The sequence below is a fragment of the Sphingobacterium chungjuense genome, from assembly GCF_011316935.1.
GTDB classification, from domain to species: domain Bacteria; phylum Bacteroidota; class Bacteroidia; order Sphingobacteriales; family Sphingobacteriaceae; genus Sphingobacterium; species Sphingobacterium chungjuense.
In genome coordinates this window covers 865070-922740 of sequence record NZ_WLYS01000001.1, presented here as the reverse complement: position 1 = coordinate 922740, position 57671 = coordinate 865070, and the positions used below count along the sequence as shown (strand labels likewise).

The following is a 57671-nucleotide window of genomic DNA, read 5'->3' as shown; positions in this document are numbered from 1 at the left end:
CTCCGTATTCTTTGTTCCTGTCCTCGAAGACGACCTCTAGCCACTCCTTCTTGAACAAATCTAGTTTCGATCCAAACATATCTTTCTATTTATACGGGATTAATTGTTGTAAACTCCGTTAGACTCCAAAACAGCTATTTCTTCTGCTTTGATCTTCGAAATTGTAAAACGTTTTACATCCACGATTTTCATTTCATCTAAAACATCGACGAGATTCCGTTGAACAGATCGATCGCTCGGACGAATAACCACGATTAGATCTTTACCGCCTGCTACCTTAGGCACTTGTGCTTTTTTCTCGATCAACAATTTACGAAGACCTTCAGCACTGTAATCGGTAACTGTAGGTGCCGTGATCGGCTTTGCTAACTGGCCATAGTACCAAACTAACTTATTATCAGAACCTAATAATAATGTTATGGAACGGTTGTCCGCGATATCAATATCTGGTTGTTGCTCGTTGAGATCTTTGTTCTTATCCGGCATCGCTACATCCATCGCCTGAGGCGTGTTTAAGGATGTCGTCAACATGAAGAACGTAATCAATAAGAACGCTAGATCCACCATGGCGGTCAAATCGACCCGCCCACCGTTTTTCTTTGATCTTACCTTGCCGCCTTTTTTGCCGCCTCCGGAATCTTGATTTAATTCTGCCATTTTCCTATTTTCTTATTCCGCTCTTAGACCAGTGATAAAACTAAATTTGTTTTGTTTCTGGTTTCTAAGCGTCTCAATGATCAAATTCATTACTGCGTACTTTTCTTCCGCATCTGCTTTGATAGCGACCTGCATCGGACCTGGATTCACGAAATCACGTTGTTCGTTTTCGCGATCACGGTTTATCTTCACCGTCGCTAACCTTGCCTGCTGTACCCAATGATAAAGTTCATTTGATTCATTCTCTGTAGAATCTACCGGAATACCGGGCTGAACTTCCACTTTGCGTTGGTCTTTCGGCAACGAAAGCAGTTGTCTCAATGTGCGGATAGGCACACCGAAATCTTCGGACGCTGCAAACTGCTCATATTCTTCTTCAGAAAAATTGACTTTGTACTTAGCGCTGATGTTCTTCAACGTCTCACGACGAATCGCTGGATCTTTCAATCCGAAGAAAATCTTGCCCTCATTACCTACTGTAATCATACCGATGTTGTCACCAACTAGTTTTTCTTTTACAGTAGAAGCTGGGGTATCCACTTCCAAAGTTTCTGGCTGACGTGCTGTAGCCGTCAATACGAAGAAGGTAAGAAGTAGGAAAGCGACGTCACACATGGCCGTCATATCGATGACGGTACTTGCTCTTTTTACTTTTGCTTTTGCCATTTCTGTCTCCTTTTAAATTACTTACTTAACTCACTACATCTTTATGATGATTAATTATTTCAGATTCCATAAAGAAATCTAAAATAATTTCATCATATATCTTACTTGTGGTTTGCCGCGTAAGTTTGTACGATAGAGAAACCAGCCTCGTCGATCGAGTAAGTCAATGTATCGATTTTAGAAGTCAAAATGTTGTAGAAGATAATTGCGATAGTAGAAGTACCAATACCTGTAGCCGTGTTGATTAGGGCCTCAGAGATACCATTCGCCAATTTAGCTGAATCTGGAGTACCACCTGTTGCTAATGCAGAGAAGGCCTTGATCATACCAGTTACTGTACCTAATAGACCAGATAGTGTACCGATAGATACTAATGTTGCGATAACGGTTAAGTTTTTCTCCAACATTGGCATTTCTAATGTAGTCGCTTCTTCAATTTCTTTTTGGATTGCCAATACAGATTTTTCTGCATCTAATCCTGGGTTAGCTTGAACATCTTTGTATTTCAACAAACCTGCTTTGATTACGTTTGCAACCGAACCTTTTTGTTTGTCACACTCAGAGATAGCTGCATCAATGTTTTGTGCTCTCAATAAACCTTGTACTTTGCGTACGAAGTTACCTACGTTACCTGTACCTGAAGCTTTACCAATTACGATGAAGCGCTCAATAGAGAATACCCATACCATTAAGAATAATCCCAAAAGAACTGGTACGATAACTCCCGCGTGATAAACCATACCATAGTAGTTTCCTGGCAAAGGTTGGTTCTCGCGATTTCCGTCTATAAAGTTGCTAGGTGAACCCATTACGAACTCATAAACTAAATAACCAATTACCAAACATATGATAATCGCTAAACTTGCAAATAAATTACCCGAATTTCCTCCCTCTTGTTTAGCAGGACTTGTTGTTTTTGGTGCGTTTGCCATTTTACTGATTTTTAGATTTTACTGTTGTTAATTATTATAGTTTAATTCAAAAATTTTCTAAGAAATACCTCGTTTACTGATGTACCTCAAAAACAAATATACTATTTTATGATAAAAATAAAATTCCCGTCACACAATTCCATAAAATCACGTCAATATGCCTGTAATGAAATAGAGCCAGCAGTTCTCTTTCGTTTTTCAATTCTATTTCAATAACCAAAGTAGACCATTTTTGATTTTGGTTTTGCAATGAAAGGTATTTTTTTTCTCATATGCAAATTATCAAATTATTAAATGTCAAAATTAAGTAAGTGTTTACTCATCGATTTTCATAATAGATTACACGTGCTATTATAAACGATGTATCCTATGTAGTATTGTGTTTAAACAAATATTTTATCCACCAAAACCCTTAACTTTATAATTATCAGCGCTTAACAAGTCTATCAATTTCTGTTTAAAGTCTCCTTGAATCAAAATCACACCGTCTTTAGCGCCGCCTCCCACGCCACATTTCTGCTTTAAACGTTTGGCAAGTGCTTCCAAATCACTTTCTTGTCCTTTAAAACCTTCGACAATTGTAACAACCTTCCCCTTGCGAGATTTTCGATCCAGCCCTACGCGCAATTGCTGTTGTTGATTGGGTAACGTATCCTCTGTAGCCAACTCACCAAATGGACTGTAATTAAAATCTTCGGCCGTAGAGTACACGACACCCTCATATTGTTGTTTTTTCTGTTTCGCCATATCTATATACTAACAAATGATCTTTAAGGATTTTTCTTGTACTGTAAATTTTAGTGGCGCTTCCAACGCCAGCGGTTCACCATCGACATGTACAGGGCCGATGTCTTCCGAGTCAATGCTTATTTTCCTCCCGGGAATGATTTCCACATATTCAGACTGATCGACCGACTTATTAAATAAATGAAATACCATCATTGGCAACAAATACAACGGAAACTTGTGCACAATACACACATCGATCTGTCCATCGGTCACGGATGCATTAGGTGCGATGTACGCATTATTTCCATATTGTGGCGAATTGGCTACACTAATCATAAACGCCTCACGTTCATACGATTTCCCATCAATCGTAAGTTGATATCTTTTGGATCGATACGATCCTAACAAATTCATCACCGTGCGCAAATACCCTATCGGTCCGCGCGTAGAATCTGTCGCAAACTTATCACTCACGGAAGCATCAAAACCTACTCCGGCAACATTAAAAAAGAAGCGGTCGTTGACACGACCGGTATCTACCGTCATCATATCAAATCGATTGATGCGACGAATTGCACCTGCTTCATGCAATGGTATCCCTAAATAGAGCGCCAAACCATTTCCAGAACCTTCGGGTATGATGCCCAAAGGCGTATCAGTGCCAGCTAATGCAGATCCAATTTCATTGATCGTGCCGTCACCACCAACAGCCACTACCACGTCGTATTTATTGACGATCGCCTGTTTTGCTAATTCGTGGGCGTGCCCAGCGTGATCGGTCTGCTGAAAGGTGGGCTCAAACTTATTCAAGTCCAGTGTGTCGAGAATCTGCTTTTTAAATGCCGACTTTCGTTTACCTCCCGAAATGGGATTGATCACAAACAGGATCTTCTTCTTTGTATTCATCGATTTACCTATACGAATCATAAAGATAAGCTAAAAATATTGTCATTATAATCTATTATTTGGACGAATGCTACATTGCATTTCACAAATACAAATTAGAGTCGTAGTTTTGCAGCAACAAAAAAGTGGATTGATTTGCGTTTTTATCTCGTCCGAGATAGACAAAGAGATTGCAACCACAGAAAAAAAGTGCTAAAACCATTCGAATAATGCTTTAACACCTTGCCCGCATTCTCTACAAATCGTTAATTATTTAAAGTTTAAGTAAGACTTATGGGATATTTTTTTACATCCGAATCTGTTTCGGAAGGTCACCCCGATAAAATTGCCGATCAGATTTCAGATGCTTTAATCGATAATTTTCTTGCCTGGGATCAGGATTCTAAAGTAGCTATCGAGACTTTGGTAACAACTGGACAAGTGATCTTAGCTGGTGAAGTTAAATCTAACATCTACCTTGATGTGCAGAAAATCACGCGCCAAGTGATCCAGCGCATTGGGTACACCAAGTCGGAGTATATGTTCGAAGCGAATTCGTGCGGTATACTGTCGGCGATTCACGAACAATCTAATGAGATCAATCAAGGTGTAGAGCGCCAGACTAAGCAAGATCAAGGTGCTGGAGATCAAGGAATCATGTTTGGATACGCCAGCAACGAGACAGAAAACTTCATGCCATTGGCATTGGATCTGTCGCACCGCTTGTTATATGAATTGGCGGAACTACGTCGTGAGAATACACAAATCACCTACTTACGTCCAGATGCAAAGGCGCAGGTAACGTTAGAATATGACGAAAACAACAAGCCATTGCGCATTGATACGATTGTGATCTCGACGCAGCATGACGATTTCGATAGCGATGAGGTGGCGATGCAGCAAAAGATTAAGCAAGATCTGATCGACATCTTGATTCCTCGCGTACAAGCACAGTTGAAAGCAGAGTTGCAGCCTTTATTCACCGATCATATCAAATATCACATTAATCCAACCGGAAAATTTGTAATCGGCGGACCGCACGGCGATACCGGATTGACTGGTCGTAAGATTATCGTAGATACCTACGGTGGAAAAGGAGCGCATGGCGGCGGCGCATTCTCTGGAAAAGATCCTTCAAAAGTAGACCGCTCTGCGGCTTATGCTACACGTCATATCGCTAAGAATCTTGTTGCCGCGGGTTTGGCGGACGAGATTTTGGTACAAATCTCTTATGCCATCGGTGTAAAAGATCCGATGGGCATTTATGTAAACACCTACGGCACCAGCAAAGTCGGCTTGAGCGATGGCGATATCGCCGAGAAGATTGGGCAACTATTTGACATGACGCCGTATGGTATCGAAACACGCCTGGGTCTACGCAACCCGATCTATTCGGAAACAGCTGCTTACGGACACATGGGGCGTACGCCAGTAACGGTTTCTAAAACATTTGAAAGTAGTACTGGGGAAACGAAAACCGTGGAAGTGGATCTCTTTACGTGGGAAAAACTCGATTACGTAGATAAAGTGAAAGAAGCTTTCGGATTGTAATAATTCAATTGTTTTATAAATAACAAGAGAGCCGTACAGCAGTATGGCTCTCTTGCTTTAATCTATTTTGTGAAATAGATTGATCTATATTATTCTGCGGCTACGCTCGCAGATGAGGTGGCCGCCTGTCTGTTTACTTTCTTCACTAAGCCCTGTAATACATTTCCTGGACCAACTTCTACAAAGTTTTCTGCACCATCGTTTAACATGTGTTGCACCGTTTGTGTCCAACGCACAGCACCTGTTAATTGCGCGATTAGATTAGCTTTGATTTCCGCAGGATCTGTATAGGCTTTGGCATCTACATTCTGGTATATTGGACAGATTGGCGCTTGAATATTTGTGCTTTCAATCGCTTTTTGCAATTCTAATTTAGCAGGCTCCATCAATGGAGAGTGAAATGCTCCTCCAACATTAAGTTTCAATGCGCGTTTGGCACCAGCTTCGGTTAGTAACAAACAAGCTTTATCAACACCTTCGATAGAACCAGAAATCACTAATTGGCCTGGGCAATTGTAGTTTGCCGGTACAACCACATCTTCAATCTCGGCGCAGATACGCTCTACCACTTCGTCTTCCAAGCCCAAGATCGCTGCCATCGTAGAAGGCTGTGCCTCACAAGCTGCCTGCATGGCATTAGCACGCTTAGAAACTAACAGCAGACCGTCTTCAAACGACAAGGCGCCAGCTGCTACCAAGGCAGAAAATTCACCTAAGGAATGTCCAGCCACCATCGCTGGTTGAAATTTGTCGCCCAACGCTTTAGCTAAGATCACCGAATGCAAGAAGATGGCAGGTTGGGTAACCTTGGTTTGTTTCAGATCTTCATCGGTTCCCGAAAACATTATATCCGTAATCCGAAAGCCTAATAAATCGTTCGCTTGCTCAAATAAAGCTTTGGTAGTATCATTTAGTTGATACAACTCTTGTCCCATTCCCACAAACTGGGCACCCTGACCCGGAAAAATATACGCTGTTTTCATATCTATGTTATTGTTTCTTATTAATTCGTTCAACCTAAATTTAATCTTCTGGCGCAAAAGATAACGACGACATTCTATCGGCATCAAACAGTTCTGTAGCTACCTCGTGTACTTTAGTTGCCGTAACCGCATCGAGCTTTTGAAAAACGTCGTCCAAGGTGATAATCTTATTATAATCCAACATGTTTTTCGTTTCGGCGATGATCACGCTCATTCTGTTTTCTTCGGCCAACGCGATCTGCCCTTTAAATTTATGCTTTGCTTTGCTTAATGTGCTTTCGCTGATCGGTTTTACGATCAGTTTATCCAGCTCCTTACGCACAAGGCGTGTTGCCCGCTTTATTTTCTCTTCGTCGGTACCGAGATAGATACTAAATATCCCTGTATCTCCATACATGGCGTAGCTAGATTCTATCGTATACGCGATACCATATTTCTCTCGTACCGATAGGTTTAGAATAGAGCTCATACCAATGCCGCCAAGCATATTATTGAGCAGCATGAGCGTGGTTTTACGAGCATCGTGAATACCATATGCTGGTACGCCCAAAGCATAATGCACTTGGTTGATCGGCTTATAGACGACTTCGTGTTTCGGTGCTGGAAGCGCTGGCAGTGCTGGCGCTTTGTCACGAGATGGACGCAATGGAAAGGTAAAGATCTTGTTGACCATCCGCTCGATCTCCTTGGGCGAATAGTCGCCAGAGATGCCAATGGCGATGTCTTCGGCGGTATAATTACTAGCGATAAAATCCTTTACATCTTGTTGAGTAATGGACTGTAGATCTTTTTCCAGCCCCAGAATATTATGTCCCAAGCCTGTTCCTGCAAAGAGCAGATCGTCAAAATCATCCATAATGGATTCTTCGGGACTATCTAGATAAGAAGCCATTTCATCCAATATTACACCCTTTTCCTTCACCATTTCTACTTCTGGAAAGGTAGAATGAAAAGTAATATCTTCAAAAAGATCCAATGCACGACTTAAGTAAGGGCGTAAAAAAGACGCGTGGATACAGGTGTATTCTTTGGTGGTATATGCATTGAGATCACCACCCACAGATTCCAATCGGTGGAGAATTTGGTTGGTATTTCGTCTGGCGGTTTGCTTAAAGAGTAAATGCTCGATAAAGTGTGCCATACCAAACTTCCCTTCTTCTTCGTCTCTCGAACCTACATTGACAATCAAACAAGTATGCGTGATGCTAGACGCTTGTTGGTTTAACACCACGCGTATTCCATTGTCTAATTGTATTATGTGATACCCCATACGTTGCTTTACTTAGAAGTGCACGCAAAGGTACGATTATAAATAAAATTAGCGCTACCGCCTTACATCCGTGGGCGTGGCTTGTCGAATGGCAGGTCACTCTGTGGACCACTTGGTGTGCCCAAGGCAAATTTCTGGAAGCGATAGGTGAATGATAGCAAGAAATATCGAGCCAGACGATTCGTTTGCGTATCAGCACGAATTTCCCCGATGGTACGGTTTAAAGCAACTTGTTGGTTGAGCAAATCAAATCCTTGCAGACGTAACGCACCTCTGTCGCCTTTTAGAAAACGCTGCTCGATGTAGCTGTTGATAATAAAAGGATTGACATTGTTTGCATAACCTCTGTTGAAGGATTTGGACAGGTCAGCACCAAAAATCGTACTCTTCGTTAGGTTGACAGAACCGATCAAAGTAGGCGCAACTGTTGTAATGTTTGGAGCGTCAAACTCTGGCAAGGAGGCGTTGGCAATGTTGTACGTGAAGCGCACACCTGGATTAATCTCTACGCGCTCTGAAGGCGTGTATCGTAAGAATAGGTTTTGCATCAGAACAATGTTGTTAGCCACATTTCTACGATACTCGTCGAGCGTAGCCAATGAATCTGTAGCTAAATAAGAAACATTTTTATTGAAAGACAATCCGCCCATGTACGTGATATTGTACGTCTTATCTTTCAAGGATCTACCAAACATATAAAATGAACTGATATTAAAGATAGGGTCTCTTTCATTCATATAATCTACAAATTGGAACATACCTTGTCCAGGTCTCGCGAAGCGCTTATTCATCGTGACGACACGATCGTTGATCAACTCGGCACGCAATACGGCGAAGAAGTTTTTCCCTTTGGTCACATCGCCCGCGCGGAAACGGAATTGCATTTGATGACGAAACTCTGGATCTAGATTCGGGTTACCGGTTGTTGACATGAGATTACGAGTTACTTCGAATGGCAAAATCTGCGTCACGGTTGGCTCGGTAGCTCTGCCCGAATAGCTCATGGATAAGTTAGACTGTTTTGAAAACTTGTACTCGAAGCGTGCAATCGGCACAAAATTCAGATTCGTCCGATTGATCACTGCCTCATCATTGGCACTGAATGCATCGCCACGTAACAACGATGGTTGTACTGCCGCACCGATGGAGTATTTGATTTTATCATTTTCAAACATATAGCTCGCACCCGCACGATGTGTCGTGAAAGAATAATCATAGTTATAACTATAATTCGAGCCTGGCAATCCATCAATTGGACTATCCACTCGATCTAGCGCTCGCTGTCTATCGGTATTATCATAATCACTAATATTGTAATCGTACGTTACTTCGATCTTACTTTTATCGGTCAATGGCTCGGTGTAGGATATTGATGTTCCTGCATTTCTGCTTTTATTTTCCACTTCTTGCAGTACGCGTTGATAGATTTCGCTAACCGGAGTCTGCTGATTATTTGGATCAAAAACTTGGCGTTCCAATGCTTCGTTGAGATCGCGTTCTGTCACCGAGTTATCTAGATTAAAGTTGATAAATAAATTGCGCCCCCGATCATTCATTCTTCTATTGTACAAACCACTTAAATTATAGCGTGGTGCAGTAGAATTGGATAGCGTGGTCAACAATTGGTTGTTATCTATCAGTGAACTTCTGAACAAAGTGGATGTAGCACTATTATTTGTTGAGTTATCATTGAAACCAAATTGCGGCGTCAGTTTGATATAATCTTTATCACTTATTCTCCATTCAATGTTTGTTTCAAAACGATGATTTGCGATCACCGTATTATTATCCGCATTTTCTTCCTCTGTCTGATCAAGACCAATGTATTCTCTAAATACGTTAGAGAAGGTATTATTGTCATTCCGCTCAAAGGAATAACTACCGTAAATTTTTAACTTGTCATTGAAGTCGTGTCTTATATTTACACCGATTGCACTGGTTTCTGTAATCCCATCTCGATTATTCCCAAACTGACCGCCACCGGGTCTGCCTCCGCCACCTTGCCGATTACGTGCACCGCCGCCCATCGTTTGAAAGTCAAACATAGACGCATTTAAGTTATTTAAATTTCCTAAAACGGAAACTTGCGTTTTGTCGGTCATGCCCATCACCATGGCGGTGGTCTGGAATCTGTCTTCTGTGCCACCGGCTGCCCGCAAGGTTGTCATCCAGCCGCTATTGTATTTTGGGTCGATCTGTATATTCAATACCTTTTCTGAGTCTCCAGTGCGGTTACCAGTAAGGTTGGCCATATCACCGTAATCGTCTACAATTTGAATTTTATCAATAATGTTAGCGGGAAGATTTTGAGTAGCTGTTTTCACATCTCCACCAAAGAAATCTTTTCCGTTGATGCGCACGCGTGTTACTGCTTCGCCTTGCGCGGTCACGTTTCCATCCTTGTCTACCTCTACGCCTTGTAATCTTTTCAAGGCATCTTCTGCTACCGCGCCTTCCCGTAATTTCAAGCCCTGAGCAGAATACTCTACCGTATCTCCTTTCACTTGCACGGTCAACACGCCAGATATCACGACCTCTTCTATCAAGTTCGAATTGACATCTAACACGAAGCTAGGGATGAACATCTTTTGCTGTCCCGCAGGAAATTCAAAATCTTTGGAATAGGTTTCAAAACCAAGACTGCTGACCGTAATCTTAAATCGATCTGCTTTGATCAAGTCGAAGTTATAAATCCCGGCAGGACTTGAGGTCATCACCATAGAATCTTGAGCGGATACAAGCTTGACTGTGGCACCCGAGATGGGTCTTGCTTCTGTATCGCGTAGCATACCCTGTACGGTTTTGCCCGTTTGGGCGTAAGCGAATTGGCTCATGAGAGCGAGAATGCCGATGTAGAGGAAATTGAAAATTTTCATTTTTGTGTACTTAATCTTATTGTAAAGGGAGCTTATCTATAACCCACACCGCAGTTCTACCTTTGTAGGGCGATTTTATGCGCGCGCTTGTTTGTTGTTGTGCGGATGGTTTCTGCTGTTTGTGAGCTTGAGCTGTTAGTCGGTTATTCCATCTATTTTGAATGGCTATTTCTACAGCAACTGGTGTTGTGGCAGCAGCAGGCAATCCTAGTTGTGCTAATGGAATGGCCGATTCGTAGACCAAATGATCGGCTGCATCCACTTTCGCGATAGCTTGCAAACCATACGCATTATTCAATGACAGCAAACCATCTACTATTTTGGGAAAATCCTTAACACTATACCCACGTGATCGCGCAATCAATTCTTTCTTAACATGTGTCGCGGAGAAATCGCCCACTTCCAACATAGATCGAATCGTCTCTGCATCTGGTATCGGAAATATGAACTGCATACCATCATTTTTCTTACCGTCTTTGTTTATCATGACTGATATGCCGTGCGCTGCTGCTTCTAATTGTAAAGCTGGATCAATCACCTTAACCGCAACGAAAAGATACTGATTATCATAGCCGATAGCATAAGTCCAGAGCGGCTCTTTATCTCCCACAGTATTCCATTGCGTGCCCCAATCTTCTAATTGTCCATCTATGACCACTTTAATACCCGAAACGAACTTCACGTCCGACTTTTTGGCCTGAGCAAAAGTTGCGCAAACAAGAAAGAATAGTATATAAGTGGTAATTAATCTCTTCATGCTAAGTTAATTTATTTTTTGGAAGCGCTAAAATACGCAACTAGAAAAACAAATCTTTGACAAAAGAAATCATTCGGAATGTAAATAAGTGTAAATGAGGTTTTATCACACATAAGTTACAATTATTCTTAAATTCGTATCGTTATGCAAGAAGTTGTTCCCCTACGCTCTTTTTATCAAAATGATTTACGCGAAGCCGGTTGTGACGAGGCTGGGCGAGGTTGTTTAGCTGGACCCGTATTTGCCGCCGCCGTGGTCTTTCCCTTGGATTATTATAATCCGATTCTCAATGATTCGAAAAAGCTATCGGCGAAGAAACGCCATGCCTTGCGCGCGGTAATAGAGCGCGAAGCGCTGGACTTTGCCGTGGCATCTGTTTCTGCCGAAGAAATTGATCGAATAAATATACATCAGGCTTCTTATCTAGCAATGCATCGTGCGTTGGACATGCTCGAAACTCCTGCGGAGTACATTATCGTAGATGGGAATAGGTTTGTTCCCTATCAAACACTGCCGTATTCTTGCATCATAAAAGGCGATGGCAAATATTTATCTATTGCCGCAGCATCGATCTTGGCCAAAACCTACCGCGACGAATATATGCACAACATCGCTGTAGAACATCCAGAATATGACTGGTTGAGCAATAAAGGTTACCCGACCATCAAACATCGTAACGCTATTCTAGAGCTCGGGTTGACACCACATCATAGAAAAACCTTTAGAGTAACCGATCCGCAGCTTCGATTATTCTAAAGGTTTTATGCTTATACTTTCCACACCTAAAAGGTGGTGAAATAATTTTTATTTGTGATTCGCCACCACTTTGGGCGCTTGGTTTTTCCTGCGGTAATGCAAGAATAGCGCAACGCCGATGCCCAATATTAGTACAATAGAGAATATCGTAGATAATATCGTACTGGTCTTCATAGATTGCGGCGCGAAAATAAATTCCACCTCGTGGTTTCCTCCAGGAAGCTGTAATGCGCGTAAGATATAATCGGCACGAATAATCGGCACTTCTTCACCATCTACGTATGCTTTCCAACCTTTCTCGTAATACACTTCGGAGAACACAGCGAATGCATCGCGTGGTGCTGTATATTCATAACGCATGGTATCTGGGTGGTAAGAAACTAAATTGATTTGTGCGTTAGCACTATTACCCAGTTGTGTTGCTTTTAATTTGTCCTCAAATTCTTTGTTGACAAATGCTTCTTTGCGCGGATCGAAACTATCCAAAGCATTCATCTCCTCATTATTATCTTTTACAAAAGTAATCTTGTCGACAAACCAAGCATTTCCAGCTGCAGAACTACGTCTTTGGATACGTTCCGAATTGTTTTTCGGATCTCGCGTAATGACATACCGTACATTGAACATATCCAATACATCTTCGTTGATGGCGCCATCAAACTGATGCTCCAACACTTCTTGAAAACGCATCAGCTTTGCTGCGTGGTAGCCGCCTAAGCTTTTGTGGTAATAGGACTGGCGTGCATCTTGGAATGGACTGGTCGTCAAATCAAATACACGGTATGATGGATCTTTATCCATCAAAATCAGATCGTCTACTTCGCGCTTCGGCATATGATCCTGTAAAGCTGCTGGGCTATTAAAGGATTCATCATTTAAATAACGTTTGTTTACCGTCCACAAATCAGCCAATGTAACCAAGCCGACCACCGCTAGCATAATTGGGAGCGTAGCTTTTTTCTTGATATAGAACCAAACCGCTCCAAAAGTAATCAGCACGATAATTAAAGAACGCCATGCATCTGCACTAGCAATGGCTGCACGATCTTTCAATAAAGCATTGACTATTTCATTGCCCATGGCCGCATCGCCCACTTGCTGCTGGTATGAGGTGATCAATTGCTGGTGCGTAGAAGAGCGGAAACTCAAGAAAAGATCTGGCATTAAAGCGATCAGCAAACAAAGTGCTGCTACTCCACCACCTGTATACAATAGTTTTTTATCCAGATTCTTGACCTCTGCCGCACGGCTGATGATTTGATCTAAGGCCAGAATAGCCAAAATGGGAATCAAAACCGATGGGATAACCAAAATAGATTCTACCGCGCGGAACTTGTTGTACATCGGGAAATAATCGAAGAACAGATCCGAAATGAACGGCAAATGCTTTCCAAAAGCCAAGAAAATGGTTAGGCCTGTAGCAGATACCAACCACCATTTATATCTGTTTTTAACGATGACGATTCCTAAAATGAAAAGGAATATCACACCGGCACCGAAATACCAAGGTCCGGAAGTAAACATCTTTTCGCCCCAATAGGTAGGCATAGATTGCGCAAACTGCTCTGCTTGTGCTTCTGGCACATTCAGGCCTTTAACGAACTTGGCGACGTTGGAATTTTTATCCAACACACCACCCGAACGACCACCATAGGCATTTGGAATCAAGAAAGTAATATTCTCACCCACACCTTGAGACCAACCGTAAGCATATTCTTTGGTAAGACCAGATTCTGCGCCGCCACCGTTTTCTGTACTGGTCAGGTTGGCTTTGCCGCGTGTAGTCAGCTGGCTATATTCATAGGTTGGGAATAATACGGTCGCATTCACAAGAACAGCAACAAGCACGGCACCCAATTGCACCGCAGTGGATTGACCAAATTGCTTGAGCTTTTTGTCGCGAATAGCGTAATAGACCTCAAAACCGACTAACACCAATAAACTGATGAAAAGGTAATAGGTAACCTGTATGTGATTGGTGCGAATCTCCAACGCCATGAAAAGCGCTAACAAAGAGCCGCCCCATAGCCATGAACCGCGATAACACAAAATGATAGATGCGATAATCGGCGCGATGTAAGCGATGGCATAAGCCTTGTTCATGTGCCCTGCCTCAATATAAATCATATTGTACGACGAGAAGGCCAATGCGACAGCGCCGACCGCGGCTAACCAAGGTTTGAGCCGGAGTACACTAAACAATAGATATCCGCCCAAAAGATACAGCAATAAAATATCCGCTGGTGGAGGAAATACCGCGCGCAGCGCTTTAGAAATATACGTGGTCACGTTGGCTTCATGTCCTAACCAGATTTGGTAAACAGGCATACCGCCAAACATGGAATTCGTCCACAAGGGTGCTTTCCCATCTTTTGCCTTGAAGTCAAACATCTCTTTTTGGCCACCGGCCGCTTGCACCACATCCGACTGAGCTAATGTTTTGCCCTGCCAAACCGGGGTGAAATAAAAAAAGACGAGTAATACGAGTATCGCTATAATTGTGAGGTGGGAGGCATTCTCCTTAAACCAATTTTTCATGCGCGCTTTTGGATTAAATATCGATTAAGGGTCAAAAATATATAAATATTTTAAAATACAAGGAAGTATTTCCTGCTATTCCCCTTTACGAATCAGGCGCATAATATCCGCCATTTCTCCAAACAAGACCAACACATCGCCTTCTTGTAAGATTGTATCCGATTTGGCGATACCGGTCGCTTCGCGTTTGAGCCGGTTTTGACTGAGCGCGGTGCCGACTTGATCGCGTAGTGTAGTGAGTACAATGACTTTATATACATTCGTCAGATTTGCTTCTTGCAAGGATAAACCGACATATTTCGCTGGCACTTTAGTTTCGATAATGCTGTACTTGTCAGACACCTGAAACGAATCGACAATATCTATATTGTCTAAGCGCATCGCCAACCGCGTTGCAGCTTCTTCCTCTGGCATCACGTATTCGGCAATATCCATCGCCTCTAATACTGTTTTCTGCAGATCAGAAATTACTCGCCCGATGATGCGTTTTACCTGGAGTTGCTTGAGCAAAGCCGTTGTTAATATAGAAGCGCCACCATCTTCTCCAATGCCTACAATTACCGCATCACTATCTTTGAGCGGCAATGATCTTACCGATTCGCGATCCGTGGTATCCAGACACACCGTATGCGTAATCTGATCTTTAAATTGCTCTACCAAAGTCAGCTTTACGTCTACGCCAATCACTTCATGCCCCATCTCGGTGAGCCGTATGGCCAATGATCTTCCAAAATGTCCGAGTCCTAATACGATGTACTTCATTAAAATAACAGCTTTTCTGATGGGTAAATATAATTCTTCTTAGACGAGTCTTTGATAAATGCCACCAAAAGTGTCAACATACCGACACGACCTACAAACATCGTGGTCATGACGACCAGTTTGCCCGCAGAGCTCAGCTCGGCTGTAATGCCCAAACTCAGACCTGAGGTAGTGTATGCCGAAATGGATTCAAACAATAATGCGGTCGTATCTAGATCACCATCCGTGACATTCAGAAAAATAAAGCAAAGCAAAATAGAAAGTATGGAGAGCAATATAATGGCAAAAGCTTTACTCACCGACTCGGGCAATATCCGCCTCCCAAAAACCTCAATGGATTCTTTACCACGCGCGAGCGACACGACATTGAGTAAAGCTACCGCAATAGTAGTGACCTTCACACCGCCTCCCGTAGATCCCGGCGACGATCCAATCCACATCAATGTCACCGACATAATCAAGGTTGGCATAGACAACAAACTGACTCCGATCGTTTCGAACCCAGCGGTTCGAGCAGAGTTCGCCATAAAAAATGCGGTAGTCATCTTTCCCCAAAGGCTTTCGTCTGCCGCCAACGAACGCTGATACTCTAATGCGAAAAACGAGATCGTAGCCAACAAGATCACAATAACATTGCAATACACCACGAACTTATGTGCGAAAGAAAAATTGTGTGCTTTGTGCACGACACGGCGACGTCTGATAATTCGGTCGATGCCAGTAGTGACCGTTTTCTTTCCATAGGTATAAAAGTTGTGAATAACTCCGAAGCCCAGTGTTCCGCAGATAAACATACTCGACAGCGCCAATTGAAAAGGATAGTTGAACCGGAATACATTGCCTGCCATACCCCCTTCCATCAGGGTAAATCCCGAATTACAAAATCCAGAAACAGCATGAAAAGCCGCAAAAAATATCCGGTAGCCTACGTCTGGAATTTGCGCAGCATCTATCGAAAAGAATAGCATGAATGCACCGATCGCCTCTAATAAAAATGTGATAAAAATAATCATTAGCAATGTTCTGATTACCTCATTCAACTTACTCTCGCCTAGCACCTCGCCAAACATCAATTGATTTTTAAATGAAAAACCACCCGAGAAGAAATAACCAAAAAAGCCGGTAAAAGTCATGATGCCAAGACCACCGATTTGGATCAACAACAAGATCACAAACTGGCCGAAGAAGGAAAACTGCGTAGCAATATTCGTGACCTGCAGACCCGTAATACATACCGCGCTCGTCGACATAAAAAAGGCATCTATAAATGCCAGTGGCGCGCCAACAGATGTACGCGGAAGCATCAGCAACACCGTACCCAATAAAATGAGTGCTAAGAAACTGATGACGAAAAGTATGGTGGGATTGAAATATAACTTGTCTAGAAAAAGGCTATTCTTAGACAATTGTGTTAAGAAAACGAGGGCGACGCCAAGAAAAGCCCATTCGTCTCTCGCAAAATCCACTTCACCTGACCAGCCAACATGCCGCACAAAAATCACAAAGAGCATGTAAACACTCAGAAAGATACTCGAAAAGTGCGTTGCATTGATTTTTTTTAGTACGAATACACTGGCAATAAGTCGAATGATTTCTAGAAAAAACAGGCCATAGAATAGCACAATCGCTGACCGCCCAAGCATATTCGCCCAGAAAAGATCTCGAATAAAACCAATATGTAATAAGATAATCGCCGTGCAAGACAAGCTTAGATAAAACTGGATTTTATCTAAAGTCTGTGCCTTATACCTGACAATGTAGTGTAGTAGTTCAGACATAGGTATTTCCCGAGCAGAGCTACACGTTACACGCCGTTACTCGATGTCAGAATCACGGGTTTTCCTCCGGTTACCAAGATGGTATGTTCATGCTGTGCCATATACCCCCCTTTGTTGCCCACCATCGTCCAACCATCTTTCAATGTCACTGCTTCCGAAGAATCGGTAGAGATAAATGTTTCGATCGCTACAGTCGTATTTTTCTTAAATCGCTCTCTGTTGAAGCGGTCGCGAAAATTAGCGATCTCATGTGGCGCTTCATGCAAACTTCGACCGACACCATGTCCCGTCAGATTTTTAATCACGCGGTATCCTCGGCGTTTTGCCGATTTCTCCATCAGCTCGCCCACATCCGAAATACGTACTCCACCGCTAATTTGTGCAATAGCTTCGTGTAGTATTTCGCGAGATGCTTGCAATAAATTATCATGTTCCGATGCAATATTCCCTACCACAAACGAGCTCCCGTTGTCGGACCAAAAACCATTCAACTCGGCCGACACATCAATATTAATCAACTGTCCTTCTTGCAGAATACGCTGATCGGACGGGATGCCGTGACAAAATTCTTTGTCTACGCTGATGCAAGTCCAGCCGGGAAAACCATAGGTTTTGAAAGGGGCAGATGCTGCGCCATAAGATTCGAGAATATCTCTACCATAATTATCTAACGTCTTGGTAGACATTCCTGGCGCTGCAAAAGCGATCATCTCTTTCAAGGTTAGCGCGACCACTTCGCTAATCTTTTTCATCCCATTCAGCTCTTGCTCATTCGTTATCGACATAGATTGCTATTTTGATTTTTTCTTTTTTTCTTCTTTTTTGTCAGCGTCTTCCTTGTCCTTTTTACTGAACAAGCCTTTGATAAATCCCCCGGTTCTTTGCGCCGCGCCTTTTACTCCCGTTGCAGCTTCTTGCGATTTGCGTCCGGCCTGCGTTAGTTTAGCCTCACGCTCGGCACTAATTCCGGCCGTCTGTTTGATACCATCCAGCAAACTTTGCCACAACGTTTTCCAGAACGAATGCGTAGGATCTCTTTTATACTCCACAGTTCCTTTGTGGTACACTTCATTCGCATCTGGATTACTATCGTTGATAATAATCTGATTCACCAAGAAGGATAAAATGCCTTTGCTAGAGCGCTTGCCTTCTTCATCCTTGCTGCCCAAAATCTTAATCTTCAGGTCATCGTAATCAAACCGAAAATCGCCCCAATTCCGATAATCTGTACCGGCCATGTTAAAGCTCACTTTTCGAATATTGCCCGAGCTGATTTCTACATTCACCAACGGCTTGATAATGCGATTGAATGCCGTGGCTTTCATCGCGCCCAAGCTACCTTTGTAGGTATGCGCGCCATTCTTGCTCAACATATCAAAGCCAAAGATAGCATGTAAATTGCCCGAATTCATAATCTTCGCCCGAAGATCGGCACGCATAAATTTATCTTTTTGCAAAGCAACCGTATCGTTGGTCACATTCGTGATGATACCCGTTGCGTTGTTAAACGTGATAATACCTTCTTGGTTATACTTTTTGCTGGTCTCACCGTACAGCACGTCGATATTATTGATGTACACCGTATCTATATGAATTGACTGCTTGAGTTTCATGATTTGCTGATGTGGCGAGTTCCCGATGTGTGATTTGGGCGTCGATGGATACCGAAGATCCATATACAGTGATACCGAGCCATCTTTAAGCCGTGCTTCTTGCGCATAAATTTTCTGATCGTCAATTAAGCGCGCAATATCCAAACCTTCGAAGCTCAGGCTATCTACTTTCATGATCGCCATCGTGGTTTTCTTTCCTTTTTTTCTAAAGAATTCACTTTTACTCATTCGCGGAGCGAATGAAACTTTGCTCACCAATAAGCTGCGTTTTTGGGTATTGAATTTTAGATGATCGAATTTTGCACGGTGAAAACCGTCTGGCAAATCATACTCAAAGCCCGGCAAGGATAAATCTACTAACTTGGTATAAAACAATCTCGTAGAATCCTGTTCGGAATGTTCATCAATCAAGACGTCTCTAATATGCAACTGCACGCTATCCAGCTCCATCGTCGATCGCTTTCCGTCTGCAATTTTTGTATGTGTAAATTTTACATTGGTAAAATCGATTTTATCGACCGCAATGGCGGAAAGATCGTCTTTGATCTGCTCGTAAAGTGTTTTCGGCTGCTCATTTTTCACTGTATCATTGTAGGCATGCGGCTGACTAATCATATGCACTTTAGGCGTTGCCAATTCAATAGAGCTGATGCTCAACTTTTTGTTAAGCAAGAGGTTCATCACACCGAAACGGCGAATTTTCAGCTCATCTAAAGCAATATGAAAACGATTGTTTGGCGCTTTTTCAGCTGCCACCAGCTGTTCGTACACGGCGCTATCGGGGATTAATACCGCATTTTTCAACGTCACATTTCCGAGCGCTACACTGAGATCCAACGCATCATACTGCAAACTGTAAAGACCATCCGACGATTCAGCAATGATTTCTTTGAGTTTATCTTCTAAGATCGGTTTGTAATTGTTGCTGAGATACCAAGCTGCGCCCAATATAATCACTAGTATCGCACTGACTATACCAATGATCCACTTCCAAATAGGTTTCATAAATTGTATTTGATCAAAATTACTACTAAGTATTCTCCTTAACAAAGAAAGTGAACCGATGTTTTTGAGGTATAGATTTATCTTACAGCGGGTTAATGCCGAGAATCTTCGTTATGATAAATACTCAAGTAACTTTCATAACGTGATAGGTCGATTTCTTCCTGTTCTACGGCCTCCATTACGGCACAGCCGGGCTCATTAATATGTCTGCAATTGTTGAATCGGCATTGATTCATCAGCGCACGCATTTCTGGGAAGAAATGCGAAAGCTCCTGTGGTTCAATATCTACCACACCCAACTCACGAATACCTGGAGTATCAATTAAGCTGCCGCCAAAAGGCAAATCGAGCATCTCGGCAAATGTAGTAGTATGCTTTCCCTTGTCGGACCAAGAGGATATCTGCCCAGTTTTTAAACTGATATCAGGAATCAATGCGTTGATTAAGGTCGATTTGCCCACGCCTGAATGGCCTGAAACCAAGGTTATCTTGTCTTGTAACACTTCGTGCAAGGAAGTAAGATTCGTACCTTCTAATGCAGAAACTTCTAAACAGGTGTAACCAATTTTGGTATAAACGGATTGGTATTCGTGAAGAATCTCCAATCCCTCGTCACTAAAAAGATCCAATTTATTGAACACCAAAACAGCGGGAATGCTATAGGCTTCGGCCGTAACCAAAAACCGATCAATGAAACCCATAGAAGTTGGCGGAGAAGCCAGCGTAACTACTAGCAAAGCTTGATCTAAATTGGCTCCGATAATCTGAGTTTGTTTGGAGAGGTTGATCGAACGACGAATAATATAATTCTTTCGCGGTTCGAGTGTGGTAATGACTGCAAAACCCTCTTCTTGTTCCGGTTCGATCGTGACACGGTCGCCCACAGCAATCGGATTGGTGGTCTTGATGCCTTTGATACGAAATTTTCCTTTGATCCGACATTCGTAGCGCTGATTATCTTCACCGAGCACCTGATACCAACTTCCAGTCGACTTGGTTACCAGACCTTTTAATATTCCTCGATTTGTCATTGCGCTTTATACTACGTTATTCTTTATCATGCATACCGCTACAAAGCTACGAAAAGCGATGTAAGAAAGATGCTCTTAGCGGCAAATATCCGATACTACACGACGGATATGTAGCAATTCGAATAGGCCAATTATCCTCCTCTAGCCATACTTCTAATAAAATAAAAAGTATATTTGCTACGCTTCGAATTTTTAAAAAATCTAGTATGAGCTCCTCAAATAATAGCGATAAAAAACTGTTTCTTCTGGATGGCATGGCCTTAATATACCGTGCTTATTTTGCGTTAAATAAAGTGCCACGCCTTACTTCGTACGGTTTGAACACAGGGGCGATCATGGGGTTTACCAATACGTTATTGGAAGTATTGAAGAATCAACAACCTTCGCATATTGCTGTCGTGTTTGATACGGATGCGCCAACGCAGCGCCATTTGGATTTTGAAGCATACAAAGCACAGCGAGAGAAGATGCCCGAAGATTTAGCAGCTTCCATTCCCTATATTTTTCGCCTGATTGAAGGTTTTGATATTCCTATCATTACCAAAGATGGCTACGAAGCCGATGATATCATCGGTACACTGGCTAAGCGTGCAGAGCAAAGCGGATTTACGGTGTACTGCATGACGCCAGATAAGGATTTTGGTCAACTGGTCTCTGATAATATTTTTATCTATAAACCTGCTCGCATGGGCAATGGCGCCGAGGTGCTCGGTGTACCTGAGATTCTGGAGAAATGGGAAATCACCGATCCTTTGCAGGTAATCGACATTTTGGGTCTATGGGGTGATGCGGTGGATAATATTCCGGGAATACCAGGAATTGGCGAAAAAACTGCCAAAAAATTGATTCAGGAGTATGGCAGCATTGAAGGTCTAATTGCAAACACCGATAAGCTCAAAGGGAAACAGAAAGAGAATGTCGAAAATTTCGCAGAGCAAGGTTTGGTCTCTAAAAAATTGGCAACCATTTTACTGGATGTGCCAACGGAATTAGATGAAGCAGCATTACTATACACGGCTCCGAACAAGGAATTGTTGGAACCACTCTTTACCGAGCTTGAATTTAGAACGTTAGGAAAGCGCGTATTTGGGGAAGATTTCACCATTACCGATGCCGATAGCAAAAAATCTAATGGGCAGATGGATCTCTTTAGCGCAGACAAATCTGGTTTTCCAGATATGCCAGCAGCAGGATCCGAACCGACTGTAGCCGAGCATAGCATTAATACCATAGCGCACACGTATCATTTGGCGGATACTCCGGAAAAACAGGCAGAATTAGTCCAGCTGTTGGTCAAAAGCAAGGAATTTGCTTTTGACACAGAGACGACTGGTCTCGATGCGCTTTCTGCGGAGATCGTGGGGATGTCATTCGCACTAGAAAAAGGCATTGCCTATTATGTGCCTACACCGGCTGATCGCGAAGAGGCACTAAAGATCATTGCACCATTTAAAACTTTACTAGAAGATCCAACGATTGGAAAGATCGGCCAAAACATTAAATATGATATTTTGGTGCTTTCACGATACGGTGTACAACTTCGCGGAGAATTGTTTGATACGATGTTGGCACATTATCTCATCGATCCAGATACACGCCACGGCATGGATGTGCTTGCCGAAACGTATTTGAGCTACACGCCAGTATCTATCACCGAACTCATTGGTGCGAAAGGCAAGAAGCAAGGATCCATGCGCGATGTAGAGATCGAGAAAATAAAAGAATACGCCAGTGAGGATGCTGATATCACACTGCAACTCAAGGCCATTTTTGAACCCCTATTACAAGATAGTGCCACAGAGAAACTAGCGCATGAAGTAGAATTTCCGTTGGTGTATGTGCTATCCTCCATTGAGCAAAATGGCGTGAAGATCGATGTCGACACTTTAAAAACCATTTCGAAAGGCTTAGAAAAGGATGTAGCCAAATTGGAAGCTTCCATCTACGAAAAAGCAGGTGTAACGTTCAACATTGCTTCCCCAAAACAGCTCGGAGAAGTACTGTTCGACAAATTGCAACTGGATCCAAAAGCCAAGAAAACAAAGACCGGCCAATATAAAACGGGTGAAGATGTATTGCTAGCCTTGGCCGACAAATCGGATATTGTACAAGATATCTTGGACTTTCGACAGATGCAAAAGCTAAAATCTACCTATGTAGATGCTTTGCCGACATTGATCAATGGGGAAACTGGCCTGATTCATACTTCTTACAACCAAGCAGTAGCGGCTACAGGACGCTTGAGTTCCACAAATCCCAACTTGCAAAATATTCCTATTCGTACCGAGCGCGGCCGCGAAGTGCGCAAGGCTTTCATTCCGCGAGATGCGGATCATGTGATTTTATCGGCCGATTATTCACAGATCGAGCTGCGCCTAATGGCTGAGCTAAGTAAGGATAAAAACATGATGGAAGCTTTTCAGAAAAACCAAGATATTCACCGAGCCACAGCAGCACGCGTTTATGGTATCGCACTAGATGAGGTGACTTCTGACCAACGTCGTAATGCAAAAGCGGTGAATTTTGGAATAATTTATGGCCAATCCGCCTTTGGCCTTTCGCAAAACTTGAAGATTTCCAGAAAAGAAGCGGCTGAGATCATTGATCAATATTTTGCGCAATACAGCGGCATTCGCAACTACATGTCTCAGACCATAGAAACAGCGAAGGAAAAAGGTTACGTAGAAACAATTCTGAAACGCAGACGTTATTTACGAGATATCAATTCGGCTAATATGACCGTGCGTGGTTTCGCGGAACGCAACGCCATCAATGCGCCTATTCAGGGCTCTGCCGCCGATATGATTAAAGTAGCGATGATCCACATCCATCAGGATATTATGGAAAAAGGCTTAAAAGGAAAGATGATCATGCAGGTGCATGATGAGTTGGTGTTTGATGTGCCGAAGTCAGAAGTAGACGCATTTAAAGACATCATCAGCCATCGCATGAAGACTGCTATAAATATGGAGGTTCCTTTGGAAGTCGAGATTGGCGAAGGAAGCAACTGGTTGGAAGCACATTAGCATTTCAATTTTAAACATGAAAAAGAAGAACACACTTACCTTATTTTTATACTGCTTATCGTTCTTGTTGATGTTGTCTACAGCGACAGCACAGGATTCGATCAACAATGTCTTTTTCGAACGGATCAATGCCGATGAAGTTCATTTCTTTTATGACCAAAACTACTTTTTGGTCGATAAAAACTGTGAATTTAAATCGATTGAAAGACACGCAGGGTTCGATCGCTCGACGAATAAATTTGATGGAAAATTTGCTGATTATACGGTAGATGGAACGCTTTTATTGACAGGTTCATACACGCAAGGCGCAAAAAATGGATCTTTTATCGCGTATCATCCTAATCGGCAGATAAAATGGGAAGTAACATTCAAAGACAACCAGCCAGAAGGTTTTTGGAACTATTTTTATCCCGACGGAAAACCGTATCTCAGCGTCTCATTTTCTGATTCCACCACACGCATCGTATCGCAATGGGATCGTCGAGGAAAGTTGGGCGTGAAGTTAGGTGATGGGCGGTATGAATTCCTCAATCCAATAGACGGATTTTCCGAATATGGATTTGGTTTTTATTCGATGAGCGGCCGCATCAAAGATGGCTTGCCAAATGGGGCATGGACGATACACTTTGAAAATCCAGAAGCAAAACAAAAAGAATTTGCGGCTGAGGAATATTATCGTGATGGTGTATTGATACGTGGCTATGATGCCTTTAAAGATGCGGAGTATACGACGCCGACGTATGGAATTTTGCCTTACGATAATTTCTATCGGGCAGAAACTTTGCTGTTCAAGCAATGCACGTACGATGACTTTACCGGATTTACCGTCTACCTTGCGGAATATCTACGCAATTCTTTCCAATTAGTGCAATTGGAAAACCCGACAACTACAGATTTCGCCTTTGAGGTTCGTTTGCGTAAAGATGGCACTCCACGTGGTATCAAGATTGTGAAACCACTACCCGACGAAATTAATGACAGCTTTAGAAAAGTAATCGAATCCATCCCATATTATGTGCCTTCCTTTAAACTTGGAGAGTATATAGATGATACGATCACCGTGTACGGCACCATGTCTACAGCAGCAGATAGTAGCCTACAATTTCAGACGAATCGTATTGAACGAAAATTGGAGCACAATAAATAAGACAAAAAGATTACTTTTGCGGGTATTAATCAGATATCGACATGAAATTTCATAAAGAAGGATACACCAGTTTAGCTTTAGTCATTCTCTTTTGTTTTATTGTGAATGCCGTAGCCAACTATTACGATGCTAATACGTATGTTAAATGGTTCTTCTACCTATTATCTGCATTTCTAACCCTTACTATTCTACAATTCTTTCGTAGTCCGACTCGCAAGATTACACAGGAAGCTAATACCATCCTGTGTCCGGCAGATGGCAAGGTGGTGGTTATTGAGGAAACCGAGGAAAACGAATATTTTAAAGACAGACGTTTGCAGGTTTCTATCTTTATGTCGCCAGTAAACGTACATATCAACAGAAGCCCTATCTCTGGATTGGTGTCTTTTTTCAAATACCATCCCGGCAAATTTTTGGTCGCGTGGCATCCGAAATCCTCTTCGGATAACGAGCGTACGACCATCGTTGTAAAGCAAGAGAATGGTGTAGAAGTATTGTTCAGACAAATTGCTGGAGCGCTAGCGCGCAGAATTGTTTGGTATGTGAACGAAGGCGATCAAGTAGAGCAAGGAGCCGAGTTTGGTTTCATCAAATTTGGATCCCGGGTAGATCTTTTCTTGCCTATTGGCACGCAGGTTGATGTCAAAATTGGCGATAAGGTCGTTGGCGGCAAAACGACTTTAGCCCGCCTTTAACAATTCCTTAATAAAGCATTTGTATATTTGAGTTTTATAAACTCAAAAAATCCGTATGACCTTTAGACAGATATCCTTCTTTGTCTCACTCTCTTTTGCAGGTGTTATTTTGGGTATCTTGTTGTATTTCATGCCAGAATGGAAGCGCCCCGCAACCATAGCCGCTGTCGTATTTGCAGCAAGCTACCTGATTATCAGCGCAGTACTGGAGAAATCGATTAATGATCGAATCCACAATCTGTACAAACTGATTACCAACCTCAAGCTGGGTAAAGATCTGAAGGAAGCCTTAGGTCCGTACCGCCCAGAAAATCCCATTGCCGAAGCCGAGCAAGAAGTTTCGGCTTGGGCCAACCAAAAAATGTCGGAAATCGGCCGATTAAAAGAGCAAGCGAAATTTAGAAAAGAATTTCTCTCTAACACTTTACACGAATTTAAAACGCCCCTTTTTGCAGTGCAAGGATATATCGAAACCTTGCAGGATGGCATGATGGAAGAAGATCCCGACATGGCTTTGAGTTTCCTAGCAAAGGCATCCCGTAATATTGATCGACTAAGTTATCTCATTAATGATCTGGATGAAATTGCCAAATTAGAGTCTGGAGCCGTAGTACTCAATATTGAACGCTTCGATATTAATGACCTCATCAACGACACCATCGAATATTTGGAAGATAAGTCAAAAAGCAGCGACATAACTCTAAAGATGGCCAACAAATCCACACAGCAGATCTTTGTAAAGGCCGACAAGAAGAAAATCCAGCAAGTTTTAATCAACTTGGTAGAAAACTCCATCAAATACGGAAACCGCGGCGGAAAGACAACTATTAAGACAAGTCCACTTTTTGAACAAATATTAGTAGAAGTGACCGACAATGGCCAAGGTATTGAAGAAAAAAATCTCTCCCGCGTGTTTGAGCGCTTTTACCGTACAGACAAGAGTAGGTCGCGTGATATCGGTGGTTCTGGATTAGGCCTATCCATTGTAAAACACATTGTAGAGGCACATCAGCAAAGTGTACACGTACGCAGTACCGAAGGAATTGGGACAACCTTTTCATTTACACTGCAAAAGGCTAAATTGACCAACGGATAAAAACAAGTAAACTTAACATTAACTTAACATTAGCTACATACTTTTGTAGGCTTAAACATCACATCATATGGCATTAGGTAATATCTTCAATTTTTTCGTTCCTAAGGACAAAAAATTCTTTCCTCTTTTCGAGCAAGCAGGCTCTAACCTGATCGAAATGGCTAAGGTTCTCAATGAATCTGTTAACACGACTGACAGTCAACTACGCAAAACATTAACGAAAAAAATAGAAGATCTGGAACATCGTGGTGATGATATCACACACCAAATCCATTTAGAATTGGGCAAAAACTTCATTACTCCATTTGATCGCGAAGATATTCACTCTTTAGCGAGCTCACTGGATGATGTGGCAGATTATATCCATGGTGCATCTAACCGCATGGATTTGTACAAAGTAGAAAATCCTACGCAGGCGATGAAAGAATTAGCAGAATTGCTGATCGAAGCGACGGAGCATGTGGCCAAGGCAGTTTACGAACTGAAAGACATCAAAAACGTACGCAACATCACCGATTCTTGTGTACGTATTAATAGTGTAGAAAACAAAGCAGATTACATTTTCGAAAAGGCAGTGGCTGAGTTATTCGAATTCGAAAAAGATGCGATCATCCTTATAAAGCATAAAGAAATCTTGTCTTCTATGGAAACAGCCACAGACAAATGTGAGGATGTATCCAACGTATTGGAGAGCATATTAGTTAAAAACGCGTAATTAGCACAGCGTACTTTACAAAGAAAACAAATAGTACATGATTACTACATTACTTGTCGTTGTTGTCATATTAGCCATCGCGTTTGATTATATCAACGGATTTCATGATGCGGCGAACTCCATCGCAACCATTGTTTCCACGAAAGTGTTGACACCTTTCGTAGCGGTACTATGGGCAGCGCTATTTAATTTTGCCGCCTATTTTTACTTTACAGATCATAAGGTAGCCAATACCATTGCGAAAACAGTATTAGAGGAATACATTACACTTGAAGTGATTTTCGCTGGTTTGGTAGCCGCCATTTCTTGGAATCTATTTACTTGGTATTATGGTATTCCTTCCAGCTCATCGCACACATTAATTGGCGGCTTCGCCGGTTCAGGTATGGCGTACGCGCTGATTCAAGGAGCTAATCCTTTAGACGCTGTAAACTTAGGTGCTACTGCGAAGATTATTTCTTTCATTGTATTAGCGCCCGTTATCGGTATGACGATTTCCATCATCATTACTTTGATCATTATCAATTTGGCTAGAAAATCTCGTCCCGCCGTGGCAGAGAAATGGTTCAAGATATTTCAATTAATATCTTCTGGCGCCTTGAGCTTTGCACATGGTGGTAATGATGCACAAAAGGTCATGGGTATTATCGCTACGGCTCTGATCGCTCAACAGGTTATTCCAAACTTTGAGGCGATGCCAGAATGGGTGCCATTATCTTGTTATGTGGCTATTGCTGCTGGTACGATGAGTGGCGGATGGAAGATCGTAAAGACCATGGGTACGAAAATTACGAAAGTAACACCTTTAGAAGGCGTTAGTGCGGAAAGTGCTGGTGCATTGACTTTGGGTATTACAGAGCATTTCGGTATTCCTGCTTCTACCACACATACCATCACAGGTGCGATCATTGGTGTTGGCGTGGTAAAACGCGTTTCTGCGGTTCGCTGGGGCGTTACGATCAGTCTTTTATGGGCTTGGGTCTTAACTATTCCAGTTAGTGCCGTATTGGGTGGAATCACATTTGCGATCATCCACTATATTGTTTAGACAGTCAAAAAAAATATTTGCTCCATTTAGAAGAAATTTTTCTTTTAAAATTTGGAAAGCTCGTTTGTATTAACGTATTTTTACGGCACAATACCCATAGGATAGAATTTTACAAATTCACCGATGCTAAAATAATTTTTGGCATCGTTCTTGTAAGAGAGATGTTCAATTGGGATTAATTAGAAACAATTAAAAATTCAATAACCTTAAAAACAAGAGTATGAACTATTCTACAATTAAAAAAACAGCTGTTGCAGCTTCTTTAGTAGCCGCTTTCGGTTTTGCTGAAGTTGCTCAGGCTCAACAACCAACTGTATTCGGTGGAAGATCTCAATACAGAACTTGGTCTATCGGTGTTCACGGTGGTATCACTGCACCTAGCGTTTTGACTGGCGGATCTAACGCTTTCGGTCAAAAGGTAGGTTACTTCCAAAACAGTGTTGGTGAGTACTATGGTTTGACTATCCGTAAACAATTCTCTCACCTATTCGGTTTGGAATTGGAAGGTAACCGTGGTCGTATCAAAACTTTCAATGCTGATGCTTCTGGCCCTGCAATTGAGAGCCGTGAGTGGTTACCAGGTGGAGCAACTTCTACTGAAGTTAATGTTGACTGGTCTGGTAGTTTGAACGCGGTATTCCAATTGGGTACTATTGATTTCATGCGCAGAGAAAATGCTGTTAACTTCTTTGCCAAAGTAGGTATGGGAGTATTGGCTTCAAACCCAGTACAATATGCTAACAATGATTTTTCTGGAGCTTCTTTCAGTAACGAAGGAAACTGGGGTACTGAAATCTTCGGAGACAGAACTTCTACAGGAGATCGCAAAAACAAATTGTCTGGTTTTATTCCAGTAGGTGTTGGTGCGAAATTCAAATTATCTGAAGTGGTTGCCTTGAACTTAGGTTACACCATGAACTTCACAGATGATAACAGATTCTATGGACCAGCTCGTGCTGATTACAAAGGAAAATTCTCTCAAGTTACTGGTGGTTTAGAGTTCACTCTAGGATCCCGTGACAAAGAAAACTTGACTTTTGCTAACCCAGTTGCTGCTCTTTACGATGAGTTGAAAGACAACACATTGAGAAACGAAGTTGAAGCTTTGAAACAACGCGTATCTACTTTAGAAGGTACTGTTGATCAATTGAGTAAAGACTCTGATGGTGACGGTGTATCTGATAAATTTGACAAATGTCCTAACACTCCTGCTGGAACTCAAGTAGATGGTGCTGGATGTCCAATCAAATTCCCAGAGCCACAAGTTGTTAACAACGTAGCTACAGGTTCTTACGCAGCTCCAATTCAATTCGAATTTGATAGCTCTGTATTGAAAACTGAATCTTACTCTACTCTTGATAGATTAGCGAAAGAACTACGTGATACTAACGGATCTGTAAAATTAGATGGTTATGCGTCTGCTGAAGGTAACGAAGCTTACAACATGAACCTTTCTAAAGACCGTGCTAACGCGGTTCGTCAATACCTAGTTAACGCTGGTGTTGCTGCTGCTAAAATCACTGCAGAAGGTAAAGGCGAGTCTAACCCAGTAGCGTCTAACGATACTGAAGCTGGTCGCGTTCAAAACCGTCGTGTTGAGATCAAAAAATAATTAACGCCTAGCGTTGATTATCAACATAAGAAAGCCGACTCTTACGAGTCGGCTTTTCTGTTTTCTATGATTTCCGACATTAAACAATGTAACTCGTTTACAGTCTAATGTGTAAATGTGGAAAACAATCGGGATAATTTGAGCCCGAAAACGTTTATCTTCATTTCAACGCAACGGATTAACGTTGCTTGTCAACCATTAGGAGATACTGTACTATGGAAGAAAATTTTGACTTTGGATCACCCGAAGAACAGAAGCACTCAGTGGATCGATATGAGGAAATGCTTCGCAATGAAGATCAGTACTTCTTTGACACGATTGCCTTTGAAGGAATCATTGAATATTATATCGGGAAAAACGATCCTGTAAAAGCATTGCAAGTCGCTGAGTTTGCCCTGAACCAACATCCTTTCGAGACCAATTTCTTTATTCGGAAAGCGCAATTGCTACTTAGTATGCAACAGCTTTCGCTTGCGTTAGAAGCATTGGAAAAAGCAGAACTATTAGAACCTTCCGAATCGGAAATTTACTTGATCAAAGGTGCTGTTTTTGCCTCGTATGGGGATTCTGCCAGAGCAGAGGAAAACTTTTACCGTGCACTAGAACTTAGCGATTCTAAGGACGATATCTATTTTCAGATCGGACAGATGCATCAATCTAACAATGATCTATCTAAAGCGATTCAGTTTTTCAAAAAGACGTTGAGTCTCAATAATGAAAATTCTGATGCGCTATACGCGATTGCTGAATGTTATGATCGTTTAGATCGATTGGAAGAGAGTATATCCTTTTATCAAAAATACATCGATAGTGACCCTTATTCTTTCGTGGCGTGGTACAATTTGGGGAATGCCTTCCATCATTTAGGTAAATTTGAAGAGGCTATTGATGCGTACGATTACGCGATCTTAATACAAGAGAATTTTTCTCCAGCTTATCTGGACAAGGGCAATGCTTTAATTAATTTGGAACGTTACCGTGAAGCGATTGAAGTCTTTAAACATACATTTGAATTCGAAAGTCCGCGTGCCGAAACCTTCTGTGCCATTGGTGAATGCTACGAGAAGCTGGACAAAATGACCAAAGCCCGCGAGTATTACGAAAAATCCGTGAAACTGGATACGCTACATGCGGATGCTTGGTTTGGGATTGGTGTAACGCTGGATTCGGAAGGTCGCTATTTCGAATCGCTATACTATTACAAGAAAGCGTTAGAAATAGACGAAGAAAACCCAGATATCTGGTTTGCAATTGCTGATGCGCGCTACAAACTGCATCAGATCGAAGAATCGGAATATGCTTATTCGCGCGTGGTAGAACTGAATCCCACCGATGCAGAGGCTTGGTTAGACTATTCTTCGCTCTTATTTGAGCAAGGTAAACTGGAAGCAGCCATTGAATCTATGGCCGAAGGAATTAAGTGCAATCCGGATGAAGCGCTGTTGTATTACCGTACTGTGGCTTATCTTATCGCGAATGGAAATTTGAATGAAGCGCTGAACTTTTTAGATATTGCTTTAACTAAAGACCCTGATAAAGCGTACGTCATATTCGAGTATCTGCCGCAATTGGAAGGCAACCAAATCATTTTAGAACTAATCAAGAAATACACCGGATAAGATCCTATCAAATATGAAGAAGCTTGGCCTGATCGGCTATCCTCTGGGGCATTCTTTCTCCAAGAAGTATTATGTGGAGAAGATGGAAAAGGAACATATTGTGGGAATAGACTATGATTTATACCCTATTCCCAAAATCGAAGATTTTCCGACCCTCTATACGGACGAAAATACTGATTTTGTTGGCTGTAATGTGACCATTCCGTACAAACAGGCAGTGATGCCGTACTTGCAGGAATTATCGGAGGAAGCTAGAGAAATTGGTGCCGTAAACTGCATCACAATCAATCATCTTCCTTCGGGCGAAAAGAAGCTGGTCGGATACAACACGGATGCATATGGATTTGAGGAATCTTTAAAAAAATATTGGAATCCCGACAAGCACAACAAAGCATTGGTATTGGGCAATGGTGGCGCGGCCAAAGCCGTTTTGTTCGTGCTAAAAAAACTCAATGTTCCGGCTCAGTTAGTGAGCAGAGTCAAATCTGACTCCGCCATTAGCTACGAGGAACTATCAGTAGACATGCTCGCTGAACATCGTCTGATTATCAATTGCACCCCATTAGGTACTTTTCCAAACGTAGATGCTTGTCCACCTATTCCCTACGATGGAGTTGGAAAAGATCATTACCTCTACGACCTAATCTATAATCCAGAAGAGACACTTTTTTTAAAGCAAGGACGAGCAAAGGGAGCCGTAACCAAAAATGGATTGGAGATGCTGATCCTACAAGCAGATAAGAATTGGGAGATTTGGGATGTTCTATAGAGTTTTTATAAAAAAAATTCCCAAACGAGGTAATTTAATTGGTTGGGTGTAGTTTTTTCACTATTTTACAACATATTAAAAAACTAAACATTATGAACATCAAAAATTTAACACTGCTATCTGTAGTCGCCTGCCTCTTGTTTTCCGCAAGCTGTCAGAAGGATTTTAAAGAAAAACATGACGGAGGAGATGAAGAAAATTTAACTTCATTAGTAACTAAATTGGGCTTCGACACCTTAAACATGAAAGTTTCAGGAGATACTTTATGGGTCGAGGACGATATTGTACTTTTTAAATCTAAACTATCACAAACCTCCCCTCGCCAAGCTATAGCAAACCCCCCAGGCTCTGCTAGTGTTCCTAATCTGATTTTATATTATATCGCACCACAATCAGCACTAGGAGGCTTTAACTCAAGTGAAGAAGCTGCAATTTTGGCAGCAATAGCAAGCTACTCAAGTTTGACAAATTCCAACGGTACTACGTACCTAAATTTTCAAAGAGTGTATTCACTTAATCAGGCGCATATAAATTTCTTTGGGTATTCTAATCAAAGGGATGCTAACTTATGTGGCTTTGCACAGTGGCCGACAGTGAACAATAGGATTCTAAATCCGGGTGATGTTTATATAAATCTTGCTGTTACTCGTGGGACAACTGGCACAATAAGCCCATTATCACATTCGCAATTGGTATTTCTTGTTGCCCATGAAATGGGTCATGCTTTTGGCGTTCGTCACACTAACTGGAGATTGCTTGGAGAGCCTCAGTTTGAAGGTTCTGTAGGAGCTTATACAGTACCATTTACCGACAATTCATCACCAAATCCCGACCCTTCATCTGTATTTAACGGTAGGACTTGTGGTTTCTATTGGAATGGCTTCACTGCTGGCGATGAAAGAGCGATATCGTGGTCCACACAGGCTTCAATATTAATACAATAGGCAGATTCTACTTCTCGTCACTAAATTTTGCTATTTTTGAAGATGATAGCAATTGAGACCCTTACTTACAATCCTTATAAAGAGAATACACTCATTCTATATAATGCGCAGAATGAGTGTATTATCGTAGATCCGGGTATGCACAATAAGCAGGAAGAACAACACTTTCTATCTTTCATCAGTAATAAGGGACTTAAGCCGGTTTTGCTATTGAACACACACTGCCATGTGGATCATGTGTTGGGCAACAAATTTGTCTATGACAACTTTGGATTAATGGCACAATTTCATGAAGGCGAAATCCCTGTTTTGCTAGAAGTGCAGAATTATGCGCCACAAATGGGTTTTAATTACGATGCAGCACCCATCGCCGAGCAATTTCTATCGGACAAAGACATCATTAACTTTGGAGACGAAACTTTGGAGGTAGTCTTGGCGCCAGGACATTCGCCGGCGCATCTTTGTTTTTACTCTGCTAAGCACCATTTTTTGATCGGCGGTGATGTATTGTTTCGCAATAGTATTGGACGCACCGACCTTCCCGGAGGAAATCATAGTCAACTATTACAAAGCATTAAAGAACGTATTTACAGCTTGCCCGATAACACGACGGTTTACCCCGGTCACGGACCAACTACTACGATTGGTTTTGAAAAGACTTCAAACCCTTTCATCCAAGGTTAATCCATGAAGTTGCCTTTATTCTTCGCGAAGCGATACCTCTTTTCTAAAAAGTCTGTAAACGCGATCAATATCATTTCTTCGATCAGCGTTGTAGGAGTGCTAGTCAGTAGCGCCGCTTTAGTCATTGTACTTTCGTTTTACAATGGCATGGAGCAGTTTATCTTGTCGCAATACAGTGTGTTCTCTCCAGATCTTCGTATTGAGCCTACGACCGGAAAAGTATTCGATGCAGAAGGCGTTCTATTTAAAGAGCTACGCTCAAATAAGGCAATCAAATCATACAGCGAAATTCTGGAAGATCGCGTGTTGGTGCAATATGGCAACCAACAGTTCGTAGGCAGAATTAAAGGCGTGGAGCAAGAAAGTTTGCAAACTCAAGCCACAGAAGAGATGCTGCTGTTTGGCGACTATAAGGTGCAGGAAGACAGTGCCAATTTCGCGATTATAGGTGCTCAGGTACAAACCAATTTGCAGATTTCCTACAAAGAATTTGATAATGCGATCGCATTATACATCCCCAAGAAAAATATCAACCCACAGGTTAGCAATCTCAATCCCATGGATGAGATCAACGTACGAAGGATCACGCCCACTGCCGTCATGAAATTCCAGCAAGGATTTGATGACCTCGTGATTACGTCACTAAGCTTTGCGAAAGACCTTTTGAGTGAGCCTAACCGCGTGTCAGCCATTGAGCTATTCTTACAAGATCCTACGGACGTCACTAAGATACAGCGATCTATACAAAAAGAATTAGGTGACGATTTCATTATCAAAGACCGGCAGCAGCAGAACCCTACCTTGTACAAGACGGTAAGTTCAGAGAAGTGGATTGTATTCTTTATCGTCACTATCATCGGCGTTATCGCGATCTTTAACATCATCGGATCATTAACCATGTTAGTGATCGACAAGAAAAAGGATATCCAAATATTAAAGAGTTTTGGAGCGGACGCCAATCTTATTCAACGTATATTTTTCTTTGAAGGAGTACTGATTGCGCTATTAGGCAGTGTGATTGGCATAGGACTGGGAATTGCCTTTTGTTTGCTGCAGATCAAGTATGGATTTGTACGTACGGGTGGACAGACTCTCTTTGATGCCTATCCGGTTGAAGTACGCTATATGGATTTTGCGCTGATTTTTTTTACCGTGATGCTTTCCTCTATCTTAATCTCGTACGCTGCATCAAAATTGAGTATCAAGCGATTTGGTTCGGTAGGGCTTCACGAAGAATAGCTAGTACTTTAGGCGTTTTCTACTAAAGTCTCCACTTTTTATTTGGTTGATGAAACTTCCCCAAGCAAATGGGTTTAGGAACGGTGTGGTTGCATTTTGGCGGATACCCGAATTGTTCATCTGAATGTGATTCATTCGCCCATCAAAACTCTGCATCTCTTCTGGACTACGCGGCAAAACTGCAGAAAGCGCGGCCAAAGCTTCAGGACTAAGATTTCTACGCGCGTTCAGATGTTCGTCCGTACCAGAATTCATTGCTAAAAAGGCCAACGTAAACTCTTCTATACTAGCCCAAGGCAGAGGCGGCCCGATAGAAACAATGGGAAGCTCTTCTACCAAACTTTCCATTTCAATATTTAGACTGTATTTGTCACCTGAGATATCATTAGGTACAGTAATCGTCATGGGCTTATATCCTATGGAAGAAAAAGCAATGACATCACCCTTGTGTGCTACGAATGTAAAGTATCCTTCGTGATTGGCAATAAACAATTGATTCCCAAAACTTGAATTGATGATGGTCACGTAAGGCACCTCAATAGTAGTCCCCGTTGCCGTGATCACGCCAGAGAACTGTACAATCTCTTTCTTCTGCGCTTGCGCAAAAGAAACCGTTAGGAGTAGTATACTAAAAACAAGAAATGGAAATCCCTTTGCCATATATGCACAAAAATAAACAATCACCACAGGTAGCGTTGTTAAAATGTGTTAATCAGGTCTAATTTGGAAAAACGTAGATTTAGTATGGTGTGGTAGCGTTAGGATCGTCCATATCGGTTAGGTTTACCGCTTCGACAGAAACAATCTCCGGAACTGCCTTTTTGATGGCTTGCTCCAAACCTGCTTTAAATGTCATGATACTCATGGCGCAGTTTGCGCATGCACCCAGCAATTTTAGCTTCACAACATTATCCGCAGTAATCTCTTCCACACTCACATTCCCTCCGTCTGTCTCTAGATAAGGTCTGATGGTATCTAATGCCTGCTCAACTCGCTCGTGTAAAGTCATTTTACTATTAACTATTATAATTATGGTATAAAGATAGTCAATTTTATCCAAACAGCTACGTATCGAACATTTAATAAAACACTGTAATGACTAAAGTTTTTACAGAGTTAAAGAATGTTAAATAGGTGATAGCTAAACGTTTTGTGTACTTTATTAAATTACCTTAGATTCGAAAAATAAATTGATTATTAGTACGAATTGAAGTATCTTTGCAAAATGTTTTCACATAAACGTATCTGGTTTTTTTGTCTCGGCACGGTGCTGGTATTGGGTCTAGGCGCTTGTAAAAGTCGCTTTGAGAGGTTGCGTGCGAGTAACAATATCCAGATGAAATACCTAGAAGCGGTGAAATATTACGAAGCAGGAAAGTATTCTAAAGCTTCCGTTCTTTTTACCGATTTGCTAAACAAATACCGCGCAAGCGCGGAAGCAGAAGATTTAAGTTATTATACGGCATACACATCGTATCGTATGAAGGATTACATTTCTGCTCGCTACCACTTCAAAACATTTGCACAGAATTATCCGAATAGCGCACGCGCGGAGGAATGCCGTTTTATGTCGGCCTACTGCTTTTATATCGATTCTCCCCGCACCAATCTGGACCAAGAAAACACGTACAAAGCTATTGATGAGCTACAGCTATTTGTGAACTTGTACCCTGAATCAGAGCGTAGCGAAGAGGCGTCTGATTTGATCCAAAATCTACGCAATAAGTTAGAGAAAAAAGCTTTCGACAATGCCAAATTGTATTACAATATGGCGCAACCAGCCGATTTTAGAGCGGCCGTTATCGCTTTTGAAAGTATGCTTAGACAGTATCCTGATACGAAGTATGCAGAAGAGGCAGAATATTTGATCGTACGCTCTCAGTACATGTTTGCTGAGCATAGCGCATTCTTCCGTCAAGAAGAGCGTTACAATGATGCTATTGATTACTATCAGAGCTTCGTGCAAAACTATCCGGAAAGCAAATACGTGAAAGAGCTCGAAACGTTACGTCAAAGTGCAGAGCGTAAAATCGTTCTTGCGGTCAAACAGACTGACCAAATGAACGAAGCTAGAAAGAAACACGAGGAAGAACTTGGTATTGCAGGCGGTCCTGATGCTGCCAGTGCAAACGAGGCACAATAAATAATAACAACACGAAAAATACGATAAACTATGAGTCATAATTCATCAACTGTCCCTAATAGTACGGTAACACGCGATTTACGCGATCTAGACACTGGTACTGATAACATCTATGAGTCTATCGTAGTAATTAGCAAACGTGCTAATCAGATTGCAGTAGATATTAAAGAAGAGTTGAGCGGCAAGCTAGCAGAGTTTGCAACGAGCAGCGACAACTTAGAAGAAGTATTTGAAAATAGAGAGCAAATCGAGATCTCTAAGCATTACGAGCGTTTGCCGAAACCAAGCTTGGTAGCGATCGACGACTTTTTGCACGACAAAGTGTACTTCAGAAATCCTGCTAAAGAGCAAGAATAATTTCATGTCTTCTTTGCAGGGCAAAAATATTGTTTTGGGCGTATGCGGCAGTATTGCCGCATACAAATCTGCCCTACTTGTCCGATTATTGATCCACGAAGGCGCTTCCGTCCGTGTGATTATGACACCTGATGCCACCGAGTTTATCACTCCACTCACACTGGCAACATTATCCAAACAACCCGTTCTTGTTGATTATTTCGATCCGAAAACCGGAGAATGGAGTAATCATGTTCAAATTGGTCTAGATGCGGATTTGATCGTGATTGCGCCAGCTTCTGCGAACACATTGGCCAAAATGGCAAACGGACTTTGCGACAATTTGCTCGCGGCCGTGTATCTTTCCGCCAAGTGTCCGGTTTATTTTGCTCCCGCAATGGATCTCGATATGTGGAAACATCCGGCAACTAAACGAAATATTTCTTTACTGCAATCTTACGGTAATCAAATTATCCCTCCGGGAAATGGAGAGTTAGCGAGCGGTTTATCAGGAGAAGGGAGATTAGCAGAGCCAGAAGAAATCATTGCTTTCCTGCAACAGCAATCTTCCGAACAAAACGAAGGCGACAAGCCTTTTAGTGGCCTAAAGGCTTTAGTGACGGCAGGGCCAACTTATGAAGCCATCGATCCCGTGCGATTTATCGGTAATCACTCTAGTGGCAAGATGGGTTATGCCGTCGCCAAGCGATTGCGCGATCTTGGCGCGATGGTTACGCTAGTTTCTGGTCCATCACATGAGATTGTACCAGAAGGTGTAGATCTTATTAAAGTGCAATCAGCAGCAGAAATGTTGGCCGCCTGTCAGGATCACTTCCAATCGTCTGACATTGTGGTGATGAGCGCGGCCGTAGCCGACTATACACCCAACGAATACGTTGATCAAAAGATCAAGAAGATAGAGGATTCTTTCTCGCTTCCGCTAAAACGCACTACCGACATCTTAGCAACCTTAGGTCAGCAAAAAACAGATCAACAAACTTTGGTAGGTTTTGCGCTGGAAACCAATGACGAACTAGCTAATGCAAAAAGTAAATTAGCGCGCAAAAATCTAGATTTCATAGTCTTAAACTCAACCAATGACGCTGGAGCAGGATTTTCGACCGATACCAACCACATTACCATCATCGAAAGAGATGGACAAGAACATCGCTACGAGTTGAAAAGTAAAGATGCCGTAGCTTCCGATATTTGCGAGCATGTCTTAGCGCATCGCCATTCCTTATAGGTTAGAGATCCGTAATTCTTTGGGATAATAATTGTTGATTCGGTTGGGCAATGCCTTAATCCAGCCGAGATTCACACCATGATAACGCACCAATAACCAGCCCGTTTTTCCAGAATCATTTACAGTCGCGTCAAGATTTTCCTTTCGCAGAAATTGTAAAGCCGTTTCTCGATCTAGTTCGACTCCTGAAATATCTGCACGAACACGTGTGCTCAATGCTAAATCATGTGCAGGTATTAATTCCCGACCCGTCCATTTACCCAATCGTGTGCCCGCATTTTTTAAGTACAGAATCTTCTGCATGAACTCCAGTTCAAGCTCATACTTTTTAGGGAAAGCATGTAATTGGTCGTTATGTAGAAAACCATACAATCCTTCATCATTCACCCACTTGCACAGTTCCTCTTTGGGCGCATTATTTTTCTCGGATTTCATCTTCTTTCTACTGAAAGTCGACTGCTCGCCCTTCTTTTGCAGCACGGCAAAGAAGAATCCTTCGCCCTTTACTTCGTGTGGGTAGAATCGATATCCAGACACATCATCTGCTTTTGTTGTAGTAATCCCCCATTCCGCAGGTGGATCAAGCGATATCGAGGTCAAATCAAATTCTGCGATCATCCAATGAATTATTTCTTCATTCTCCTCCCGAGAATAAGAGCAAGTCGAATAAAACAGATAACCATCTGTTTTTAGCGATCCAATCGTATCGGCCAAAATCCTGCGTTGGCGATCGGCACAGAGCTTTACATTGGCTTCCGACCATTCATCGATCGCGTCGTGATCTTTGCGAAACATGCCTGAGCCAGAGCAAGGTGCATCCACCACTAACAAATCAAAGAAACCGGGCAACCGCCCAAAAGAAACTGGATCATTATTGGTGACTACGACATTTACTCCGCCCCACTTCATGCTATTTTCTTCTAGAATGTTCGCGCGTGCTTTGATGATTTCGTTAGAAACCAATAGAGAATCTTCCGAAAGGTAGGATTGTAATAAAGTGGATTTGCCACCCGGCGCTGCACATAAATCTAGCGCTAGGAGTGGTTTCGTATCTAAGCCTAGCGATTGTAAGGCAAAAGCCAAAAACATCGAACTTGCTTCCTGCGAGTAGTAAGCTGCGGCATGATACAATGGATCAAGCGTATATATTGGTCTCTTATCCAGAAAGTATCCGCGATCGCACCATGGCACGCGTTCCGAAATAGATAAAACGGATGTGGGATCAGGTAATTTCGCGGAGTTTACCCGAATGGAGGAGATTTTCTGTTCATTCTCATGCACCTTAAGAAAAGCTTGCATATTGAACTCAGGCTCTTCATTTAAGCGATTGATCAGCTCGTTGGGCAGGAAGTTACTCATACATCAAAGTTAGGATAAAAAACACAAATCATAAATATTGCCCTATCTTTGGTGCATGAAGCATTTCAAGAAATATTACACCTTGGCAGCTACGCCCGAAGAAGTCTATCTAGCGCTTACGACAGAAACCACGATTCGACTATGGACGGGTGATATCGTAACGATTGATGCTCAACCGAATGGCGAATTTTCGATGTGGGACGGTGCGATCACTGGTCGTTTTCTGGAACTGATTCCTTCGCAGAAGATGGTCCAAGAATGGTATTTCGGCCAGCAAGATGAGCAATCAATCGTAACCATCAAATTGCATCCACATAAGAAAGGTACTTCCTTTGAATTGCAACATGCCAATATTCCAGAGGAAGCATACGAGGAAATCGTGGACGGCTGGAATGATGTATATATGCAGAGCTTAATCGAATTTTACAACGAAGACGACACTATCTAGTCTCGTTAATCGTCTCGTAAACCGCATCTTGTATGCGACTACGAATGTTGAGATCATACAATTTATTGGATACATCTGGATATACGCGATTGGAAAGAAATATATAGACCAATTGATTCTTTGGATCGATCCACAGGCAAGTGCCCGTAAAGCCCGTATGTCCATAAACGGATTCATTTGCTAATTGCGAAGGATACGCCTTACTGGTATCCATATCATAGCGATCAAATCCTAATCCGCGCCGACTGGTCAAGGATTGCCGAGAAGTGAATAAATCGACCGTCGCAGATTGGAAATAGCGCACACCGCCATAAGTTCCACGATTCAACAGCATTTGTCCATAAATGGCGAGATCATTGGCCGAAGCAAACAAACCCGCATGGCCCGCCACACCATTCGCCATCGCCGCGCCTTGATCATGTACATATCCTTGCAACAATTCTTTTCGAAATGTGGTATCATTTTCTGTAGGAACCAATCGATCTTTCGGAAAGCGCTTTCGCGGATTATAACCCGTCGTTTGCATACCAATTCGACCGTAGAGCCATTTTTGTAAGTACGGTTCTATTCTCTCATTCGTTACCTTTTCGGCTACCTCTTTCATGGCATACATGCTGATATCTGAATAGACATACTTACCCGCATCTTTAATAGGCGAAGCCAACATTTTGGGCCACATGATCTGCTCATAATATCCATTGCGGAGAAAAGCATGATCGGCCATTTGCACACCATGTGTGGCCGAAGCTTCGCGCTGCACATCTTCTGGCTTAAGATCACGATAGAAAGGAATATAAGGTTCAAAACCACCTTCATGCAATAGCACCGTTCGTAAGCTCGTTTTTGCCTTGTTGCTACGGCTCGCTGCCGGCAAATAAAATCCCAAAGTGCTATCCAACTGCACTTTTTTGGTTTCGTACAAGTGCATCATCAAAGGTGTAGTGGCTGCGATTTTGGAAACGGAAGCTAGATCAAAAATATCATTTGATGTGGTGCGCTGCGATTTATCATAGGTATGAAAGCCATACGCTTTTTCTAGTAGCACTGCGCCATTTTTGACAATCATCACCACCATGCCAGGCGTAGCTTGTTCTTTCATCGCTTCATCAGCAATCGCATCAATCTTTCTGGTCATCTTCATGACATCTAGTCCCCAAGATTGTACTTGACCATCATCATATTGCAATCGTGTTTGGGCGCGTTTGTTCTTCCCAGAAGTAATCGGCAAACCGCCAAAAACAGACATCGCCATATCACGCTGAGCAGCTTTCGTTTTAACAGGATTACGCAGATGAATCATATCAGCCGTCAAACCGGCGGGCAGGCTGTAGCTATTACCTCCTATTTCGCAAAACACAATAGTTTGTCCTTTTGCCGCGTACGTGCGCAGTCTGGAAAGGATATCACTTCGCAGTTCACTTCGCTCCGCAACAACCAAAATGACTTGCGATTGCGTTACCACAGATCCTAGTGAAGCAAATGAAAATGCTCCAATCGGGGCATACCGTTCGGCCTGCCGAATAAACGCTTCGTATTTTTTGGTGGAAGGCGTGATGATCACCAAAGATTGCTTGGAAAGATCTCCAACTGGCAAAAAGTTTTTGCTGTCCGCTAATAGCTCGGTGCGATTAGTAACAGGAGGTTCGGCAGCGAAAACACCCGCATCACAGAAAACGGTGAATATCATCACCAAGATGATCGACGATAACCTAAACATGATGGCAGTTTTGCAATGGTTTTTCATGGTGATACTATTTGCTGATCGTGTTAACAAGATAAGCATAATGCCCTGCTTTTGCGGCATTGCATTTCAAGGCATTTTTATCTATGTTTGACTCAATGCCTGAATCGATCGATCATAAAACTGTATTTTCCTTACTCGAGGTTTCTCGAAGTATTCAGAAAACCATTAGCGATCGCTACCAAAGTTTGTATTGGATCAAGGCGGAGATGAATAAGCTGAACCATTATTCGCATTCTGGACACGCTTATCCAGAATTGGTGGAGAAGAAAGACGGAAAAGTGGTCGCCGAGATGCGCTCCATCTTATGGAAATCTGATTTTGCACGGATTAACAAGCAGTTTTTGGAATTGTTGCAAGAACCGCTGCGCGATGGAATCACGATTTTGTTCCAAGCAGGGATTTCGTACGATCCGCTGTACGGTTTCAGTTTACGCATTGTAGACATTGATCCGGCTTTCGTGTTGGGCGAACTGGAGAAAGAGAAAAAAGAAAGCGTGCGCCGATTGCAGGAAGAAGGCGTGTTTTTACTCAATAAGCAGCTTAAACTAGCTCGTCTACCCAAACGATTGGCCATTATCTCGGTAGAAACGAGCAAAGGCTTATCGGATTTCAACAAAATCATTAACCAAAATCCGTGGGGATACCGATTGGAAATGACCTTATTCCCTGCGCTGCTTCAAGGTGATAAATCCATTCCTTCGATCATTGCACAATTGGCCAATATTGCGGAAAGAGCAGAACTCTACGACGCGGTGGCGATTATCCGCGGTGGCGGTGGTGAGGTCGGCCTTTCGAGCTACAACAATTATCACTTGGCCAAAGCGATCTGTATTTTCCCTTTACCCGTGCTTACTGGCATTGGGCACTCTACCAACGAAACGGTCTCTGAATTAGTTTCCTATAAAAATGCCATCACACCAAGTGAACTGGCCGATTTTCTGCTGCAACGCTTTCACGATTTTGCCATTCCGCTCGATCAATTAATCACACGGACAATAGATGGAGCACGACGGCGATATGAACAGGAAAAAGATGCGCTAAAACAAATCTCGAACGCCTTGAATTGGCAGAGCAAACAGCCTTTGCAAAGACATCGTCTGTTTCTAGAAGATTTCCACCAACGATTAGCCCGTGCGAGCGCTCAGAAAATTCGCGAGCAGCATACGGCGTTGCAACATATCACACAACTTGTTCAATTATCGGATCCCAAACGCCTACTGCAACGCGGATTTAGCATCACGCGTATCAATGGAAAAGCGGTACAAAGTACAAAAAAGCTGCAACCCGGCGATGTGATCGAAACTCATGTATTGGACGGACATTTTACGAGTACCATAAACGACTTGACTCATGGAGAATAACTATACGTATGAAGATGCATTTGCAGAATTGCAACAGATTGTCGTCGATATGGAATCTGGCGAAATTGATATCGATAGTCTTTCCGAAAAGATCCAACGCGCTTCCGATTTGATCGCAGTGTGCAAAGCGAAACTCACTCGTAGCGAGGAGGAAGTGCAGCAATTGCTTGCCAAATTGGCCGACGATCCCGCCGAAAACCAAGAGGACGGACTAGCGGATATTAGGTAGTTTTTGTGTAATTTTGCGATCTATGCAAAAGAAGTCTGCGCACGACGCGAAATCACACATTTTAATCAAGGGAGCCCGGGTCAATAACTTAAAAAATATTGATGTCGATATCCCGAAAAATAAGCTGGTTGTCATTACTGGAATGTCTGGTTCTGGTAAATCTTCGCTCGCTTTTGATACGCTGTACGCAGATGGCCAACGACGTTACGTCGAAAGCCTTTCGTCTTATGCGCGCCAATTTATGGGTCGGATGAACAAGCCGGAGGTGGACTACATCAAAGGCATTGCGCCAGCGATCGCTATTGAGCAAAAAGTCATCACCAGCAATCCGAGATCCACGGTGGGTACTTCTACCGAAATATACGATTACCTGAAATTATTATTTGCACGTATCGGACGCACATTTTCGCCCGTATCTGGTCGCGAGGTGACCAAAGATTCGGTGACCTCCATTGTTTCTGATTTGACGAACCGTCCTACGGACAGCACCTTTACGATATTTTGTCCACTTATTCCGCTCAACGGCCGCAAGCTAAAGGAGGAATTATCCGTTTTATTGCAAAAAGGTTTTGTCCGTGTCTTTTACAAAGAGTCTATGCACAAAATCGAGGCGCTGTTGGAAGATAGCAGCATTCGCAATGCTGCCTTTGGCTCGGAAGATGTGGAAATCGTGATCGACCGCATTCGTTGGGATGGCGAAGAAGATACCGTAAACCGGATGGCGGATTCGATACAAACGGCCTTCTTTGAAGGAAAAGGCAATTGTACGGTGGATATTGATGGCACGCGCCACACCTATTCAGACAAATTTGAGTTAGACGGAATTACTTTCGAAGAGCCATCACCCAACTTCTTTAGTTTCAACAATCCATATGGCGCGTGTAAGCGTTGTGAAGGCTATGGCAAAGTGATTGGCATTGATCCCGATTTAGTCGTTCCAGACAAAAGTAAATCGGTATACGATGGCGCTATCGCGCCGTGGCGCGGTGAAAAGATGAGCATATGGCTCGACGCCTTGGTGAAAACGGCATTAAAATTCGATTTCCCAATCCACCGCTCGTACAACGAATTGACCAAAGCACAACAAGAATTACTTTGGACGGGAAATAAATATTTCCGTGGATTGAACGATTTCTTCAAAGAGCTGGAAGAGCAGACGTACAAAATCCAATATCGGGTGATGCTTTCGCGCTACCGCGGAAAGACAGATTGCCCAGAATGTCATGGTTCGCGCCTGCGCAAAGACGCGACATACGTGAAGATCGCAGACAGATCTATCATTGATATTGTGCTGCTACCGATCGATGAAGCACTGGTTTTCTTCGAACAACTCTCCCTCTCCGAGCAGGAGCAAAAGATTGCAAAACGCTTATTGGAAGAAATCAGCAACCGCATCAAATTTTTGTGCGACGTAGGTCTACGCTATCTCACCCTGAACCGACTGAGCAATAGCTTGTCTGGTGGAGAATCCCAACGCATTAACTTAGCCACTTCCTTAGGCAGTTCATTGGTGGGATCTATTTACGTATTGGATGAGCCAAGTATCGGATTACATCCGCGCGATACGCAACGCCTCATTGGTGTTTTGAAATCGCTGCGCGATGTCGGAAATACCGTGATCGTGGTAGAGCACGAGCAGGAAATGATGGAAGCGGCGGATTACCTCATCGATATTGGTCCGGAGGCCGGAATAAACGGTGGCGAATTGGTGTTTGCCGGCGATTATAAACAGATTATCACAGACAAAAAAAGTCTGACCGGACAATACCTGAGCGGCAGCATGACCATTCCAGTTCCGGCAACACGCCGCAAATGGAATGATTCGATTCGCATCTTGGGTGCGCGGGAGAATAATTTGCAAGGCATCAACGTGGAGTTTCCATTACATGTATTTACCGTGGTTACGGGCGTATCGGGCTCCGGTAAAACGTCTTTGGTAAAACGCATTCTCTACCCTGCTTTGCAAAAAACTTTAGGCAACTATACAGGTGACCAAACTGGCTTATTTGACGCCATGAAGGGCGATACCGAACGCATTGAACAAGTGGAAATGGTGGATCAAAATCCAATTGGCCGATCGTCGCGTTCTAATCCAGTGACGTATGTAAAAGCGTGGGACGAAGTGCGCGCTTTGTATGCCGGTCTTCCAGCAGCAAAGGCCGGCGGTCTAAAACCAGCGGCTTTCTCCTTCAATGTGGAAGGCGGTCGTTGTGACGTGTGCCAAGGTGATGGCGAGGTGAAGATTGAAATGCAATTCATGGCCGATATTGTATTGCCATGTGAAGCTTGTGGTGGAAAACGCTTTAAGCAACATGTCTTGGATGTACGCTATCAAGAGAAAGATGTGTCTGAGGTATTGGAACTGAGTGTAGACGAAGCATTGGTATTTTTTGCCGACCAACCCAAAGTAATCGCAAAACTACAACCATTGCAAGATGTGGGCTTGGGTTATGTAAAGCTGGGACAATCATCAAGCACGCTTTCGGGTGGTGAGGCACAGCGGATCAAGCTAGCATCTTTCCTAATCAAGGGCAACAATAGCAAGAAAACCTTATTCATCTTTGATGAGCCAACGACGGGTTTGCACTTCCATGATATTCTGAAACTCTTAAAATCCTTTGATGCGCTAATCGCACTGGGTAATAGTATCTTGGTGATTGAGCACAATATGGACATGATCAAATCGGCCGATTGGGTGATAGATATTGGTCCGGAAGGTGGTCAGCTAGGTGGAGAATTGGTTTTTGCGGGCACGCCCGAACAATTGGTGAATTGCGAAAAATCGTACACCGGACAATTCCTTAAGGATCATTTGCCGAAGGCATAAGTGCACTGCGCCATGCAAACGGATATTTTTTCGTAATTTTGTACATCATTTAGATTATCTGAGCGGCTATGCTATCGAAGAAAACAAAATACGCTATTAAGGCACTCATGCTTTTAGGGAGAAACTATGGGAAGGATCCGATGCAGATCGTCAAGATTGCTGATGAGGAGCGTATTCCTAAAAAATTCTTAGAGCAAATCTTGTTGGAGATGCGTAACGCGGGCATGTTGTACTCTAAAAAAGGTGCTGGTGGTGGCTATAGTTTGAATAAATCACCAGAAGATATTTATTTATCTCAGGTCATGCGCCTTATTGATGGGCCGATCGCTTTATTGCCTTGCGTGAGTCTTAACTTTTATCGCTCGTGCGACGAATGCATGGAAGAACGTGTTTGCGGGATCCGTGATACATTTACTGACGTGCGGAATGCCATGCTACAGATCTTGAATGACACCAGCATTGCTGCCTTGATTAACAAAGAAAAAGAATTAGATCTGCACGTCCCCGAAGAAAAGCAATAATACAGAGCTGCACGAAAGAACAACCTACAATACTTCCATCAATTTCTCGAAAGCCATTCCGCGCGAACCTTTCAACAGAATAAAGCTTTCGGCTAATTGTTGCTCGCGCAGAAATACCGCCGCTTCTTCGGTCGTGGCGAAGAAATGATCTTGCCCATTGTCTTGCTGAAAAAATGCTTTCCCAACGAAAATGCACAAATCTGCTGGGATGGTTTCCGCCTGTCGGATCACAGCAAGATGCTCTGTCGCGCTCTCCGCTCCCATCTCAAACATATCTCCCAGAATAATCACTTTTCTAGAGGCCGTCACCACTTTCATATTGTCTAATGCTGCCGCCATGCTGCTGGCATTTGCATTGTAAAAATCTGCGATCACGGTATTTCGCGCTGTTTTAGTAACTTGTGAACGGTTGTTTTGCGGGGTATATTTCTCTACGCCAGCATTGATCTGATCGGCAGATAAGCCCAAACTGAGTCCGATCGCGATAGCCGCCAAGATATTCTCGGTATTGTACGAGCCAGTCAATTTGGTCGAGATCGATTGATAAGCACCGCGATTCACCTTCCATTCGATCTGCAAATAAGGATCTGCGGTTAGCAGCTTGCCAGACACGTCGTATTCTTCTGATGTGCCGTATCGAATCACTTGGTTGAAGTGTTTGTCATTGGCCATGCCGATCAAATGTGTATTGTCTGCCTGAATAAACAAGGTGCCTTGATGATCTGCCAAGTAAGTATACAATTCTCCTTTAGCCGTTTTTACACCTTCGAACGAACCGAATCCTTCCAAATGTGCTTTACCGACATTGGTGATTAGACCTAAAGTTGGTTGTGCTAAACTAGATAGGAAAGCAATTTCACCTACGTGATTCGCCCCCATTTCAATAATCGCTATTTCTACCTCAGCGCCGATGCTTAAAAGCGTTAGTGGCACACCGATATGATTATTTAAATTGCCTTTGGTGGCCAATGTCCGATATTTTTCGCTGAGCACGGCGTAGATCAATTCCTTGGTTGTGGTCTTGCCATTCGTGCCGGTAATACCGATCACTGGAATGTTCAGTTGCTGCCGATGATACTTTGCCAACTCTTGCAACGTCGTGAGCACATCATCTACCAGAATGTACTGCGTTTCGTTTTCTTGATAAGCCACTTCATCAATCACGACATATTTGGCACCACTGGCAAGTGCTTGTTTGGCAAAGTCATTGCCATTGAAGTTGCCGCCTTTCAGCGCGAAGAAGATGCAATCTTGGCTAATTTGCCGCGTATCGGTACTGACTTGTGGAAATTGCTGATATATCTGGTAGAGTTGTTCGATCTGCATGAGCCGGTTTATTTACCACAAAAATAAATAAAAAACCGATGCGATCTATGCAAGGAATATTTCTGCAATCATGCATCGTGCACTCCCACCACCATACTTCTCAATCGTGTACAATGGCGTATGTAGAAGCTCGCCGTGTGCAGCTAGCTTTTCCTTCTGCGCATCGGTGAAGTGTTTATACGCTTGCTCACTCATCACGATCAATGGATCTCCCTCTGTCTTCGTGCGCAACTCCAAGATATTCCCACAAAAATGGTTCATTTGCTCTTCGCTAATCTCCACAATCTCGCGACCGCTGTCTTCGAGCGCTTGCTGCACTTTTTTACGCTGCTCACTATCTCTGATAGAATCCAGACAGATCACGGCAAATGTCTTTCCAACTGCCATCATCACATTGGTATGATAGATGGGCAATGGATCGCCATCTACTTCTTGAAAGGCCTCGAACACGACTGCTTTATAATGCAGATCTTCGCAAAAGCGATCTACTAAAGCCGGATTAGCCCGTGGTGACAAAGAACAATAGGCCACGCCGTTAATCCGATCTAAAACCAATACGCCCGTGCCTTCTAAGTAGTAATGTTGATCTTCATAAATAGAATAATCTATGATCTGATCGTATGGCAAACCTTCTTTTTGCAAAGCGCCGAGCACATTCAGGTTGCGTTCCAGCCGCCGATTTTCGGCATACATGGGATATAGTACGGCTTTGCTTCCGTGAAAGGAAATAACATTATTTGGAAAGATGCTGTCAGGGGTATCCCATTGGCCGCTATCTTCTACAGTGATGACTCGAACATCATTGTTTTGCAATAGTTGCGCCATGGCATTGAACTCCGCCAAAGCTAATTGCTGCGTATTATCTTGCGTGTCTTCGGCAGTTTGGAAATAATTATTGACCGCAGTATCTTCATTCTTACGAAATTGGGATGGTCGCACCATCAAGATCGTATCCGTAGTTTGTTTCATAAGCTTAATCTCGATAAAGTGGTAAAGTGGAACATCGAAGCAAACCTTCTTGTTTACCAATTTCGTGATAGGGTATTTCTTCTACGTGCAATCCTTGCGCTCGCAACCAATCGTTTAACCGTGTGAATTGCTTTTCGGAAACCACGACCTCCGGTGAGATAGAAAAGACATTGGAATACATCTGATACATCTCATCAGCGGTGATCTGGAAAAGGTTTTCTAGACCAAATAGGTCCACCAAAAATTGATATTCTACGGGGTTGCGAAATCCACCTTCATAAACAATGGCTTTATCTACGCCTACAGGTTGAAAACAGCAATCCAAATGCAAGGCATTGGCGCGCGCATTGGTCATGGATTTTACCAGATCAAATGACTTTACTTTTTTTTCTGGGAAAAGATCCTGCATAAAAGCAATGGCCGCCGTATTGGTTCGCGCGGTATTATATTGACTGTAATCTGCTCCGGTATAGGTTCCGATCAGCAAATAATCGTTCCACACTAAGACATCTCCGCCTTCGATATGCACTTCCTCTGGCGGAAAAACTAATTTCCTCGGATCAACCTGTTTCACGATTCCTTGAATCGCTTCCCACTCATCCGCCCGATCGGGCAATATGTTCGCCTTCACGAAGACATCGTCCACCACAAAACCGATATCTCTGGTAAAAATCTGATTCATGTTGTCGACCAGATTAGGACGCAGTACTTCCACATCATACTTTTCAAGCACGTGTTGAAATGCAGTGAGTTCTTTCACCATATCTGCTTCTACGGGATAAGTGCCGGCTTGAATATGTTCCAGCGATTTGGGATCGTAAGCTTCCGCTTCTGTTGGCGTTGCACCATTAGAATCTGCTCGACCCAAAATTACGGAGCGCAATCGGTTCGTTTCATTGTGTATAGCAAGCTTTAACATACTTTCTAGTTAGGGGATCCATCTCGCTTAAATTTACGCAATTATTTTGAGCCTTTGGGTAGCGACAACTTATAAAGATTAATAAAGATCTCACCAGTAAATCTGTTCCCCAAAGTAGCTGTGCGACTCTCCAAACATAAAAAGTACAACAAACGGATGAAGTAGTTTTCGAGAAACTGAACTCTTTTGTAAAAACACTGGATCTTCAAAATACTCCTATTCAAGAATGCTGGCGTTGCGCTGATGGAGTCGATTACATCTTGTAAGCTCCGAAATGGGTCGAATAGTATAGAACACAGCATCTCATTAAACACCGACGATAAAGTCCGCCAAGAATTTGTCGAATTTTTAGAATCTTTATAGTGTTTTTTGTCTTTGAGTTCTTTGGTAGGCAGTACTTAAAATATGTTTTAAGTAGGCTATTGTACTGTTGAGAATAAATGAATTACAAGGCTCTTTTTTCGTCGATAAAAATCGTATTTTTGCACCATCAAAATGTTCATGAAATAGCAACCTGTTAAAAGCGATTAAAACAGATGCTAGAACAATGTAAATGAAAAAGTTAAGGGCAAAAATGAGCAACATATTCTACAGTGAAAAATTTGAAGATCGTCACAATGGTCCACGTGCCACGGAGGTAGACGAGATGTTAAACTTTCTGGGGGTGTCTTCTTTAGACGAGCTAATAGAGCAAACAGTGCCTGCTCCTATTCGGAGAAAAGCACTACGTTTGCCAGCGCCTCTAAGTGAAGTCGCGTATCTAGAACGCGTCAATCAGATCGCTGAAAAGAACAAAGTTTTCAAATCTTTTATCGGACAGGGTTATTACAATGTCGTGCTTCCAGGTGTTATTCAGCGTAATGTATTTGAAAATCCAGGATGGTACACGCAATACACACCTTACCAAGCGGAGATCGCACAAGGACGTTTGCAAGCATTGTTAAATTTCCAGACGATGGTTTCTGACCTGACCGGTTTAGAGATCGTGAATGCTTCGTTGTTGGATGAAGCTACTGCGGCTGCAGAAGCGATGTTTATGTTGTTCAATGCGCGTAAAAACAAAGAAGCGCGTACTTTCTTGGTAAGCGCAGATATATTCCCACAAACATTAGATGTATTGCACACCCGTGCTTTACCATTTGGCGTTGAGATCAGAACAGCAGATGTCTCCGCAAATGATCTGACAGAAGATGTATTTGCTATATTTTTACAATATCCTGCGGCGAGTGGTTCGGTATCCGATTATCGTGCGCTTGTTAGCGCAGCCAGCGAGAAAAATATTACCACTGCAGTAGCAGCAGATTTGATGTCGCTGGCGTTATTGACGCCTCCAAGCGAATGGGGCGCTGATGTCGTGGTTGGTAATAGTCAACGTTTTGGTGTACCAATGGGTTTTGGCGGACCACATGCAGCTTATTTCGCTACAAAAGATGCTTACAAACGTTCAATCCCCGGCCGTATCATCGGTGTAACTTCGGATTCATCCGGTAATTACGCGCTTCGTATGGCGCTACAAACACGTGAGCAGCACATCCGCCGCGACAAAGCATCATCTAATATTTGTACCGCGCAAGCTTTGTTGGCGATCATGGCATCTTTCTACGCTGTTTATCACGGCCCACAAGGCATCAAAAATATTGCTTCAAGAATCCACGATTTAACGCGCTTGGCAGATCAAGCGATTCAAGCTTTAGGATACAAACAGCTTAACGCAAACTATTTTGATACATTGCGTTTTGAAGTGGGTGAGCAAGCAGGCACGTTGAAGGGCGAAGCACTAGACAACAACCTTAACTTCTTCTACCAAGATCAATTTGTAGGGATCTCCATCGATGAAACCACGACATTCGAAGACATCAAAACCATCGTTAAAGTATTTGCCAGAATAAAAGGTAAAAATGCGAATGATGTAGATGTTGAAGCGATTGCAGAACAGTTGGAACAAGCAATTCCTGCCGATTTAGTACGCCAGTCGGACTATCTTACGCACCCAGTTTTCAATAGCTACCACTCCGAAAGTGAGATGCTTCGTTATATCAAATCGTTGGAAGCCAAAGATCTTTCTTTGTGCCATTCGATGATTCCGTTAGGATCATGTACCATGAAGCTGAATGCCACTTCGGAGATGATTCCAGTAACGTGGGCACGCTTTGGCAGCTTGCATCCATTTGCACCAGTCGATCAAACTTCGGGTTACATGCAATTGTTAGATGAGTTGAACCAATGGTTGGCCGAGATTACTGGTTTTGCCAAAATGTCTTTCCAACCAAACTCGGGTGCACAAGGTGAGTACGCTGGTTTGATGGTGATCCAAGCGTATTTGGAGAGCAAAGGCCAAGGACATCGCAATATTTGTTTGATCCCGGCTTCTGCGCACGGCACCAATCCAGCTTCTGCTTCGATGGCAGGCTTGAAAGTGGTGGTGGTGAAATGCGACGAGCGTGGAAATATTGATGTAGCCGATCTAAAGGCCAGAGCAGAAGAGCACAGCGAAAACCTACATTCTTTGATGGTGACTTATCCATCTACACATGGTGTGTTTGAAGAGCCGATCATTGAGATCTGTAACATCATTCACGAACATGGAGGTCAAGTTTATATGGACGGTGCCAATATGAATGCACAAGTTGGTTTGACCAGTCCAGGGTTTATTGGCGCAGACGTTTGTCACTTAAACTTGCACAAAACATTCTGTATTCCTCATGGTGGTGGTGGCCCAGGTATGGGACCGATCGGCGTAGCCGAGCACTTGGTGCCATTCTTGCCCAATCACAGCGTAGTACCAGTTTCTGGTAAAGAAGGAATCACGGCAGTATCTGCCGCACCTTATGGATCGACTTCTATTTTGGTGATTCCACACGCATATATTGCCATGATGGGCAGCGAAGGTCTTACTAACGCCACTAAAATCGCCATCTTAAACGCAAACTATATCAAAGCACGTTTGGAAGGACATTATCCAGTATTGTATGCTGGCGCAAATGGTCGTTGTGCGCACGAGATGATCTTGGATTGTCGCAATTTCAAAAACGTGGGTATTGAAGTCGCTGACATTGCGAAACGTTTGATGGATTACGGTTTCCACGCCCCAACAGTTTCATTCCCAGTCGCTGGCACCTTGATGGTAGAGCCGACAGAATCGGAATCAAAAGCAGAGTTAGACCGTTTTTGCGATGCTCTAATCGCCATCCGTGCTGAGATTGCTTTGGTAGAATCTGGCGAAGTGGATGCTAAAACAAACGTATTGAAAAATGCACCGCACACGGCTCAGGTAGTGATTGACGATGAATGGAATCGTCCATACAGCCGTCAACAAGCTGCTTATCCATTAGCCTATTTACGCAATAATAAATTTTGGCCTACTGTTGGTCGGGTGAATGAATCACAAGGTGACCGTACCTTGATCTGTTCTTGCCCTCCGATAGAAGCGTATGCTGAGCTAGAAGCGTAAGCAACTTTCAGCCAATACAAAAAAAAGGATCTGACCGTACGGTCAGATCCTTTTTTCGTATAATCTAAATCGATAGCTATGCAATTCGCGACCGCAATAGCAGATAACATCAATAGGTTTAAAAGCTAAATGACTAAGTTTGCAGTATGGCGTTTGGAAAACTCTATCTTATACCCGTGCCCCTCGCAGAAAGTGCAGAAAAGGCATCATACACTTTATTACACCAAGAAGTTATTCAATCTATTGACGAGTACATCGTAGAGAATGAAAAGACAGCACGTAAATTTCTGAAACATGCTGGGCTTAAAATTCCGCAGAGCGAATTGGTTATTCACGATTATGGCAAACATGTGCGTGATAAAGTGGATTATAATGCTTTATTTAAAGGGTTGATGTCTGGCAAAGATGTAGGATTAATGTCTGATGCTGGATGCCCTGGCGTAGCAGATCCTGGCGCACTGGTCGTTGCAGAAGCGCATAAACGCGGCATTCACGTTCATCCTTTAGTCGGCCCCAGCTCCATCTTGCTTGCATTGATGGGATCGGGGTTCAATGGGCAGCAATTTAGTTTTCAAGGATATTTACCCATTGATAAGGGGGCGCGCAGCCGAAAAATCAAAGATTTGGAATCCGTATCCGCGCGAGAGCACAGCACACAGATTTTTATCGAAACACCATTTCGTAATGAACAACTGTTGAGCGAATTACTACGCACCTGCCAACCGAAAACGCGATTGTGCATCGCTTGGAATCTCACTGGCGAAGACGAACAGATCATCTCGCAGCCGATCTCCCGGTGGAAAACACTAGAAGGAATTGACCTCTATAAAAAACCTGCTATATTCCTGCTTTTTGCTTCATAATATCCGTAATTTTAGCTGAAATGATCTCGACTGCATTCCAGAAACGAGCTCAGCACTTACATGAACGAAACACAGATGTCCGAATTATCACCAGAATTAATTGCCGAATTGCAGCAGTTGACGATCTATGTCTTGATCGTCATCCTTTTGGTGTGGATTCTCTTTGCGTACAACGTACGCAAGACATTATTACTCATTAAGCCCGAAAACCAAATTATCTTACCCAATCAAGCTTGGTTCTTGGCAGTCCCACTCTTTAATATTTTCTGGAACTTTGAGGTCTCCAAGCGATTGGCATACTCCTTTAACAATGAGTTTTTTGATCGCAAAGTTGCGGTAGAAGATATGCCGACTTTACAAATCGGAAATCGCTATGCGTGGTCTTTTTTGATATACAACATTCCATTTTTTCCAGACTTCATCCGTTTGCTGGCATTCATTCTGTGTATTACATACTTCATATCATACTGGTATAAGATTGTACAGTTTAAGTCGTTGATTGAAGAGCATGAAGCTTGGAAACAAAAACAACAATCCGATGAAGATTAAAGAATTAACCAATTATCTAGAGCAATTTGCCCCTTTAAGCTATCAAGAGTCGTATGATAACTCCGGCTTAATCGTTGGGAATCCAAACGATGAGGTACATCGTGCCTTGGTCTCTTTGGATTGCACGGAAGCTGTGGTAGACGAGGCTATCGCCGAAGGATGCGATATCATTATCTCTCATCATCCCATTATTTTCAAGGGATTGAAACGGTTTACAGGTCAAAATTATGTGGAAAGAACTGTTATCAAAGCCATCAAAAGTGGCATTGCACTATATGCCATACACACCAACTTGGATAATGTATTGGGCGGTGTAAACTCTAAAATTGCCGAAAAGCTTGAATTGGAGTCAGTTTCCATATTATCACCGAAAAAACATTTGTTGAAAAAGCTAGCCGTATTTGTGCCACGCACTCACGTGGAAGATGTACGTGAAGCTCTTTTTAAAGGTGGCGCAGGTCACATTGGAGAATATGATGAAGCCAGTTTTAATACGGCTGGATACGGCACTTTCCGACCGCTAGATGATGCGAACCCGACGATTGGATCGCGTGGTGAGCAAGAGCGCGTAGAAGAAACGAAAATAGAAGTTGTGTATCCTGCACATATCGAGCGCCAAGTATTGGTCGCCATGTTTGCCGCTCATCCCTACGAAGAGGTAGCTTACGACGTTTTGCAGCTCGACAATACGGTTCAAAAGGTCGGCTCGGGTGCTATTGGAAACTTGAACGAACCTTTGCCGGGGGAAGATTTCTTACGGTTCTTGAAAGAAACATTAAAACTCTCCGTCATCCGGCACACTGCCCTACCCGATCATCCTATCAGTCGAGTCGCAGTCTGTGGAGGTGCTGGCGGATTTTTGTTGCAAGATGCGATACGCTCTGGAGCTGATGTATTTATCACTTCTGATTATAAGTATCATGAATTCTTTGATGCCGAAAATAAAATCTTGATAGCCGACGTAGGACACTATGAAAGTGAACAATTTACGCAAGAATTATTGTTGGAATTAATTCAGAAAAAATTTGCTAACTTTGCTGTCCTGTTGACTGAAACAGAGACAAATCCGATAAAGTACTTTATTTAATGGAACAAACTGTAGAACAAAAACTAAAAGCTTTATGGGCATGGCAATCGATCCATACCAAAGTTGACAAAATTCGCCAGGTAAGGGGAGAACTGCCTATTGAGGTGGCTGATCTAGAAGACGAGATCGCGGGATTAGAAACTCGTAACGAGAAAATCCGTAGTGAACTTGACGAATTGGAAGATTCCATCGTGTCACGTAAAAACATGATTAAAGATGCGCAAGCAGCTATCAAGAAATACGAAACTCAACTAAATGAAGTAAAGAATAATCGCGAGTACGATGCAATCACCAAGGAGATAGAGCTTCAGGGCTTAGAAATCCAAGTTTGTGAGAAGCGTATACGCGAAGCTGAATTCGAGATCAACAATAAGACCGAACTTTACGAGACGACAGAAGGAAATCTTAACTACAGTAAAGGTGAGTTAGACGTGAAGAAGCAAGAGCTAGAAAACATCACTTCCGAAACGCAAAAAGAGGAAGATTCGCTTTTAAAAGAAGCTGAAGCTTCTGAAAATAATATTGATGACCGATTGTTGAAAGTATCGAACAAACTACGGAAATCTTTCCGGAATGGCTTAGCTATTGTATCGATCGAGCGCGACAGCTGTTCTGGTTGCCACAATAAGATCCCAGCTCAAATGCAATCAGAGATTAGACAACGTAAAAAGATTTTGGTATGTGAACACTGTGGTCGCATCCTCGTAGACGAAGAAATCGCCTCAGAAGAATCCTAACACGACATGAGAAAATTTCCGCCCTCCAAGACAATCTTGGGGGGCTTTTTCGTTTGTAGACAACCAACTACAAATCAAAATTGCATGGGAAAATTTGTGTTCAAACACTAAAATAATGTTTTAGATTTGCCTCAGTCTATACAGATTCCCTCCTCAGGTAGGCCTCAGGTAGG

General features: G+C 42.7%; 50 protein-coding genes (1 of these 50 cut by a window edge). 27 read left to right on the top strand and 23 right to left on the bottom strand.

From position 1 onward, the window contains the following. The 6 genes from GKO22_RS04195 to GKO22_RS04170 form a co-directional block, all read right to left on the bottom strand. Window positions 1-79: the 5' portion of an energy transducer TonB gene (locus tag GKO22_RS04195; protein WP_166332810.1), read on the bottom strand. 806 nt of this gene lie to the left of the window's left edge; 79 of the gene's 885 nt are visible here — the first part of the coding sequence; its start codon is at window positions 77-79; the stop codon falls past the left edge of the window. Between the two features lie 20 nt (window positions 80-99). Continuing rightward, a complete protein-coding gene (locus tag GKO22_RS04190) occupies window positions 100-657 on the bottom strand; it encodes an ExbD/TolR family protein (protein ID WP_166332809.1) in 558 nt (185 codons plus the stop codon). A gap of 12 nt (window positions 658-669) precedes the next feature. Further along, window positions 670-1323: an ExbD/TolR family protein gene (locus GKO22_RS04185; protein WP_166332808.1), complete on the bottom strand. Its 654-nt coding sequence runs from the start codon at window positions 1321-1323 to the stop codon at window positions 670-672. Between the two features lie 101 nt (window positions 1324-1424). After that, window positions 1425-2255, bottom strand: coding sequence for a MotA/TolQ/ExbB proton channel family protein (locus GKO22_RS04180; protein ID WP_116775462.1), 831 nt, complete (start codon window positions 2253-2255; stop codon window positions 1425-1427). Window positions 2256-2651: 396 nt separating this feature from the next. Beyond that, complete coding sequence (locus tag GKO22_RS04175) at window positions 2652-3002, bottom strand: translation initiation factor (RefSeq protein WP_166332807.1); 351 nt, start codon at window positions 3000-3002, stop codon at window positions 2652-2654. 9 nt (window positions 3003-3011) lie between these two features. Beyond that, complete coding sequence (locus tag GKO22_RS04170) at window positions 3012-3890, bottom strand: diacylglycerol/lipid kinase family protein (RefSeq protein ID WP_166332806.1); 879 nt, start codon at window positions 3888-3890, stop codon at window positions 3012-3014. A gap of 273 nt (window positions 3891-4163) precedes the next feature. On the opposite strand from GKO22_RS04170, the gene metK reads away from it, so the two are divergent. After that, on the top strand, window positions 4164-5420 hold the full coding sequence (gene metK / locus GKO22_RS04165; RefSeq protein WP_116775460.1) for a methionine adenosyltransferase: 1257 nt from the start codon (window positions 4164-4166) through the stop codon (window positions 5418-5420). An 89-nt stretch (window positions 5421-5509) separates the two neighbouring features. Here the strand turns inward: metK and fabD are convergent, their stop codons facing one another. The 4 genes from fabD to GKO22_RS04145 all read right to left on the bottom strand — a co-directional run bounded on the left by fabD (window position 5510) and on the right by GKO22_RS04145 (window position 11306). Next, a complete protein-coding gene (gene fabD, locus GKO22_RS04160; protein ID WP_166332805.1) occupies window positions 5510-6403 on the bottom strand; it encodes an ACP S-malonyltransferase in 894 nt (297 codons plus the stop codon). A 40-nt stretch (window positions 6404-6443) separates the two neighbouring features. Next, window positions 6444-7673 (bottom strand): M16 family metallopeptidase, encoded by a 1230-nt coding sequence (locus tag GKO22_RS04155; RefSeq protein WP_166332804.1) that lies wholly within the window; start codon window positions 7671-7673, stop codon window positions 6444-6446. Window positions 7674-7735: 62 nt separating this feature from the next. Further along, complete coding sequence (locus GKO22_RS04150) at window positions 7736-10549, bottom strand: TonB-dependent receptor (RefSeq protein WP_166332803.1); 2814 nt, start codon at window positions 10547-10549, stop codon at window positions 7736-7738. 16 nt (window positions 10550-10565) lie between these two features. Beyond that, window positions 10566-11306 carry a DOMON domain-containing protein gene (locus GKO22_RS04145; RefSeq protein WP_166332802.1) on the bottom strand — a complete coding sequence of 247 codons (741 nt, stop codon included), beginning with the start codon at window positions 11304-11306 and terminating at the stop codon, window positions 10566-10568. 144 nt (window positions 11307-11450) lie between these two features. Between GKO22_RS04145 and GKO22_RS04140 the strand changes: the two genes are divergently transcribed. Then, window positions 11451-12062 (top strand): ribonuclease HII, encoded by a 612-nt coding sequence (locus GKO22_RS04140; RefSeq protein ID WP_166332801.1) that lies wholly within the window; start codon window positions 11451-11453, stop codon window positions 12060-12062. A 48-nt stretch (window positions 12063-12110) separates the two neighbouring features. On the opposite strand, the gene GKO22_RS04135 is transcribed toward GKO22_RS04140, so the two are convergent. The 6 genes from GKO22_RS04135 to rsgA all read right to left on the bottom strand — a co-directional run bounded on the left by GKO22_RS04135 (window position 12111) and on the right by rsgA (window position 20789). Then, window positions 12111-14600: a YfhO family protein gene (locus GKO22_RS04135; protein WP_166332800.1), complete on the bottom strand. Its 2490-nt coding sequence runs from the start codon at window positions 14598-14600 to the stop codon at window positions 12111-12113. Window positions 14601-14675: 75 nt separating this feature from the next. Continuing rightward, a complete protein-coding gene (locus GKO22_RS04130) occupies window positions 14676-15362 on the bottom strand; it encodes a potassium channel family protein (protein WP_166332799.1) in 687 nt (228 codons plus the stop codon). Then, on the bottom strand, window positions 15362-17140 hold the full coding sequence (locus GKO22_RS04125; protein WP_166332798.1) for a TrkH family potassium uptake protein: 1779 nt from the start codon (window positions 17138-17140) through the stop codon (window positions 15362-15364). The genes GKO22_RS04130 and GKO22_RS04125 overlap by 1 nt, the downstream gene beginning before the upstream one ends. 26 nt (window positions 17141-17166) lie before the next feature. After that, window positions 17167-17925 (bottom strand): type I methionyl aminopeptidase, encoded by a 759-nt coding sequence (map, locus tag GKO22_RS04120; RefSeq protein WP_166332797.1) that lies wholly within the window; start codon window positions 17923-17925, stop codon window positions 17167-17169. Window positions 17926-17931: 6 nt separating this feature from the next. Further along, window positions 17932-19758, bottom strand: a complete 1827-nt coding sequence (locus tag GKO22_RS04115) for an AsmA family protein (RefSeq protein ID WP_166332796.1) — start codon at window positions 19756-19758, stop codon at window positions 17932-17934. Window positions 19759-19850: 92 nt separating this feature from the next. Continuing rightward, window positions 19851-20789, bottom strand: coding sequence for a ribosome small subunit-dependent GTPase A (gene rsgA / locus GKO22_RS04110; protein ID WP_166332795.1), 939 nt, complete (start codon window positions 20787-20789; stop codon window positions 19851-19853). A gap of 206 nt (window positions 20790-20995) precedes the next feature. Between rsgA and polA the strand changes: the two genes are divergently transcribed. From polA to GKO22_RS04050, 12 genes are all read left to right on the top strand, one after another. Continuing rightward, a complete protein-coding gene (gene polA / locus GKO22_RS04105; RefSeq protein ID WP_166332794.1) occupies window positions 20996-23815 on the top strand; it encodes a DNA polymerase I in 2820 nt (939 codons plus the stop codon). Between the two features lie 16 nt (window positions 23816-23831). Continuing rightward, window positions 23832-24962 carry a toxin-antitoxin system YwqK family antitoxin gene (locus tag GKO22_RS04100; protein WP_166332793.1) on the top strand — a complete coding sequence of 377 codons (1131 nt, stop codon included), beginning with the start codon at window positions 23832-23834 and terminating at the stop codon, window positions 24960-24962. Between the two features lie 41 nt (window positions 24963-25003). Continuing rightward, complete coding sequence (locus GKO22_RS04095) at window positions 25004-25657, top strand: phosphatidylserine decarboxylase family protein (protein ID WP_166332792.1); 654 nt, start codon at window positions 25004-25006, stop codon at window positions 25655-25657. A gap of 55 nt (window positions 25658-25712) precedes the next feature. After that, complete coding sequence (locus GKO22_RS04090) at window positions 25713-26753, top strand: sensor histidine kinase (RefSeq protein ID WP_166332791.1); 1041 nt, start codon at window positions 25713-25715, stop codon at window positions 26751-26753. 67 nt (window positions 26754-26820) lie between these two features. Further along, window positions 26821-27468: a DUF47 domain-containing protein gene (locus tag GKO22_RS04085; RefSeq protein WP_166332790.1), complete on the top strand. Its 648-nt coding sequence runs from the start codon at window positions 26821-26823 to the stop codon at window positions 27466-27468. Between the two features lie 37 nt (window positions 27469-27505). After that, window positions 27506-28516: an inorganic phosphate transporter gene (locus tag GKO22_RS04080; protein WP_116775443.1), complete on the top strand. Its 1011-nt coding sequence runs from the start codon at window positions 27506-27508 to the stop codon at window positions 28514-28516. Window positions 28517-28736: 220 nt separating this feature from the next. Beyond that, window positions 28737-30128 carry an OmpA family protein gene (locus GKO22_RS04075; RefSeq protein WP_166332789.1) on the top strand — a complete coding sequence of 464 codons (1392 nt, stop codon included), beginning with the start codon at window positions 28737-28739 and terminating at the stop codon, window positions 30126-30128. Between the two features lie 215 nt (window positions 30129-30343). Next, window positions 30344-31747, top strand: coding sequence for a tetratricopeptide repeat protein (locus GKO22_RS04070; protein ID WP_166332788.1), 1404 nt, complete (start codon window positions 30344-30346; stop codon window positions 31745-31747). 13 nt (window positions 31748-31760) lie between these two features. After that, a complete protein-coding gene (locus tag GKO22_RS04065) occupies window positions 31761-32516 on the top strand; it encodes a shikimate dehydrogenase family protein (protein ID WP_166332787.1) in 756 nt (251 codons plus the stop codon). Between the two features lie 92 nt (window positions 32517-32608). Next, window positions 32609-33460, top strand: a complete 852-nt coding sequence (locus GKO22_RS04060) for a zinc-dependent metalloprotease family protein (protein ID WP_166332786.1) — start codon at window positions 32609-32611, stop codon at window positions 33458-33460. Window positions 33461-33502: 42 nt separating this feature from the next. After that, window positions 33503-34144 (top strand): MBL fold metallo-hydrolase, encoded by a 642-nt coding sequence (locus GKO22_RS04055; protein ID WP_166332785.1) that lies wholly within the window; start codon window positions 33503-33505, stop codon window positions 34142-34144. A gap of 3 nt (window positions 34145-34147) precedes the next feature. Continuing rightward, complete coding sequence (locus tag GKO22_RS04050) at window positions 34148-35383, top strand: FtsX-like permease family protein (RefSeq protein ID WP_166332784.1); 1236 nt, start codon at window positions 34148-34150, stop codon at window positions 35381-35383. On the opposite strand, the gene GKO22_RS04045 is transcribed toward GKO22_RS04050, so the two are convergent. After that, entirely contained in the window at window positions 35384-36043 is a 660-nt protein-coding gene (locus GKO22_RS04045; protein WP_166332783.1) for a carboxypeptidase-like regulatory domain-containing protein, read from the bottom strand. A gap of 79 nt (window positions 36044-36122) precedes the next feature. Next, complete coding sequence (locus tag GKO22_RS04040) at window positions 36123-36392, bottom strand: NifU family protein (protein ID WP_166332782.1); 270 nt, start codon at window positions 36390-36392, stop codon at window positions 36123-36125. 216 nt (window positions 36393-36608) lie between these two features. Here GKO22_RS04040 and GKO22_RS04035 point away from each other — a divergent pair, with 216 nt between their 5' ends. Genes GKO22_RS04035 through coaBC form a run of 3 tightly spaced genes read left to right on the top strand, consistent with a single transcriptional unit; the run spans window position 36609 to window position 39108 of the window. Then, window positions 36609-37526 (top strand): outer membrane protein assembly factor BamD, encoded by a 918-nt coding sequence (locus tag GKO22_RS04035; protein WP_166332781.1) that lies wholly within the window; start codon window positions 36609-36611, stop codon window positions 37524-37526. A gap of 30 nt (window positions 37527-37556) precedes the next feature. Beyond that, the gene (locus GKO22_RS04030; protein WP_116775435.1) at window positions 37557-37883 is read left to right on the top strand and encodes a DNA-directed RNA polymerase subunit omega; all 327 of its coding nucleotides are present in this window, start codon (window positions 37557-37559) and stop codon (window positions 37881-37883) included. A 4-nt stretch (window positions 37884-37887) separates the two neighbouring features. Beyond that, a complete protein-coding gene (coaBC, locus tag GKO22_RS04025; RefSeq protein ID WP_166332780.1) occupies window positions 37888-39108 on the top strand; it encodes a bifunctional phosphopantothenoylcysteine decarboxylase/phosphopantothenate--cysteine ligase CoaBC in 1221 nt (406 codons plus the stop codon). Here the strand turns inward: coaBC and GKO22_RS04020 are convergent. Further along, entirely contained in the window at window positions 39103-40467 is a 1365-nt protein-coding gene (locus tag GKO22_RS04020; protein ID WP_166332779.1) for a methyltransferase RsmF C-terminal domain-like protein, read from the bottom strand. The genes coaBC and GKO22_RS04020 overlap by 6 nt on opposite strands. 55 nt (window positions 40468-40522) lie before the next feature. Between GKO22_RS04020 and GKO22_RS04015 the strand changes: the two genes are divergently transcribed. Further along, complete coding sequence (locus tag GKO22_RS04015) at window positions 40523-40915, top strand: SRPBCC domain-containing protein (RefSeq protein WP_166332778.1); 393 nt, start codon at window positions 40523-40525, stop codon at window positions 40913-40915. Here GKO22_RS04015 and GKO22_RS04010 read toward each other — a convergent pair. After that, a complete protein-coding gene (locus tag GKO22_RS04010) occupies window positions 40908-42659 on the bottom strand; it encodes a serine hydrolase domain-containing protein (RefSeq protein ID WP_166332777.1) in 1752 nt (583 codons plus the stop codon). The genes GKO22_RS04015 and GKO22_RS04010 overlap by 8 nt on opposite strands. 83 nt (window positions 42660-42742) lie before the next feature. On the opposite strand from GKO22_RS04010, the gene xseA reads away from it, so the two are divergent. The 4 genes from xseA to GKO22_RS03990 all read left to right on the top strand — a co-directional run bounded on the left by xseA (window position 42743) and on the right by GKO22_RS03990 (window position 47597). After that, complete coding sequence (xseA, locus tag GKO22_RS04005; protein ID WP_240920100.1) at window positions 42743-44020, top strand: exodeoxyribonuclease VII large subunit; 1278 nt, start codon at window positions 42743-42745, stop codon at window positions 44018-44020. Further along, on the top strand, window positions 44010-44249 hold the full coding sequence (gene xseB, locus GKO22_RS04000) for an exodeoxyribonuclease VII small subunit (protein WP_166332776.1): 240 nt from the start codon (window positions 44010-44012) through the stop codon (window positions 44247-44249). The genes xseA and xseB overlap by 11 nt, the downstream gene beginning before the upstream one ends. Window positions 44250-44271: 22 nt before the next feature. Beyond that, window positions 44272-47076, top strand: a complete 2805-nt coding sequence (uvrA, locus tag GKO22_RS03995; RefSeq protein WP_166332775.1) for an excinuclease ABC subunit UvrA — start codon at window positions 44272-44274, stop codon at window positions 47074-47076. Between the two features lie 68 nt (window positions 47077-47144). Then, window positions 47145-47597, top strand: coding sequence for an RrF2 family transcriptional regulator (locus GKO22_RS03990; protein ID WP_166332774.1), 453 nt, complete (start codon window positions 47145-47147; stop codon window positions 47595-47597). 24 nt (window positions 47598-47621) lie between these two features. Here the strand turns inward: GKO22_RS03990 and GKO22_RS03985 are convergent, their stop codons facing one another. From GKO22_RS03985 to GKO22_RS03975, 3 genes are read right to left on the bottom strand one after another with little or no spacing between them, the layout of a single operon-like run. Next, window positions 47622-48923 (bottom strand): UDP-N-acetylmuramoyl-tripeptide--D-alanyl-D-alanine ligase, encoded by a 1302-nt coding sequence (locus GKO22_RS03985; RefSeq protein WP_166332773.1) that lies wholly within the window; start codon window positions 48921-48923, stop codon window positions 47622-47624. A gap of 45 nt (window positions 48924-48968) precedes the next feature. Beyond that, on the bottom strand, window positions 48969-49892 hold the full coding sequence (gene ctlX / locus GKO22_RS03980) for a citrulline utilization hydrolase CtlX (protein ID WP_166332772.1): 924 nt from the start codon (window positions 49890-49892) through the stop codon (window positions 48969-48971). Window positions 49893-49896: 4 nt separating this feature from the next. Next, window positions 49897-50811 carry a dimethylarginine dimethylaminohydrolase family protein gene (locus GKO22_RS03975; protein ID WP_166332771.1) on the bottom strand — a complete coding sequence of 305 codons (915 nt, stop codon included), beginning with the start codon at window positions 50809-50811 and terminating at the stop codon, window positions 49897-49899. Window positions 50812-51385: 574 nt separating this feature from the next. On the opposite strand from GKO22_RS03975, the gene gcvP reads away from it, so the two are divergent. The 5 genes from gcvP (at window position 51386) to GKO22_RS03950 (ending at window position 57498) form a co-directional block, all read left to right on the top strand. Then, on the top strand, window positions 51386-54262 hold the full coding sequence (gene gcvP, locus GKO22_RS03970) for an aminomethyl-transferring glycine dehydrogenase (protein WP_166332770.1): 2877 nt from the start codon (window positions 51386-51388) through the stop codon (window positions 54260-54262). A 146-nt stretch (window positions 54263-54408) separates the two neighbouring features. After that, complete coding sequence (locus tag GKO22_RS03965; RefSeq protein ID WP_166332769.1) at window positions 54409-55125, top strand: SAM-dependent methyltransferase; 717 nt, start codon at window positions 54409-54411, stop codon at window positions 55123-55125. Between the two features lie 60 nt (window positions 55126-55185). Continuing rightward, window positions 55186-55674 carry a hypothetical protein gene (locus tag GKO22_RS03960; RefSeq protein WP_240920098.1) on the top strand — a complete coding sequence of 163 codons (489 nt, stop codon included), beginning with the start codon at window positions 55186-55188 and terminating at the stop codon, window positions 55672-55674. Beyond that, on the top strand, window positions 55664-56761 hold the full coding sequence (locus GKO22_RS03955; RefSeq protein WP_166332952.1) for a Nif3-like dinuclear metal center hexameric protein: 1098 nt from the start codon (window positions 55664-55666) through the stop codon (window positions 56759-56761). Before GKO22_RS03960 ends, GKO22_RS03955 begins: the two co-directional genes overlap by 11 nt. Continuing rightward, a complete protein-coding gene (locus tag GKO22_RS03950) occupies window positions 56761-57498 on the top strand; it encodes a zinc ribbon domain-containing protein (RefSeq protein WP_166332768.1) in 738 nt (245 codons plus the stop codon). Before GKO22_RS03955 ends, GKO22_RS03950 begins: the two co-directional genes overlap by 1 nt. Window positions 57499-57671: the final 173 nt, after the last annotated feature.

Coding starts and splice junctions, on each gene's coding strand:
- GKO22_RS04035 (WP_166332781.1), top strand. CDS start 36,609: ATGTTTTCACATAAACGTATCTGGTTTTTTTGTCTCGGCACGGTGCTG.
- GKO22_RS03950 (WP_166332768.1), top strand. CDS start 56,761: ATGGAACAAACTGTAGAACAAAAACTAAAAGCTTTATGGGCATGGCAA.
- GKO22_RS04065 (WP_166332787.1), top strand. CDS start 31,761: ATGAAGAAGCTTGGCCTGATCGGCTATCCTCTGGGGCATTCTTTCTCC.
- GKO22_RS04030 (WP_116775435.1), top strand. CDS start 37,557: ATGAGTCATAATTCATCAACTGTCCCTAATAGTACGGTAACACGCGAT.
- GKO22_RS04125 (WP_166332798.1), bottom strand. CDS start 17,140: ATGTCTGAACTACTACACTACATTGTCAGGTATAAGGCACAGACTTTA.
- GKO22_RS04130 (WP_166332799.1), bottom strand. CDS start 15,362: ATGAAGTACATCGTATTAGGACTCGGACATTTTGGAAGATCATTGGCC.
- GKO22_RS04010 (WP_166332777.1), bottom strand. CDS start 42,659: ATGAAAAACCATTGCAAAACTGCCATCATGTTTAGGTTATCGTCGATC.
- GKO22_RS04070 (WP_166332788.1), top strand. CDS start 30,344: ATGGAAGAAAATTTTGACTTTGGATCACCCGAAGAACAGAAGCACTCA.
- GKO22_RS03990 (WP_166332774.1), top strand. CDS start 47,145: ATGCTATCGAAGAAAACAAAATACGCTATTAAGGCACTCATGCTTTTA.
- GKO22_RS03960 (WP_240920098.1), top strand. CDS start 55,186: ATGAACGAAACACAGATGTCCGAATTATCACCAGAATTAATTGCCGAA.
- GKO22_RS04090 (WP_166332791.1), top strand. CDS start 25,713: ATGACCTTTAGACAGATATCCTTCTTTGTCTCACTCTCTTTTGCAGGT.
- GKO22_RS04095 (WP_166332792.1), top strand. CDS start 25,004: ATGAAATTTCATAAAGAAGGATACACCAGTTTAGCTTTAGTCATTCTC.
- GKO22_RS03965 (WP_166332769.1), top strand. CDS start 54,409: ATGGCGTTTGGAAAACTCTATCTTATACCCGTGCCCCTCGCAGAAAGT.
- gcvP (WP_166332770.1), top strand. CDS start 51,386: ATGAGCAACATATTCTACAGTGAAAAATTTGAAGATCGTCACAATGGT.
- GKO22_RS03985 (WP_166332773.1), bottom strand. CDS start 48,923: ATGCAGATCGAACAACTCTACCAGATATATCAGCAATTTCCACAAGTC.
- GKO22_RS04115 (WP_166332796.1), bottom strand. CDS start 19,758: ATGAAACCTATTTGGAAGTGGATCATTGGTATAGTCAGTGCGATACTA.
- GKO22_RS04150 (WP_166332803.1), bottom strand. CDS start 10,549: ATGAAAATTTTCAATTTCCTCTACATCGGCATTCTCGCTCTCATGAGC.
- map (WP_166332797.1), bottom strand. CDS start 17,925: ATGTCGATAACGAATGAGCAAGAGCTGAATGGGATGAAAAAGATTAGC.
- GKO22_RS04140 (WP_166332801.1), top strand. CDS start 11,451: ATGCAAGAAGTTGTTCCCCTACGCTCTTTTTATCAAAATGATTTACGC.
- coaBC (WP_166332780.1), top strand. CDS start 37,888: ATGTCTTCTTTGCAGGGCAAAAATATTGTTTTGGGCGTATGCGGCAGT.
- GKO22_RS04145 (WP_166332802.1), bottom strand. CDS start 11,306: ATGAAGAGATTAATTACCACTTATATACTATTCTTTCTTGTTTGCGCA.
- GKO22_RS04155 (WP_166332804.1), bottom strand. CDS start 7,673: ATGGGGTATCACATAATACAATTAGACAATGGAATACGCGTGGTGTTA.
- GKO22_RS04085 (WP_166332790.1), top strand. CDS start 26,821: ATGGCATTAGGTAATATCTTCAATTTTTTCGTTCCTAAGGACAAAAAA.
- GKO22_RS04080 (WP_116775443.1), top strand. CDS start 27,506: ATGATTACTACATTACTTGTCGTTGTTGTCATATTAGCCATCGCGTTT.
- rsgA (WP_166332795.1), bottom strand. CDS start 20,789: ATGACAAATCGAGGAATATTAAAAGGTCTGGTAACCAAGTCGACTGGA.
- GKO22_RS04185 (WP_166332808.1), bottom strand. CDS start 1,323: ATGGCAAAAGCAAAAGTAAAAAGAGCAAGTACCGTCATCGATATGACG.
- GKO22_RS03955 (WP_166332952.1), top strand. CDS start 55,664: ATGAAGATTAAAGAATTAACCAATTATCTAGAGCAATTTGCCCCTTTA.
- GKO22_RS04075 (WP_166332789.1), top strand. CDS start 28,737: ATGAACTATTCTACAATTAAAAAAACAGCTGTTGCAGCTTCTTTAGTA.
- GKO22_RS04050 (WP_166332784.1), top strand. CDS start 34,148: ATGAAGTTGCCTTTATTCTTCGCGAAGCGATACCTCTTTTCTAAAAAG.
- fabD (WP_166332805.1), bottom strand. CDS start 6,403: ATGAAAACAGCGTATATTTTTCCGGGTCAGGGTGCCCAGTTTGTGGGA.
- GKO22_RS03975 (WP_166332771.1), bottom strand. CDS start 50,811: ATGTTAAAGCTTGCTATACACAATGAAACGAACCGATTGCGCTCCGTA.
- GKO22_RS04060 (WP_166332786.1), top strand. CDS start 32,609: ATGAACATCAAAAATTTAACACTGCTATCTGTAGTCGCCTGCCTCTTG.
- ctlX (WP_166332772.1), bottom strand. CDS start 49,892: ATGAAACAAACTACGGATACGATCTTGATGGTGCGACCATCCCAATTT.
- uvrA (WP_166332775.1), top strand. CDS start 44,272: ATGCAAAAGAAGTCTGCGCACGACGCGAAATCACACATTTTAATCAAG.
- GKO22_RS04175 (WP_166332807.1), bottom strand. CDS start 3,002: ATGGCGAAACAGAAAAAACAACAATATGAGGGTGTCGTGTACTCTACG.
- GKO22_RS04045 (WP_166332783.1), bottom strand. CDS start 36,043: ATGGCAAAGGGATTTCCATTTCTTGTTTTTAGTATACTACTCCTAACG.
- GKO22_RS04055 (WP_166332785.1), top strand. CDS start 33,503: ATGATAGCAATTGAGACCCTTACTTACAATCCTTATAAAGAGAATACA.
- GKO22_RS04135 (WP_166332800.1), bottom strand. CDS start 14,600: ATGAAAAATTGGTTTAAGGAGAATGCCTCCCACCTCACAATTATAGCG.
- GKO22_RS04020 (WP_166332779.1), bottom strand. CDS start 40,467: ATGAGTAACTTCCTGCCCAACGAGCTGATCAATCGCTTAAATGAAGAG.
- metK (WP_116775460.1), top strand. CDS start 4,164: ATGGGATATTTTTTTACATCCGAATCTGTTTCGGAAGGTCACCCCGAT.
- GKO22_RS04015 (WP_166332778.1), top strand. CDS start 40,523: ATGAAGCATTTCAAGAAATATTACACCTTGGCAGCTACGCCCGAAGAA.
- GKO22_RS04180 (WP_116775462.1), bottom strand. CDS start 2,255: ATGGCAAACGCACCAAAAACAACAAGTCCTGCTAAACAAGAGGGAGGA.
- xseB (WP_166332776.1), top strand. CDS start 44,010: ATGGAGAATAACTATACGTATGAAGATGCATTTGCAGAATTGCAACAG.
- GKO22_RS04170 (WP_166332806.1), bottom strand. CDS start 3,890: ATGAATACAAAGAAGAAGATCCTGTTTGTGATCAATCCCATTTCGGGA.
- xseA (WP_240920100.1), top strand. CDS start 42,743: ATGTTTGACTCAATGCCTGAATCGATCGATCATAAAACTGTATTTTCC.
- GKO22_RS04100 (WP_166332793.1), top strand. CDS start 23,832: ATGAAAAAGAAGAACACACTTACCTTATTTTTATACTGCTTATCGTTC.
- polA (WP_166332794.1), top strand. CDS start 20,996: ATGAGCTCCTCAAATAATAGCGATAAAAAACTGTTTCTTCTGGATGGC.
- GKO22_RS04190 (WP_166332809.1), bottom strand. CDS start 657: ATGGCAGAATTAAATCAAGATTCCGGAGGCGGCAAAAAAGGCGGCAAG.
- GKO22_RS04040 (WP_166332782.1), bottom strand. CDS start 36,392: ATGACTTTACACGAGCGAGTTGAGCAGGCATTAGATACCATCAGACCT.